The 56,609-nt window shown below is 65.9% G+C and carries 53 protein-coding genes (2 of these 53 running past the window's edge); 23 read left to right on the forward strand and 30 right to left on the reverse strand.

Going from position 1 to position 56,609, the window contains the following annotated elements:
- On the reverse strand, window positions 1–1,114 hold the 5' portion of the coding sequence (locus tag OPU70_RS11865; protein ID WP_475123312.1) for an amino acid permease. 398 nt of this gene lie to the left of the window's left edge; 1,114 of the gene's 1,512 nt are visible here — the first part of the coding sequence; its start codon is at window positions 1,112–1,114; its stop codon lies beyond the left edge, outside the window.
- Window positions 1,115–1,334: 220 nt separating this feature from the next.
- Here OPU70_RS11865 and OPU70_RS11870 point away from each other — a divergent pair, with 220 nt between their 5' ends.
- The 4 genes from OPU70_RS11870 to OPU70_RS11885 are packed head-to-tail and all read left to right on the forward strand — an operon-like array spanning window position 1,335 to window position 5,642.
- Window positions 1,335–2,807: an amino acid permease gene (locus OPU70_RS11870; protein ID WP_475123313.1), complete on the forward strand. Its 1,473-nt coding sequence runs from the start codon at window positions 1,335–1,337 to the stop codon at window positions 2,805–2,807.
- A gap of 59 nt (window positions 2,808–2,866) precedes the next feature.
- Entirely contained in the window at window positions 2,867–4,006 is a 1,140-nt protein-coding gene (locus OPU70_RS11875) for an ornithine cyclodeaminase family protein (RefSeq protein WP_498557857.1), read from the forward strand.
- Complete coding sequence (gene solA, locus OPU70_RS11880) at window positions 4,003–5,214, forward strand: N-methyl-L-tryptophan oxidase (protein ID WP_498557858.1); 1,212 nt, start codon at window positions 4,003–4,005, stop codon at window positions 5,212–5,214. The genes OPU70_RS11875 and solA overlap by 4 nt, the downstream gene beginning before the upstream one ends.
- A gap of 32 nt (window positions 5,215–5,246) precedes the next feature.
- Complete coding sequence (locus tag OPU70_RS11885) at window positions 5,247–5,642, forward strand: Rid family hydrolase (RefSeq protein ID WP_498557859.1); 396 nt, start codon at window positions 5,247–5,249, stop codon at window positions 5,640–5,642.
- Between the two features lie 51 nt (window positions 5,643–5,693).
- Here OPU70_RS11885 and OPU70_RS11890 read toward each other — a convergent pair whose 3' ends face one another.
- Window positions 5,694–6,644 carry a helix-turn-helix transcriptional regulator gene (locus OPU70_RS11890; RefSeq protein ID WP_498557860.1) on the reverse strand — a complete coding sequence of 317 codons (951 nt, stop codon included), beginning with the start codon at window positions 6,642–6,644 and terminating at the stop codon, window positions 5,694–5,696.
- 100 nt (window positions 6,645–6,744) lie between these two features.
- On the opposite strand from OPU70_RS11890, the gene OPU70_RS11895 reads away from it, so the two are divergent.
- Window positions 6,745–7,206: a VOC family protein gene (locus OPU70_RS11895; RefSeq protein ID WP_498557861.1), complete on the forward strand. Its 462-nt coding sequence runs from the start codon at window positions 6,745–6,747 to the stop codon at window positions 7,204–7,206.
- 177 nt (window positions 7,207–7,383) lie between these two features.
- Here OPU70_RS11895 and OPU70_RS11900 read toward each other — a convergent pair whose 3' ends face one another.
- A complete protein-coding gene (locus OPU70_RS11900; protein WP_498557862.1) occupies window positions 7,384–8,862 on the reverse strand; it encodes a serine/threonine-protein kinase in 1,479 nt (492 codons plus the stop codon).
- A gap of 227 nt (window positions 8,863–9,089) precedes the next feature.
- On the opposite strand from OPU70_RS11900, the gene OPU70_RS11905 reads away from it, so the two are divergent.
- The 4 genes from OPU70_RS11905 (at window position 9,090) to OPU70_RS11920 (ending at window position 12,687) form a co-directional block, all read left to right on the forward strand.
- Complete coding sequence (locus OPU70_RS11905; RefSeq protein WP_042540651.1) at window positions 9,090–9,317, forward strand: DUF2188 domain-containing protein; 228 nt, start codon at window positions 9,090–9,092, stop codon at window positions 9,315–9,317.
- 35 nt (window positions 9,318–9,352) lie between these two features.
- Window positions 9,353–10,093 carry a 3-keto-5-aminohexanoate cleavage protein gene (locus tag OPU70_RS11910; RefSeq protein ID WP_498557863.1) on the forward strand — a complete coding sequence of 247 codons (741 nt, stop codon included), beginning with the start codon at window positions 9,353–9,355 and terminating at the stop codon, window positions 10,091–10,093.
- Between the two features lie 198 nt (window positions 10,094–10,291).
- Window positions 10,292–11,476, forward strand: coding sequence for a MalY/PatB family protein (locus tag OPU70_RS11915; RefSeq protein ID WP_498557864.1), 1,185 nt, complete (start codon window positions 10,292–10,294; stop codon window positions 11,474–11,476).
- Window positions 11,477–11,571: 95 nt separating this feature from the next.
- A complete protein-coding gene (locus OPU70_RS11920) occupies window positions 11,572–12,687 on the forward strand; it encodes a GntR family transcriptional regulator (protein WP_079111988.1) in 1,116 nt (371 codons plus the stop codon).
- 215 nt (window positions 12,688–12,902) lie between these two features.
- On the opposite strand, the gene OPU70_RS11925 is transcribed toward OPU70_RS11920, so the two are convergent.
- The 7 genes from OPU70_RS11925 to OPU70_RS11955 all read right to left on the reverse strand — a co-directional run bounded on the left by OPU70_RS11925 (window position 12,903) and on the right by OPU70_RS11955 (window position 20,893).
- The gene (locus OPU70_RS11925) at window positions 12,903–14,087 is read right to left on the reverse strand and encodes a glycoside hydrolase family 76 protein (protein ID WP_498557865.1); all 1,185 of its coding nucleotides are present in this window, start codon (window positions 14,085–14,087) and stop codon (window positions 12,903–12,905) included.
- Window positions 14,088–14,159: 72 nt separating this feature from the next.
- Complete coding sequence (locus OPU70_RS11930; RefSeq protein WP_498557866.1) at window positions 14,160–15,410, reverse strand: ABC transporter substrate-binding protein; 1,251 nt, start codon at window positions 15,408–15,410, stop codon at window positions 14,160–14,162.
- Window positions 15,411–15,469: 59 nt separating this feature from the next.
- Window positions 15,470–16,426, reverse strand: coding sequence for a carbohydrate ABC transporter permease (locus OPU70_RS11935; RefSeq protein ID WP_079111991.1), 957 nt, complete (start codon window positions 16,424–16,426; stop codon window positions 15,470–15,472).
- Window positions 16,426–17,388 (reverse strand): carbohydrate ABC transporter permease, encoded by a 963-nt coding sequence (locus OPU70_RS11940; RefSeq protein WP_498557867.1) that lies wholly within the window; start codon window positions 17,386–17,388, stop codon window positions 16,426–16,428. Before OPU70_RS11940 ends, OPU70_RS11935 begins: the two co-directional genes overlap by 1 nt.
- Window positions 17,385–18,725: a glycoside hydrolase family 125 protein gene (locus tag OPU70_RS11945; protein ID WP_498557868.1), complete on the reverse strand. Its 1,341-nt coding sequence runs from the start codon at window positions 18,723–18,725 to the stop codon at window positions 17,385–17,387. The genes OPU70_RS11940 and OPU70_RS11945 overlap by 4 nt, the downstream gene beginning before the upstream one ends.
- Before the next feature lie 399 nt (window positions 18,726–19,124).
- Window positions 19,125–19,442 (reverse strand): GIY-YIG nuclease family protein, encoded by a 318-nt coding sequence (locus tag OPU70_RS11950; RefSeq protein WP_311877601.1) that lies wholly within the window; start codon window positions 19,440–19,442, stop codon window positions 19,125–19,127.
- A gap of 281 nt (window positions 19,443–19,723) precedes the next feature.
- Window positions 19,724–20,893: a MalY/PatB family protein gene (locus tag OPU70_RS11955; RefSeq protein ID WP_498557869.1), complete on the reverse strand. Its 1,170-nt coding sequence runs from the start codon at window positions 20,891–20,893 to the stop codon at window positions 19,724–19,726.
- 412 nt (window positions 20,894–21,305) lie between these two features.
- On the opposite strand from OPU70_RS11955, the gene gnd reads away from it, so the two are divergent.
- From gnd to OPU70_RS11975, 4 genes are all read left to right on the forward strand, one after another.
- Window positions 21,306–22,367 (forward strand): phosphogluconate dehydrogenase (NAD(+)-dependent, decarboxylating), encoded by a 1,062-nt coding sequence (gene gnd, locus OPU70_RS11960; RefSeq protein ID WP_475123326.1) that lies wholly within the window; start codon window positions 21,306–21,308, stop codon window positions 22,365–22,367.
- A gap of 180 nt (window positions 22,368–22,547) precedes the next feature.
- Window positions 22,548–23,024, forward strand: coding sequence for a GNAT family N-acetyltransferase (locus tag OPU70_RS11965; protein WP_498557870.1), 477 nt, complete (start codon window positions 22,548–22,550; stop codon window positions 23,022–23,024).
- Between the two features lie 30 nt (window positions 23,025–23,054).
- On the forward strand, window positions 23,055–23,219 hold the full coding sequence (locus tag OPU70_RS11970) for a hypothetical protein (protein WP_498557871.1): 165 nt from the start codon (window positions 23,055–23,057) through the stop codon (window positions 23,217–23,219).
- A 2-nt stretch (window positions 23,220–23,221) separates the two neighbouring features.
- The gene (locus OPU70_RS11975; RefSeq protein ID WP_309692905.1) at window positions 23,222–23,728 is read left to right on the forward strand and encodes a GNAT family N-acetyltransferase; all 507 of its coding nucleotides are present in this window, start codon (window positions 23,222–23,224) and stop codon (window positions 23,726–23,728) included.
- Window positions 23,729–23,753: 25 nt separating this feature from the next.
- Here OPU70_RS11975 and OPU70_RS11980 read toward each other — a convergent pair whose 3' ends face one another.
- Window positions 23,754–24,722 carry a G5 domain-containing protein gene (locus OPU70_RS11980; protein WP_498557872.1) on the reverse strand — a complete coding sequence of 323 codons (969 nt, stop codon included), beginning with the start codon at window positions 24,720–24,722 and terminating at the stop codon, window positions 23,754–23,756.
- Between the two features lie 349 nt (window positions 24,723–25,071).
- Window positions 25,072–25,458: a VOC family protein gene (locus OPU70_RS11985; RefSeq protein ID WP_498557873.1), complete on the reverse strand. Its 387-nt coding sequence runs from the start codon at window positions 25,456–25,458 to the stop codon at window positions 25,072–25,074.
- Between the two features lie 85 nt (window positions 25,459–25,543).
- On the opposite strand from OPU70_RS11985, the gene OPU70_RS11990 reads away from it, so the two are divergent.
- From OPU70_RS11990 to OPU70_RS12005, 4 genes are all read left to right on the forward strand, one after another.
- Window positions 25,544–25,864 (forward strand): hypothetical protein, encoded by a 321-nt coding sequence (locus tag OPU70_RS11990; protein ID WP_475433354.1) that lies wholly within the window; start codon window positions 25,544–25,546, stop codon window positions 25,862–25,864.
- A 143-nt stretch (window positions 25,865–26,007) separates the two neighbouring features.
- The gene (locus OPU70_RS11995) at window positions 26,008–26,574 is read left to right on the forward strand and encodes a dihydrofolate reductase family protein (RefSeq protein ID WP_498557874.1); all 567 of its coding nucleotides are present in this window, start codon (window positions 26,008–26,010) and stop codon (window positions 26,572–26,574) included.
- 225 nt (window positions 26,575–26,799) lie between these two features.
- Window positions 26,800–27,036, forward strand: a complete 237-nt coding sequence (locus OPU70_RS12000; protein WP_498557875.1) for a hypothetical protein — start codon at window positions 26,800–26,802, stop codon at window positions 27,034–27,036.
- A 117-nt stretch (window positions 27,037–27,153) separates the two neighbouring features.
- Entirely contained in the window at window positions 27,154–27,723 is a 570-nt protein-coding gene (locus OPU70_RS12005) for a TetR/AcrR family transcriptional regulator (protein ID WP_498557876.1), read from the forward strand.
- Between the two features lie 48 nt (window positions 27,724–27,771).
- On the opposite strand, the gene OPU70_RS12010 is transcribed toward OPU70_RS12005, so the two are convergent.
- The 4 genes from OPU70_RS12010 to OPU70_RS12025 form a co-directional block, all read right to left on the reverse strand.
- Window positions 27,772–28,008: a hypothetical protein gene (locus tag OPU70_RS12010; protein ID WP_498557877.1), complete on the reverse strand. Its 237-nt coding sequence runs from the start codon at window positions 28,006–28,008 to the stop codon at window positions 27,772–27,774.
- A 255-nt stretch (window positions 28,009–28,263) separates the two neighbouring features.
- Window positions 28,264–28,644, reverse strand: coding sequence for a hypothetical protein (locus OPU70_RS12015; RefSeq protein ID WP_498557878.1), 381 nt, complete (start codon window positions 28,642–28,644; stop codon window positions 28,264–28,266).
- Window positions 28,645–28,744: 100 nt separating this feature from the next.
- A complete protein-coding gene (locus OPU70_RS12020) occupies window positions 28,745–29,302 on the reverse strand; it encodes a hypothetical protein (protein WP_498557879.1) in 558 nt (185 codons plus the stop codon).
- Window positions 29,303–29,505: 203 nt separating this feature from the next.
- A complete protein-coding gene (locus OPU70_RS12025) occupies window positions 29,506–30,507 on the reverse strand; it encodes an SDR family NAD(P)-dependent oxidoreductase (protein WP_498557880.1) in 1,002 nt (333 codons plus the stop codon).
- Between the two features lie 329 nt (window positions 30,508–30,836).
- On the opposite strand from OPU70_RS12025, the gene OPU70_RS12030 reads away from it, so the two are divergent.
- Entirely contained in the window at window positions 30,837–31,376 is a 540-nt protein-coding gene (locus OPU70_RS12030; RefSeq protein WP_498557881.1) for an HNH endonuclease, read from the forward strand.
- 145 nt (window positions 31,377–31,521) lie between these two features.
- Here OPU70_RS12030 and OPU70_RS12035 read toward each other — a convergent pair whose 3' ends face one another.
- A complete protein-coding gene (locus OPU70_RS12035; RefSeq protein ID WP_498557882.1) occupies window positions 31,522–33,219 on the reverse strand; it encodes a DUF262 domain-containing protein in 1,698 nt (565 codons plus the stop codon).
- 182 nt (window positions 33,220–33,401) lie between these two features.
- Window positions 33,402–34,973 (reverse strand): hypothetical protein, encoded by a 1,572-nt coding sequence (locus OPU70_RS12040; protein WP_498557883.1) that lies wholly within the window; start codon window positions 34,971–34,973, stop codon window positions 33,402–33,404.
- Window positions 34,974–35,192: 219 nt separating this feature from the next.
- Here OPU70_RS12040 and OPU70_RS12045 point away from each other — a divergent pair, with 219 nt between their 5' ends.
- Window positions 35,193–36,362 carry a DNA cytosine methyltransferase gene (locus tag OPU70_RS12045; RefSeq protein WP_498557884.1) on the forward strand — a complete coding sequence of 390 codons (1,170 nt, stop codon included), beginning with the start codon at window positions 35,193–35,195 and terminating at the stop codon, window positions 36,360–36,362.
- A gap of 36 nt (window positions 36,363–36,398) precedes the next feature.
- Here OPU70_RS12045 and OPU70_RS12050 read toward each other — a convergent pair whose 3' ends face one another.
- On the reverse strand, window positions 36,399–36,902 hold the full coding sequence (locus OPU70_RS12050) for a MarR family winged helix-turn-helix transcriptional regulator (RefSeq protein ID WP_498557885.1): 504 nt from the start codon (window positions 36,900–36,902) through the stop codon (window positions 36,399–36,401).
- 90 nt (window positions 36,903–36,992) lie between these two features.
- On the opposite strand from OPU70_RS12050, the gene OPU70_RS12055 reads away from it, so the two are divergent.
- Complete coding sequence (locus tag OPU70_RS12055; RefSeq protein WP_498557886.1) at window positions 36,993–37,922, forward strand: NADP-dependent oxidoreductase; 930 nt, start codon at window positions 36,993–36,995, stop codon at window positions 37,920–37,922.
- An 87-nt stretch (window positions 37,923–38,009) separates the two neighbouring features.
- Here OPU70_RS12055 and OPU70_RS12060 read toward each other — a convergent pair whose 3' ends face one another.
- The 3 genes from OPU70_RS12060 to OPU70_RS12070 form a co-directional block, all read right to left on the reverse strand.
- Entirely contained in the window at window positions 38,010–38,636 is a 627-nt protein-coding gene (locus OPU70_RS12060) for an HNH endonuclease (protein WP_498557887.1), read from the reverse strand.
- Window positions 38,633–39,928, reverse strand: a complete 1,296-nt coding sequence (locus OPU70_RS12065) for a hypothetical protein (RefSeq protein ID WP_498557888.1) — start codon at window positions 39,926–39,928, stop codon at window positions 38,633–38,635. The genes OPU70_RS12060 and OPU70_RS12065 overlap by 4 nt, the downstream gene beginning before the upstream one ends.
- A gap of 401 nt (window positions 39,929–40,329) precedes the next feature.
- On the reverse strand, window positions 40,330–41,163 hold the full coding sequence (locus OPU70_RS12070; protein WP_498557889.1) for a hypothetical protein: 834 nt from the start codon (window positions 41,161–41,163) through the stop codon (window positions 40,330–40,332).
- Between the two features lie 76 nt (window positions 41,164–41,239).
- Between OPU70_RS12070 and OPU70_RS12075 the strand changes: the two genes are divergently transcribed.
- Entirely contained in the window at window positions 41,240–44,026 is a 2,787-nt protein-coding gene (locus OPU70_RS12075; RefSeq protein ID WP_498557890.1) for an NACHT domain-containing protein, read from the forward strand.
- A 481-nt stretch (window positions 44,027–44,507) separates the two neighbouring features.
- On the opposite strand, the gene OPU70_RS12080 is transcribed toward OPU70_RS12075, so the two are convergent.
- The 7 genes from OPU70_RS12080 to OPU70_RS12110 all read right to left on the reverse strand — a co-directional run bounded on the left by OPU70_RS12080 (window position 44,508) and on the right by OPU70_RS12110 (window position 53,752).
- Window positions 44,508–45,392, reverse strand: a complete 885-nt coding sequence (locus tag OPU70_RS12080; protein ID WP_498557891.1) for a metallophosphoesterase — start codon at window positions 45,390–45,392, stop codon at window positions 44,508–44,510.
- Window positions 45,393–45,432: 40 nt separating this feature from the next.
- On the reverse strand, window positions 45,433–46,458 hold the full coding sequence (locus OPU70_RS12085; RefSeq protein ID WP_498557892.1) for a LacI family DNA-binding transcriptional regulator: 1,026 nt from the start codon (window positions 46,456–46,458) through the stop codon (window positions 45,433–45,435).
- On the reverse strand, window positions 46,455–48,167 hold the full coding sequence (locus OPU70_RS12090) for an ABC transporter permease (protein WP_498557912.1): 1,713 nt from the start codon (window positions 48,165–48,167) through the stop codon (window positions 46,455–46,457). The genes OPU70_RS12085 and OPU70_RS12090 overlap by 4 nt, the downstream gene beginning before the upstream one ends.
- A gap of 172 nt (window positions 48,168–48,339) precedes the next feature.
- Window positions 48,340–49,356 carry an ABC transporter ATP-binding protein gene (locus OPU70_RS12095; RefSeq protein WP_498557893.1) on the reverse strand — a complete coding sequence of 339 codons (1,017 nt, stop codon included), beginning with the start codon at window positions 49,354–49,356 and terminating at the stop codon, window positions 48,340–48,342.
- Window positions 49,357–49,397: 41 nt separating this feature from the next.
- Window positions 49,398–50,471 carry an extracellular solute-binding protein gene (locus OPU70_RS12100; protein ID WP_079112018.1) on the reverse strand — a complete coding sequence of 358 codons (1,074 nt, stop codon included), beginning with the start codon at window positions 50,469–50,471 and terminating at the stop codon, window positions 49,398–49,400.
- A gap of 542 nt (window positions 50,472–51,013) precedes the next feature.
- Window positions 51,014–52,720 carry a dipeptide ABC transporter ATP-binding protein gene (locus tag OPU70_RS12105; protein ID WP_079112019.1) on the reverse strand — a complete coding sequence of 569 codons (1,707 nt, stop codon included), beginning with the start codon at window positions 52,718–52,720 and terminating at the stop codon, window positions 51,014–51,016.
- A 123-nt stretch (window positions 52,721–52,843) separates the two neighbouring features.
- Window positions 52,844–53,752 (reverse strand): LysR family transcriptional regulator, encoded by a 909-nt coding sequence (locus tag OPU70_RS12110; RefSeq protein WP_498557894.1) that lies wholly within the window; start codon window positions 53,750–53,752, stop codon window positions 52,844–52,846.
- Between the two features lie 133 nt (window positions 53,753–53,885).
- Here OPU70_RS12110 and OPU70_RS12115 point away from each other — a divergent pair, with 133 nt between their 5' ends.
- A complete protein-coding gene (locus OPU70_RS12115) occupies window positions 53,886–55,199 on the forward strand; it encodes a glucarate dehydratase family protein (RefSeq protein WP_498557895.1) in 1,314 nt (437 codons plus the stop codon).
- Window positions 55,196–56,203, forward strand: a complete 1,008-nt coding sequence (locus tag OPU70_RS12120; RefSeq protein ID WP_475123352.1) for an NAD(P)-dependent oxidoreductase — start codon at window positions 55,196–55,198, stop codon at window positions 56,201–56,203. Before OPU70_RS12115 ends, OPU70_RS12120 begins: the two co-directional genes overlap by 4 nt.
- A gap of 59 nt (window positions 56,204–56,262) precedes the next feature.
- Here OPU70_RS12120 and OPU70_RS12125 read toward each other — a convergent pair whose 3' ends face one another.
- Window positions 56,263–56,609: the final stretch of a sulfite exporter TauE/SafE family protein gene (locus tag OPU70_RS12125; protein ID WP_079112021.1), read on the reverse strand. It continues 379 nt past the right edge of the window; only the last 347 of its 726 coding nucleotides appear in the window; its start codon lies off the right edge, out of view; it ends in the stop codon at window positions 56,263–56,265.

Here is a 56,609-nt window from a genome sequence, read left to right on the forward strand (position 1 = left end):
CGGCCGCGACGATCACGATCGGTGCGATGACGATCGGCGGGACCGCGACGACGACCGCGCCGATCGGAGTGCGGTGGCGTCCGTGCGTGCGGCCGAGCCGGGCAGGGAGCACGCCGTCGCGCGCGAGCGCGAACACGATACGGGTGAGGGCGGTCGTCGAGGCGATCGCGCAGGCCAGACCCGAGGTGGCGATGCCGACGTCCGCCACGGCGGCCCATGCGGAGAGGCCGAATCGCGACGCGAGATCGTCGAGGAGCGCGACCGATGCCGTCCCCCCGATCGCGGCGGCTCCTGCGATCTGCGTGTAGGCGGCGATGAGGTAGAACACTCCGGCGACGCCGACGCTCCACACGATGGCGCGCGGGATGTTCTTCAGTGGCGAGCGGGATTCGACGCCGAGCGTCGCGGAGCTCTCGAACCCCACGAAGGCGGTGATCGCGAGAACGGCACCGCCGGCGACGCCGGCGATCGAGATGCCGTCTGCCGAGAAGATCGCCGCGGGCTGGAGCGGTCCGATGTGCACGAGGAGCACGATCATCAGCAACAGGATCAGCGCGACGGAGATGAGCTCCACGACGAGCGCGACCCGGGAGGAGAGGCGGATGCCGCGAACGAGAACGATCGCGAGCACCGCTGCTTCGACGACGAGGGCGCCCAGGGCGATCGGCATCGCGTCGAGCTGAGGCCACAGTCGGGTCACGAGCATGGTCGCATAATGCGCGCCGCCCAGAAGAGCGAAGATCGAGATGAAGGCGTACCCGACGAGGATCGCTGCACCGGTCGCGAGTCCTCCCGCCGCGCCGAGTCCGCGCGCCGCGTAGGTGTACAGCGAGCCGCTGGCGGCGAACCGACGAGTGAACTGGTTGATCGTCCGAGCGACCAGGAACGTGATGATCATGGCGAGGGCCATCACGAGGACGGTGGCACCGCCAGCCAGGTCCGCCACCAGCAGCACCGCCATCGCCGAGGCGGCCGCCGGGGCGACGGCCGCGACCGATTGCGCGAGGACGTCGGCGAAACCCACGGTGTGTCTGTCCAGCCCGTGCAACGGCGAGCGGGCGGCGAACGAGCGCACGGTCTGCGGGCGCTCGATCGCCTCTTCCAGTGCAGACATGGGGCCTCCGCCTGTCTCGTGATGGCAGGAGGCTACGAGCGGGCTGTTGCCGGAGCGCGTCCGTGGTGTTTCACGCAGATGTCACCCGAATGAGACGGCCGGAGCTCCGGCGTCCCGTTCGCGGCGACCGCAGACGTCACTCCGGCGAGACGGGCGGGAAATCCCGCCGCGGCAGGGTGGGGGAACCGCTCCACTCCGCTTCTCTCCGAAGGGTTTGCACATGGTCCAGATTCAGCCCAGCGCCACCGAGACCTCCCCGAAAAAGGTCTTGTCGGGATCGCTCGGTGCGACGGCGATCGTCTTCATGGTCGTCGCCGCCGCCTCGCCCCTGACTGTCATCGGCGGGTCGGCCCCGCTCGGCATCCTGCTCGGCAACGGGTCGGGGTTCCCGGCGCTGTATGCGATCAGCGCCGTCGTCCTCGTGCTCTTCGCCGTCGGCGTCTCCGCGATGGCCAAGCACGTCCCCAACCCCGGGGCGTTCTTCACCTACGTCGGATACGGCCTCGGACGCTCGACCGGTCTCGCGTCCGCCTGGATCGCGATGCTCACGTATACGACGATCCAGGTGTCCGTGTACGGGTACATGGGCTACGTGCTGAGCTTCACTTTCGAGGGGTTCGGCATCACGCTCCCGTGGTGGCTGTACTCGATCGCCGTCGTCGCGCTCGTCGGGTTCCTCGGCTACCGCCACATCGATCTGTCCAGCAAGGTGCTGGGCGTCCTGCTCTGCGCCGAGGTCGGAATCGTCCTCCTTCTCGTCGCGGCGGTCGTGATCTCCGGCGGCCCCGAAGGGCTGAGCCTCGCACCGTTCGAGCCGAAGAACGTCGCGAGCGGTTCCCCCGGTGTCGGCCTCATGATGGCGATCGCCGCCTTCATCGGGTTCGAGGCGACCGCCGTCTTCCGCAGCGAGGCGCGCGATCCCGACCGCACGATCCCCCGCGCCACGTATATGGCCGTGATCGGCGTCGGTGTGTTCTACACCCTCGCCTCATGGGGCCTCGTCATGGCGTGGGGGCCGTCGAACATCCTGGAGGAGGCAGCGGCCGACCCGGGAACGCTCATCCTCCGCACGATGTCGGCGTACCTCGGCGCCACCGGCGAGATCATCACGAACATCCTCCTCATCACCGCGATGTTCGCCTGCGTGCTGTCGTTCCACAACGTCGTCGCCCGCTACCAGTACTCCATGGCAGGCGCCGGCGTGCTGCCCGACCGGGTGGGCGCCGTGCACCCGCGGCACATGTCTCCGCACGTGTCCTCGCTCGTGCAGAGCATCACCGCGATCGTCCTCGTCGCGCTGTTCGCCGTTCTGCAGCTCGACCCGGTGCTGCAGGTGTTCACCTGGTTCGCCGGGGTCGCGACCGTGGCGATCGCCCTCCTGATGGCGGTCACCTCGATCGCGGTCATCGTCTACTTCGCGAGGACACGCAAGGACCGGAGGATCTGGAACACCGTGATCGCCCCCGTGCTCGGTTTCATCGGCCTGGTGCTCTCCGTGGTCATGATCGTCGTCTACTTCCCGATCATGGTCGGCGATGCGGATGCCACAGGAGCGCCCGTGTTCGGCGCGGTCAGCTGGAGTCTGCTCGGGCTGGTGATCGTCTTCCCCCTCATCGGGTACGCCCAGGCCGCGTGGATCAGAGCCCGCAGGCCCGCGGCATACGCCAAGCTCACCGACGCCATCGCCGGCTGAGGCGCACCATGAACGCGACCGACACACTCTCCCCCACCCCCTCGACGAGAAGGACCGTCATGCCCCTGCCCCACGTGGATTTCCTCTACCTCTCCGAAGCCGACATGATCGCGGCCGGAGTGACCGATATGCACCAGTGCGTCGACACCATGGAGGAGATGTTCGCGCTGTTCGCCGCCGGCGACTACCGCATGACCGGTGAGAGCAACGATTCGCACGGCGCGATGATGACGTTCCCCGAGACGTCGCCGTTCCCGAACATGCCGGTGCCCACTGAGGACCGACGGTTCATGGCGATGCCGGCGTACCTCGGCGGAGACTTCCAGACGACCGGCGTCAAGTGGTACGGATCCAACATCGCCAACCGCGAGAAGGGTCTGCCGCGGTCGATCCTCATGTTCACGCTCAACGACACCGACACCGGGGCGCCACTCGCGTTCATGTCGGCGAACCTGCTGTCGGCATACCGGACCGGTGCCGTGCCGGGGGTCGGTGCGCGGCACTTCGCCCGCAAGGACTCGCGCGTCGCGGGGATCGCCGGGCCCGGCGTCATGGCACGCACGGTGCTCCTGGCCTTCATGGATGCGTGCCCGCTGATCGACACGCTGAAGATCAAGGGGCGAGGGGCGGAGAGTCTCGAGCGCTTCCAGGAGTGGGTGCGCGAGGAGTTCCCCACGATCACCACGATCGAGGTCGTCGACTCGATCGAGGACGTCGTCCGGGGCAGCGACCTGGTGAGCTTCTGCACCACGGGCACCGGTGCGGGTGGCTCGGAGAACTACCCCACGATCCAGCGGGAGTGGATCACGCCCGGGGCGTTCTTCGCGATGCCGTCCCTGTGCAATACCGATGACTCGCTGCTGGACAGCGACATCACGAAGGTCGTCGATGCGTACGGGTTGTACGAGACCTGGTACGAGGAGTTCCCGAAGCCGTCGTTCGAGTACATTCCGATGGTCGGGCAGAAGTGGATGGATCTCGTGAAGGCCGGGGAGCTCTCCCGTGACGAGCTCGTCGACATCGGCGATGTCGTCTCCGGAAAGCGGCCCGGTCGGCAGAGCGACGACGAGATCGTCATCATGTCGGTCGGCGGGATGCCGGTGGAGGACGTCGCGTGGGGGACGAAGGTGTACCGCAACGCCCTGGAGCGCGGCATCGGCCAGAAGCTGAACCTGTGGACCGAGCCGGCTCTCGCATGAGTGCGGCAGAGGTCATCCGGACCGTCGACGTCGCGGTGGTGGGTGCAGGCTCCATGGGATCGATGGCGCTGTGGCACCTCGCAAAATCGACGGGGATGTCCGTGCTGGGCATCGAGCAGTACGGACCGGCGCACGGCCACGCAGCGTTCGCCGGTGAGTCGCGTCTGTTCCGCGCGGCCAACAAGGAGGGGGCGCTCTACACGGCCGCTGCTCTCGAGGCCAGGGCGCTGTGGACCGAGCTGGAGCGTGAGACCGGCCGCCAGCTGCTGCTGAAGACCGGCGTCCTCGCGATCGCGCCGGAGGGACATCCATTCCTCGAGTCCACGCGGCGTTCGATCGTGGAGGGCGATCTGCCGCACCGGTTCCTCGATGCCGCGGAGCTCCGCCGGGAGTATCCGCAGTTCGCCGTCGAGGACGGCGACATCGGGATCATGGACGTGCTCGGCGGCGGGTTGCGCTCGGAGCTGGCGGTGGCGACCGCGCAGCGGGCCGCGATCAGGCGCGGGGCGGAGATCCTGTACAACACCCCTGTGCTCGGCATCGATGAGGGCGAGAGCGGTGTCGCGATCTCGACATCCGAGGGGATCGTCCACGCGCAGAAGGTGATCGTGACGACCGGTGCGTGGACGACGAGGATCGTGCCGGAGCTGCGCGATCTGGTGAGCGCGATCGCCATCCCGCTCACGTGGTTCATGCCGGAGGACATCAGCCAGTTCACCCCTGATCGCTTCCCCTGCTGGATGCGGGACCTGGACGGCGACCATGCCTTCGGCGTCCCCTCACTCGACGGCTACTCGGTCAAGATCGCACCCACGACACGCATCGACACGATCGAGGACCCCGACACGGATCCCCGCGAACTGTCGCGTGCGGAACTGCGGAGCTGCGCGGCGATCGCCACCCGGATGTTCCCCGGCATCCTGCCCGAGGTGGTCCGGTCGTCCATCCACCCGGAGTCCACGACGGCCGATCATGTCCCGATCCTCGACATCTCCGAGTCGGGGCGGATCGTCATCGGAGCCGGGTTCTCCGGCAACGGCTTCAAGTTCTCGCCCGCCTACGGGCGGGTGTTGGCGCAACTCGCCGAGAGCGGGTCGAGTGCGCTCCAGCACCCCCTGTTCACGCTCGGTCACCACCGTCGCCGCGCTCAGGCGCGCGCCGACGATCTTGTCCTCGCAGACGACTATCCGGTCCTCCAGGGCCACTGACACGAAAGACGGAACCGTTGATAATCACCAGTGTGAAAAGCGGAAGCAAGTTCGAGACCCTCGCGAGCTACTCGCGGGCCGTCGCGATCGGCGACTGGATCTTCATCTCGAACACCGCCGGCATCGATTACGAGACGAGGACCCTGCCGGAGACGGCGGCAGAGCAGCTGCGCCTCGCGATCGCCACCGTCGCACGGGCGCTCGCCGCGGTGGAGTCATCGCTGTCGGATGTCGTCCGGATCCAGGTCTTCGTTCCCGATGCGTCCGATCAGGACGAGACGATCGAGGTGCTCGGCGAGGTGTTCCGCGGCATCGACCCGGCGCTCACCATGACGCGCAGCCCGCTCGCGGGCGAGTACAAGGCCGAGATCGAGGTGACGGCGCACCGCGGAGCGGGGGAGGCGCGGCGAACGCAGATCGATCTGTGAGCACTCGGCGACTCGGAGTGCGGGGTCTCGGATGCGGTCAGGGGTGACCGGTCAGCGGGCCTCGCCCGCGTCGGACAGGCGTCGCGAGAGCGCGGTCGCGGCATCGCGCAGCTCGGACGGGCCCTCGATGCGGAACGGGGCATCCAGGGACGCGAGGAAGGCGAGCACTCCGTTCCACGACCAGGAGCCGACGGCGACACGGCAGCGCGCATCGTCGATCGGGACGGCTGTGCCGTCGACGCCCAGCCATCGAGCGACCTCGCGGGCGGGCAGGTCGACCTCGACCCGCCCGACATGCGGCCACTCATCGCGCCCGGTCGACCCCTTCGCGCGAGCCGCGAGGTAGGTCTGCGCGTCGGCGGCGGGAACTTCGCGCGGCGTGAAGGCGGGGCCGGTCGGGATGCGCGGGGTCATCCGATCGAGTCGGAACGTGCGCCAGTCGTCGGCTTCGAGATCCCACGCGAGGAGGTACCAGCGCCCTTCGCGGGCGACGACGGCGTGCGGTTCGGTGCGCCGGGCCGGGCGGTCGTGGTCGCCGTAGTCGAAGCGCAGCACGTGCCGGTCTCGCACTGCGGCGCTGACGGCCTCGAGCACCGCCGGATCCACCCGGGTCTCGTTCTCGACGCCGGTGAAGCGGATGCCGTCGACCCGATGTCGCAGGCGCGACGGCATCACCTGCCGCACGGTGGCCAGCGCGCGAGCGGCGCCCTCGTCGATGTCGATCCCCGTGGCCGAGACGCTCTGCAGCGCGACCGCGATGGCGACGGCCTGCTCGTCGTCGAAGAGAAGAGGAGGAAGCTCGGAGCCGGCGGCCAACCGGTATCCGCCGTCAGGACCCTTGATCGCGCTGATCCGATAGCCCAGTTCGCGCAGGCGGTCGACGTCTCGGCGCACCGTGCGCGGTGTGACGTCGAGGCGGTCGGCGAGCACCTGCCCCGGCCAGTCGCGCTGCGTCTGCAGCAGCGAGAGCAGGGCGAGCATGCGTGAGGAGCTGCCGGTCATGGCATCCATTCTGCGTCAGGTAGAGGACCGAAACTGTCCTCTTCTGCTGTGAGTGTTGGTCTCGACGGCGAATCCGCCGCACGACGATCGAGGAGACATCATGAGCATCGCAAACACCACCCACCTGAACTTCCGCGGCACCGCTCGCCAGGCGCTCGAGTTCTACGGAGCTGTCTTCGGCGGCGAGGTGACACTCGCCACCTACGGCGACTTCGGGATGCCTGCGGGCGTGCCCGGCGCCGACAAGATCGTGTTCGGGCAGGTCGAGAACGCCGACGGCTTCCGGTTGATGGCATACGACATCCCGGGTGCGGATGACTCTGACGCGACCGCAGGCACGACCTCGCGGGAGAACGGGATGACGATCACCGACCGCTCCTTCTTCCAGTCGCTGCGCGCCGACTCGCTCGACGAGCTCACCGGATACTCGGACGCTCTCGCAGACGGCGCCTCGATCGTCGAGCCGCTCGCCGCGTCGGCGTGGTCACCCGGGTTCGGGATGCTCACCGACCGCTTCGGCGTGACCTGGGTGCTCGACGTGCGGGCCGCCTACGCGGGCTGACGCACAGCGAGACTGTCGCGCCGTCGCGGCCGGGCGGCCGGGCGACGGCGGTCGAGTTCTTGGGTTGGCACCTGCTGTCGGTGTTCGGAGTGGATGCCGACGGGAGGTGTCAACCGAGACGCGGAACCCACCCCGCCGCCAGCACGAACCTGCCGAGCGCGAGGGGTTTCGCCAGTGCTACTTGTCCTTCTCCTTCGGCGTCTTGCCGTTGGACTGGCCCTTGTCCGAGTTCCCCGAGTTCCCGGAGTTCCCCGGGTTGCCCTTGTCGGCCTTGTCTTCTTTGTTGCCGTTGCCCTGATTGCCCGAGTCGGTGACGACCTCGACCGGTGCGGCGGGGGCCTCTTCGGTCACGGTTTCTGCGGGCGTGGTCTCCGCAGGCGTCACGGCGGTGCGAGCCGCCACAGCCGACGCGAGTCGGCCGAGATCGGGGCTCGGCGCGGTGAAGGCCGCGAGACCCACGACGAGTGCGCCCGTCGCGACGAGTCCCGCTGCGCCGACGAGCATTCGTCGGCGGGGGTGGGGACGCGTGCGCACTCGCGTCGGCGGGAGTGACGACGCATCGAGCACCGCCGTCGCGCCGGTGGTGCCGGCGATCTGCGTCGTCCGGGTTGTCGGGCTGGCAGCGGCCTCCGGCGCCGCCGGCGGTGCCACGCTGCCGTCCGGCTGACCGACGACAGCCTCACTCGGCGGAGTCCCGCCGCGAGCTGAATCCGCACCGGCATCCTCCACCGGCGCCGTGCTCCCCACAGGATCGGCTCCGGCCGACGCGACGATGGCTGCCGCCGCCGCGGCGACTGCGGAACCGTTGGCGTCAGACGCGTAGCCCCTCAGCAGACCTCGCGCTGCACGAGCGACCTCGACCGCGGTCGGTCGCTCTTCGGGCTCGAGCCGCGTCATGCGGGTCAGCAGATCGCGCCACTCCTGGGGAACCGTCTCGGAGATCCTCGGCGGTTGCGCGAGGCGGGCGATCGCCGCCGCGCGTCCGGAGCCGAGCGCGGCGTACCCGGTCTCCCCCGAGAGGGCTTCGAGCACGACCAGGCCCAGCGCGAAGATGTCGACCGGAGTGCCGGGGGCGGCGTCGCGCAGCTGCTCCGGAGCCATATAGGTGAGTGTGCCGAGCACGATCCCCGGCGTCGTGAGCCGAGTGTCCTCGATCGACGTGGCGATGCCGAAGTCGGCGAGCTTCGCGGCGAGGGGCCGGCCCGACCGACCCCGTGCCAGCAGCACGTTCGACGGCTTGACGTCACGGTGCACGATCCCCGCCGCGTGCACCGCGGCCAGTCCCTCGGCGAGGTCGCGAGTGATGCGCGCGACGTCTCGGGGTGGCAGCGGGCCTTCGGCCATGCGCGCGGCGAGGGTCGGTCCGTCGACGAACTCCATGACGAGGTATTGGGGCCGCCCGGGGACGAGCTGCGCGTCGTACAGCGTCACGAGAGAGGGGTGGCTCAGCGACGCGAGAAGCGCCTTCTCGGTGTGCGCCCGCTCGATCGATGCGACCGGGCCCTCGCCGTGGATCATCTTGATCGCGACGATGCGTCCGAGGTGCGTGTCTTCAGCGCGATAGACGGTCGCCATGCCGCCCTGCCCGACGCGGTCGTGCAGCACGTACCGTCCGTCGAGGAGTGCAGCCGTGGGCGAGACCACTTCCAACGTCATCACTTGCTCCCTGCTGATGCATCCGGGTCATGCATCCGACAAACATAAACCGCACGAGCCGAGCTCGTCACAGGGCTTGACGTCGCGACTAATTGGTGAATGGTCCGCTCTTTCGACCCTCATCGCGACGCTCATGGCTCGTCTGACGACGCGGCGGCACACTGTCAAGGGGCTCACCCGGTGTCAGGCCCGTCACGTAGAAAGGAGGCAGATCGAAAGGACGTGGCATGGCCGCAGGCGACATCGAGACCTTCCAGCGTGACGGGATCTGGTTCAACCGCATCGAGGGCGAATCCCGCACCCTGGGTTCCAGCTTCGGGACCCAAGACGAAGCCGTCCGGGCCGGTCGCGGAGCAGCGGCGGCGCGTCAGGTGCAGCACACCGTGCGCACCGACGAGGGACCATCCGACACCGGAAATCTGTATGACTGGCATCCGCGCGACCTCATGAACTGATGGGCGGCGATTCGTTGGACCGATCAGACCGACGGATGCTGTTGCAGGCCTGCATCAACGGCACCCGTTCGGCAACAGAGCATCCGGCACTGAGCGCCGACGCTGCCCTCTCCGCAGCTGATGCGGTGCGGGCCGTGGCCGCGGGAGCGACCGAGATCCATGTGCACCCGAAGGATGCTGCGGGGCGCGACAGCCTGGTTGCCGCTGACGTCGGGCGGTGGCTGCGGGCCTTGAGGGCCGCGTGCCCCGAGGTGCCGATCGGTGTGACGACCGGAGCGTGGATCGCGCCCGATGTCGAGCGGCGGCTGGCCGCGATCTCGGAGTGGACGGACCTCCCCGACTTTGCATCCGTCAACTGGCACGAGGCCGGCGCTGACGACGTGGCCGAGCTGCTGCTCAGCCGAGGAGTCGGAGTCGAAGCAGGCATCTGGGACGCGACGGGGCTCGAGGCCTGGACTCAGTCGCCTGTCCGCAGCCGGTGCACACGCGTGCTCATCGAACTGCCCGACGAGGCCGTCGAGGTCGTTCGTCGCCACGCGGAGGGGCTGATCGCGCACGTCCGGCTCGACGAGCCGAACATCCCGATCCTGCTGCATGGGGAACTGCGATCGGCGTGGCCCGCGTTCACGCTCGCCGTCGAGCTCGAACTCGATTCGCGCATCGGACTCGAAGACACGCTCTCCCTCCCCGACGGGCGAACCGCTCCCGACAACGCGACGCTGGTGCGCACGGCGAGCGGGATCGCCTTCGCCGGCCGACGCGACGCGGCATCCTGACCGTCACTCACCGAAACGAGAATCGCACGACGACAGGACCTTCCTTAGTGTGGAAGCTCACGCTGTGAAGGAGTACTCGTGTCTGAGATCACGACCACCGACCGCGCCGGTCGACCGACGACGAGTGCCCGCGTGAGCACCCGTCGTGCCGGTGGCGCTACTCGATGTCGGTTCGCGGGCTGCTGAGAGCCGCTCGCCATGACCGATCACCGCGCGCGCACCGACCCGCATCCGTTCGACTCCCGCACGAGGTTCGACCTCGATCGACCTGAGAGCCGCAAATGGAGTCTGCACCCTGGACGCATCGGCGCGTGGGTCGCCGAGATGGACTTCGGTGTCGCGCCCGTGATCGCCGATGCCATGCACCGAGCGATCGACGAGGAGAACCTCGGATACCTGTCGCCCCCGCTGGCCGCCCGGCTCGGTGAGGCGACCGCCGAGTGGATGCAGCGGGAGTACGACTGGGCGATCGATTCGGAGCGCGTGCATCCGGTGTCCGACGTGATGGCCGCGCTGCGCGTCGCGGTGGAGGAGTACGCACCCGCGGGATCTCCGGTCATCGTGCCCACTCCCGCATATATGCCGTTCCTGACATATCTGCCCGCGATCGGGCATCCGGTGATCGAGATCCCCGGTGTCGAGGTCGACGGACGCTGGCATCACGACCTGCAGCGCATCGATCAGGCGTTCGCCGCCGGTGCCCGCACGCTCGTGCTCTGCAACCCGCACAACCCGACCGGAACCGTCGTCGGGAGAGCCGAGCTCGAGGCGCTCGCCGAGATCGTGGAGCGCCACGGCGGTCGGGTGTTCGCGGATGAGATCCACGCGCCGCTGCGCTTCGACGGCCGACCGTTCATCCCCTATGCATCGGTGTCTGAGGCCACGGCCGCGCACACCGTCACCGGCACGAGCGCGTCGAAGGCATGGAACATCCCCGGGCTCAAGACCGCTCAGCTGATCACGTCCAATGACGCCGACCAGGAGCTCTACCGCCGGTTCGGGTTCTCGGTGCAGCACGGAGCCGCGACGCTCGGCGTGGTCGCGTCGACCGCGGCGTATCGCGAGGGCAAGTCGTGGCTCGACGGAGTGCTCGCGTATCTGTCCGAGTCGAGACACCTTCTGGGGTCGCTCGTCGCCGAACATCTTCCCGGCGCGATCTATCGCGAACCGGACGCGACCTACATCGGCTGGATCGACACGAGCGCGCTGGGCATCGAGGGCGCGCCGGCCGCCTTCTTCCGCGACCACGCGGGAGTCGTGCTGACCGAGGGGGCGCTGCTCGGACGCGGGTACGAGGACTTCGTACGCGTCGTGTTCGCGACTCCCCGGCCGATCCTCCGCGAGGCGTTCGCGGCGATGGGGGATGCCGTTCTCGCGCGGTGAATCGTTCCCGTGACGGCGCGGTGGCGTACGGCGCGACATCCGTTCACGAAGCCTGTAGATTAAATATAACTATTGGCTGAAACGATCGGACAGACGTGCTCTACAAGCAGGTGTACGAAGCGTTGCGCGAGTCGATCTTGCGGGGCGAGTACGCGGTCGGCGACCGGATGCCGTCCGAGGCGGAGCTGTCGAGCCGGTTCGATGTCAGCCCCATCACGATCAAACGGGCGCTCGATCTCTTGCGCACCGACGGTCTGATCATGCGCCGCCCGCGAATCGGCACGGTGGTCACCAGCCTCACGCCCACGGCGCCGCAGGCTCCCGCCCGTGCGCAGAACGACGCCGACCGCAGCCCCTCTCTGATCGGGTGCGTGATCACCAGCTTCGACGACAGCTTCGGCAACAAGGTGATCGAGGGCATCCTCGCGGCGACCGGCGCCGACACCCATGTCGTCTTCAAACGATCCGGAGGCGACCTCGCCGACGAGGACGCCTGCATCCGCGCCCTGGTCGGCGCCGGTGTCGAGGGCCTGATCCTGCTTCCGAGCTCGTCGGAGTACATCCCGCCCGCCGCCCTCGAACTGGTCGCCAAGAAGTTCCCCGTCGTGATCCTCGACCGCCTCTTCGACGGGATCCCGGTCTCGGCCGTCTGCTCCGACAACCTCGCGGGTGGGCGCGCTGCGACCGAGCACCTGCTCGACCTCGGGCACAAGACCATCGGATTCGTGAGCTCGACCAGCCACGTCTCATCGAGCGACGATCGGCGCAACGGGTACATCCACGCTCACGCCTCCAACCATCTGCCCCTCGAGAACAGCGCCGAGCTGCGCACGATCGGCTCGACCGTGCCCGGCAGCGCCGACACCATCGAGCAGGACATCGCCCGGTTGGTCGCGTTCATCGAAGAGCATCCCGACATCACCGGCTACGTCGCGGCCGAGTACAACATCGCGCTGATGCTGCGCGAGGCATGCCACAGACTCGGGCTCGAGGTTCCGGCGGACATCTCGATCGTCTGCTTCGACCACCCGGATGCCACGTTCGACACACGGCTGTTCCGCTACACCCACATCCGCCAGCAACAGCGCACTCTCGGCGAGAAGGCTGTCGAGTCGGTGAGGCGCCAGATCAGCGCACCGAGCGAGATCGAGAAGGTCGTGCTGCCCACCGAGCTCATCCTCGGCTCGTCGTCGGCCGCTCCGCGCGGCTGACTCGTCGCGTCTGACCGGCTGCGCGTTCACAATTCAGCACGGATCTCGGATTCGCGGCTCGAAACCGTCGTAGAGGCGCTGATCCCGGCCGATCATGCTGAATACGAGACCGCTGCCCCACCCCCGCAGGCCGAGATCCGGTCGGACGCGGAGACCCGCCGAACGCAGCGATCCGCCCGCAGGCCGAAGCCCACGGGCGGATCATGGAGCCGGTCTCAGCGTGCTACGCGCGCCGCACCCACCTGAGCCGCACGCAACGGAGCCGCACCCGCCGGAGCCTCAGCTCCCGCTGCACCGACCGCAGCACCGACACCACCGCCGACAACACCGCCGAGCTCTCGAGCCTCGAGTCGTGCCCGCTGCTCGACGGCGAAGATCGCGCTGACCATGGTCGAGTAGGGGATCCACTCGACCGGCGGCTGCGACCAGTCATTGCCCGGGCGCAGGTGCCCGTCGACCAGGCCGTTCTGCCACAGCGCATCGGTGCCGGCTCGCACGAAGCCATCGAGCTCGACCCGCTCCGAGGCGAAGGAGTCCGACTCGGTCAGAACCGCCAGCAGCTCACCGAGGTAGCGATAGTAGACGCCCTTGAAGAGGCCTTCGTCGCCGCCGTCTCCCTCGTCCGGGAAGACCGTCCCGTCGCTCAGCTCGCGCACCGCGGTGATCGCCGTCTGCACGGCCCGCTGCAAGAAGACGTCGTCGCCCGTGGCGCGGAACAGCTCGACCGCGGCGCCGACGTAGAGCCCCTGGTTGTACGTGAAGCGCCACTGGGTGTCGACGGTGCCGTCACCGGTGCGGTTGATGCCGTCTTCGACGAAGCTGTCGTCGCCGACCAGGTTCGCGGTCAGCCAGTCGAAGGCCCGCCGCGCATACGACAGATAGTCGCGCGACGTGTCGAGGCGACTCAACCGCACCCCGAGGATCACGAGCGGCCCGTTCGCCGGAGTGTTCTTGTAGGCGAGCTGCTGCTTGCGCCAGGCGAGGCTCCACCCGAGAGTCTCGTTCCAGCCCTCGGCGATGACGTGATCCCAGATCGCGATCGCCTCGTCGAGGTACTGCTGCTCGCCGGTGGCCCGGTGCACGCGCTCGAGCGCGAGAGCGAACCACAGCATGTCGTCGAAGTAGTCGTTGAAGAGCTGCCCGCCGTTGCGCTCGACGATGTTGTCGCGTGCGGTGATCGCCTGCGCGATCCAGGCGTCGTCGTCGGTGCGTACCCAGGCATCCACCCGGGCGTCGATCACGTGGGCGAGCCACCAGTAGTTGAAGACCTCGGTGTTGCCGCGGTCATGCGGGTGGCTGTTCGCGAGGAACTGGATGCCGGGAACACCGAAGAAGTGGTCGAGGCTCTGCTGCGCGGTGTCGGCACGGGCCGACCAGGTCTGCGCGGAAGTGCTGGTCATGTGTCCTTTTCCTGAGGGTGGATGGCGGCGGATCGCGCGGCCGCCTGAGACGGCTGCGCGATCCGACGGGGGTCAGCGGTTCTGTTCGAGAAGCTGGTCGCCCTGCTCCTGGGCATCCTTCAGCGCCTGCTCGGCCGAGATCTCGCCAGACAGGAACCGCTCGAGCGCGGGCACGAGCGCCTTGCCCTCGACGTCCGAGAATCCCTGCACGTTGGGGCGGGTCTGCGCGTAGTTCATCGTCTCGATGAAGGCGGCGTAGTGCTCGTCCTCGGTGAAGAACGGGTCGTTCGCGGCCTCGATGTTGGCCGGGATCCAGCCCGAGATCTCACCGAACGCGACGCCGTTCTCGGCCTCGGTCGTCCACCACTTCATGAACTCCCACGCGCCTTCGGCGTTCTTCGCGCCCTCGGGGATGACGAGTCCGAAGCCGCCCATGTAGGCGCCCTGGTCGCCGTTCGGTCCGGCGGGCGGCTGCACGACGCCGTATTCGAGGCCGTCGACCTTGTCGAGGGTCGAGAGCGCCCAGGGCCCGTCGAGCTTCATGGCCGTGCGGCTCTCGGCGAACGAGTGTCCCGTGTCGCCGAAGCCCTGCTCGTAGACGCCCGCATCGAGCAGGCTCTGCCAGAAGTTCAGCACCTCGAGGCTCTCAGGGCTGTTGAACGCGGTCTTCGTCTGGTCGTCGTTGAGCAGCTGACCGCCCGCCTGCGCGAGGTACATGTTGAACAGGCCGGGGTCGCTGAGGTCGAGGCCGGCCTGCGTCAGCTTGCCGCCGTCCTTCACGGTGAGCGCCTCGGCGGCGGTCTTCAGCTCGTCCCAGTCGGTGGGTGCGGTGACTCCGGCATCCGTCAGCAGCGTCTGGTTGAAGAGCAGCGACCGGTTGTCGACGAGCAGCGGCAGGCCGTAGAGCTCGCCATCGACCTCCATCTCGCCGAGCGCCGGCTCGTAGAAGATGCTCGTGTCGACGGCATCCTCTTCCATGAACCCGTCGATCGGGGCGAGTGCCCCCTTGGGCGCGTAGAGCGAGGTCTGATAGCGGTCCCAGAGCACGACGTCAGGAACCTGACCGCCGGCGAGCGAGGTGAGGAGCTTCTCCTCGACGAGCTCCTGCGGCACGTACGAGACCTCGTAGTCGTCCTGCGACTCGTTGAACCGCTCGGCCTGGGCTTCGAGCTGGTCGACCTGGTCGCCGGACCACGAGCCCCACATGACGACGGGCTCGGGGCCGTCGCCGCCGCCGGCGTCGCTGCCGGATGCACAGCCGGCGACGGTCACGACGAGGGATGCCGTGGCGAACACGGTCAGGACTCTCAGGTGCTTCTTCATCGAAATCTCCTTGGTGTGATGCGTGTGGTGGGTGTGGTGGGAAAGGGAAAGCCGGTGGATCACTTCGACCCGACGTGGGCGACGCCCTCGATGATGTAGCGCTGCGCGAAGAGGAACACGAGCAGCACCGGGAGGCTGGCGATCACGGTGCCGGCCATGAGGGGACCGAAAGCGGTCTCGTAGTTGTTGACGAACGACGCGAGGCCGACCTGGACGGTCATCATGTCCTGGCTGTTGAGCACGATCAGCGGCCAGAGGAAGTTGTTCCATCCGGCCTGGAAGCTGATGATGCCCAGCACCGCGAGCCCGGCCTTGGCGAGGGGGAAGTAGATGATCGCGAAGATGCGGAACTCGCTCGCGCCGTCGATGCGGGCCGCTTCGCCCAGCTCGTCGGGAAGCGTCTCGAAGAACTGCTTCATGAAGAACACGGCGAAGGCTCCGGCGGCACCGGGGATGATCACAGCCCAGTAGGTGTTGATCAGGCCGAGACCGCCCTGTCCGAAGACGTCATTGCCGCCGGCGAACGGGATCGAGCGCAGGATCAGGAACGACGGGATCATCGTGATGATGCCGGGGATCATGAGCGACGAGAGGAACACTGCGAAGACCGCCGCGCGGCCCTTGAACTGCAGCTTGGCCAGGGCATAGCCGCCGAGGGCGCCGAAGAAGATGTTCGTCACGGCCCCGCCGATGCCGAGCACGAGCGAGTTCACGAAGTAGCGGCCGAACGGCACCTCCTCGAACACCTGCAGGTAGTTCTCGAGTGTGGCGTTCGCGGGGATCAGGTTGAGCGCGCCCGAGAGGATCTCGGTGGCGGGCTTCAACGAGGTCGAGATCGTCCAGACGAGCGGGGCGACGGTGACGACGCTGATCAGGATGACGCCGATGTACCAGCCGACCGTCGCGATGCGCTTGCGGGTCGTCGGCTTGCGGCGCGAATGCAGGGGTGGGGCCACCGGGGTGCCGGCGGCCAGCGCGGTCTCGATGGCGCGGCCACCGCTGAGCGTGTTCGTCATCAGACGCCCTTCCGGTTGTTGAGCTTCGCGTTCAGAAGCGAGAACACGAGGATGATCAGGAAGAGCACGAACGACAGGGCCGACGCGTAGCCCATCTCGAGCGCGCCGAAGCCCTTGTTGTAGATGTAATAGACCATCGTGACGGTCGAGTTGCCCGGTCCGCCCTTCGTCAGCACATAGGCCTGGTCGAAGACCTGGAACGCGCCGATGATGAGCAGCGTCGACACGAGGAACGTCGTGCGCGTGAGCGACGGGAGCGTCACGTAGCGGAACTGCTGCCAGGCGTTCGCCCCGTCGAGGCGGGCCGCTTCGTAGAGCTCCCCGGGCACTCCCTGCAGGCCCCCGAGGAAGATGATCATGTTGGCGCCGAACCCGGCCCAGACGCTCATCATGACGATCGCGATCATCGCCCACTGCGACTCGTACAGCCACGCGGGCCCGTCGATGCCGAACCAGCTGAGCGCCACGTTCAGCAGACCGTTCTGCGGGTTCAGCATCCAGAACCAGATCGTCGCGGTCGCCACTGTCGAGGCGACGACGGGGATGTAGAAGAGGGTGCGGAACAGGCGCACCGCACGGTGGCGGCGATTGAGAAGCAGGGCGGTGCCGAGGGCGACGACGAGACCCGCCGGCACGTACAGCACCGTGTAGTACGCGGTGTTGCGCAGGGCGATCCAGAAGAACGGGTCGACCGCGATGTCGAGGTAGTTCTGGATGCCCAGCCACTCGAAGTCGCCGACGATCGCGTAGTCGGTGAGGCTCAGCACGAGTGCGATGACGATCGGCAGCGCCATGAAGACGACGAACAGCACGCCGGGCACGAGCAGGAACAGCCAGGCGTTCCAGGCCATCTGCCTCGCGCTGGGGTTGCGGGACTTCCGCGGCTTGCCGGGTGTGGGCCCCGTGTTGGTCGGGCGGGACTCGTCGACGGATGCCGGAGCGTCCGTGGTCGTGGCGCTCATGCCGATCGCGCTTCGGTGAGGGGCTCACGGCGGACGGGCTCTCGACGGGGAGTGGCGAGTCCGGTCATGTCGAGCACGAGTTCGCAGAACATCGCGTTCGCCCACGAGAACCACTCCCGGGTGAAGACAGATGGATCGGTGACGAGGAACGATTCGTGCATGAGGCCGGTTCCGGCATCCGTCTCGAGCAGCAGCCGCAGGATGCGCTCCTTCTCGGCCCGATCGTCAGTCGTGAGCGCTTCGATGCAGAGCCCGATCGGCCAGACGTGGTCGACCGGGGTGTGCGGGCTGCCGAGGCCGCTCGAGTCGGTTCCCGAGGCGAGGGTGCCCGTGAAGAAGACCGGATTCGCGGTGCTCAGAATGAAGCGGCGGGTTGCGAGGTAGAGCGGATCGTCCGTTCCGCACCAGCCGATCAGCGGCAGGGACAGCAGGCTCGGCACATTCGCGTCGTCGAGAAGCAGGATGCCGCCGCGACCGTCGACCTCGTAGGCATAGATGTCGTCGCCCGAAGGGCTCGTGACGACCGTGTGCTCGGCGATGCCGCGCTCGATGTCGGCGCGCAGGTCGCGAGCGCTCGCCGCGAGGTCTTCGTCGTGCAGCACCTCGATCGCGATGGTCTCGATGTGCTGCAGCTCGACTGCGGCGAACATGTTCCCCGGCACGTTGTAGCCGTACTCGCAGGCGTCGTCGCTCGGGCGGAACGCCGACCAGGTGAGGCCCGTCGGCGCCGTCTCGCTGCCGCGCCCCTCGCGCACGAGTGTGTCGCTGGGCGGGCAGTCGAAGCGCTCGAACCGGTACGTCGAGTGGGCCTCGTGGTCCTGCTCGGTGCGCCAGAGCTCGATGATCACACGCGCGGCGCGGGCGAAGGAATCGCCGAGATGATCGGTGCGGCCCGTCGTCGCCCACAGGTCGTGTGCGAGCTGCACGGGGTAGCAGAGGGAGTCGACCTCGTACTTGCGCTCCCAGATCCAGGGCGACTGCTCGGTGCGGTCGCTCTGGTGTCCGCTGCCATCGGGTGCGGCGTTGAAGGCGTTGGCATAGGGGTCGAGCAGCACGTACTCGATCTGCCGGCGCGACACCGCGGCGATCATGTCGCTGATGGTCTGGTCCTCGGCAGCGAAGTGCAGGTACGGGCCGAGCTGGGCGGTCGAGTCGCGCAGCCACATCGCGGGGATGTCGCCCGTCAGCATGAACAGGGTGCCGTCGGGCATCTCGCGCAGGGTGGTGCCGAGGGTGTTCTCGAAGCAGCGCTCGAACATGGCCGCTGTCGCCTCGTCTGTCCGCGATCGCACGCGCTCTGCGACGGAGTGGATGAAGTCCGAATGGGTCTGAGCCACGATGCTCCTCGGTGAACCTGAGGTCGCCCCGCTCTGGGCGACATCGCCGAGTGTAGCCCGGAATGCAGATTAAAGCTATTTATATGTTTAGTTATGTACGAGACGGCCGGGATCGCGCGATTCTGGGCGCTGCTGCCTGGGAATAAGTATACCTATTCGTCTGGTTCTGGCCTGGGGTCTGAATCGCGCATGGTCACCGGCGCGATGATGCTCGGCGTCACGGGAGCCCAGCGTCGCCTGGCGCAGCTGCGCCCCTGGGATCGGCGATGGTCTGGCGGATGCGGATGCGGATGCGGCGGCGATGTTCCGGATCCCGCCGGAGCCTTCGTCCCTGTTCGTTGAGCGCCTTCGACCCTGTTCGTTGAGCGAGGCCGGCGGAGCCGCCCGAGACGAAACGCGCTACCTCACCGCGGGACGCTTCCCCCGAGCCGCCCGCTCGCGCCGCTCCCGCACGCTCCACCCACGCACCGCATCCAGCCCGCCGTCGATGAACGCCAGTCGCTTTGCGTGGCTCCACCCCTGCAGGCGCTTCTCCCACGCGAAGGCGTCATCGATGCGGGCGTGCTCGCTGCTCCAGATGAGTTCGACCGGGAGCCGCCGTTTCGTGTACTCGCTGCCCATCCCCTCCTGGTGCTGGACGATCCGCTTGGTGAGATCGCGGGTGCTGCCGACGTAGAGCGTGCCGTCGGAGCAGCGAAGAATGTAGACGTATCCCATGCAGGCGGAGCGTACGCGCGGATGCCGACACTCGCCGCCGTCCGCAGTGTGGGTGCGTTTCGTCTCGGGCGGCTTCGCCGTCCTCGCTCAACGACCGGGAGGAGGGGGTGTGGGTGCGTTTCGTCTCGGTCGGCTTCGCCGTCCTCGCTCAACGACCGGGGGGAGGAGGGGCGCCGTCCTCGCTCAACGACCGGGGTGGGGAGTGGCGCCGTCCTCGGCCAGCGACCGAAAGCGGAAGAGGAGCACCGGTCGTTGAGCGAGCGGAGCGAGACGAAACGCGCTCAGACGGCCCGGTCGCGCAGTGCGGCGGCGATCCGGTCGACCGCCTCGACCATGACCGGTCGGGGGAGCGCGAAGACGAAGCGCGTGTATCCGATCGCTGCCTCACCACAGGCGGCACCGTCCGTCATCGCGACCCCGGCGTGCTCACGGAACCACTCGCCGAGATCTCCGGTCACCTCGGTCTCGCGGAAGTCGAGAAGCGCGATGTAGCTGCCCTCGGGCACGATCATCCGCACGCCGGGCAGCTTCTCGTCGACGAGCTGCGCCAGCATCCGCCGGTTGCCGTCGAGGTAGTCGACCACCTCATCGAGCCACTCGCGGCCGCCCGTGTAGGCGGCGATGTTCGCGACGACGCCGAGCGTCGAAGTGCCGTGCCCTGCCCAGAATCCGAGGCTCTCCCAGAGCGCGGCGTCTGCATCGTTCGAGAGGATGACCTGCGCGCACTTGAGGCCTGCGAGGTTCCACGCCTTCGACGCCGACGTCGCGGTCAGCGTGTGCGATGCCGCCGCCTCCGACACCGAGGCGTAGGGAATGTGCTGAGCCGGCGCGTAGACGATGGGCGCGTGGATCTCGTCGGAGAACACCCGGCCACCGGCATCCGTCACGACCGAAGCGATCGCGAGCAGCTCATCACGGGTCGCCACGGTGCCGAGGGGGTTGTGCGGGTTGCAGAGCACCAGCATCTCACCGCCGTCACGGAACGCCTGGGCGACGGCATCCAGGTCCATGACCCAGCGTCCGTCGACCTCGATGCTCGGCACCTCGAACACTCGACGGTCATGCATCGGCGGCACCAGGAGGAACGGCATGTATGCGGGCGTCGGCACGATGATCGCCGAGCCGGGAGTCGTGAAGTGCTCGATCGCCAGCTCGAACGCGGCGATCACATCGGGCACATGGTGCACCCGCTCGGGCGAGATCTCCCACCCATACGAATCCGAGTACCAGCGGGCCGTGGCCTGCGAGAGGTCTTTGGCGAGCTTCTCGGGCAGGTAGCCGGTGACGCCCAGATCCAACGCATCCTTCACCGCGCTGTTGATCGCGGGGGCGAGTCCGAAGTCCATCTCGGCGACGAACGCGCCGATCATGTCAGGGAAGTTCGTCCATTTCAGGCTGCCTGCCGCTCGCAGGTCGTCTTGCGTGATCTGGTCGAACGTTCCGGTGGTCATTCTTCAATCCTTCCATCCACCGGGAGCCCTCGGCCCGGATGCGGAAGGTCTGGGCTGTTCACACGTCGACACCTGCACGTCCGGATCACAGATGCATGCCGAGAACGACGGGCTCGGCCTGCATCCGTGATCTGAGCGTGCGTCTGTGAGGGCTGCCCGGACGCGGCCCTCACCGAGGGCGGGCCGCGTGCGGGGTCACTTTCGCATCGGAAGACGGCCTTTCGGATGCGTTTTCGACCCCGCACCGAGTGCCCGATGCGTGCGAGGTCACTTCTGCACCGCAAACCGAGGCCAGCGGTGCATCATCGACCCCGTATCGAGCGCCCACCGCGCCACGGCATTGAGCCACCCCTGAACCCGTGCCAGGATTGCCCCGACTCGGCCCATCGGGGGCGGGGACGAAGGGATTCTCATGCAGCTGGCGATGATCGGACTCGGTCGGATGGGTGCCAACATCGTGCGCCGCCTCATGCGGGCGGGGCACGAGTGCGTGGTCTATGACGTGAATGCCGATGCGGTGCAGGCGCTGGTCGCCGAGGGAGCCGTGGGTGCAGACAGCATGGCAGACCTGGCGTCGAAGCTCGAAGCGCCGCGGGCTGTATGGATGATGGTGCCCGCCTCGCTCACGGGAGCGGTGGCCGACCAGGTCGCGGAGGTGCTCGACGAGGGCGACATCCTGATCGACGGCGGCAACTCGAACTACCGCGACGACGTGCGGCGGGCGAAGGTCTTCCGCGAGCGCGGCATCCACTACGTCGATGTCGGCACGAGCGGTGGAGTGTTCGGGCTCGACCGCGGATACTGCCTGATGGTCGGCGGACCGGACGAGGCCGTGCAGCGCATCGAGCCGGTGCTGCGCACGATCGCTCCCGGGGTCGGCGAGATCGAGCGCACGCCCGGTCGCACGGGAGACCTCACCCCCGAGGAGCAGGGTTATCTGCACTGCGGGCCGTCGGGTGCGGGGCACTTCGTGAAGATGGTGCACAACGGCATCGAGTACGGCATCATGGCGTCGATCGCCGAGGGCCTCAACCTGCTGCACAACGCGGATGCCGGAGTGCGCGAGGCCGAGCACTCGGCGGAGATCGCCCCTCTCGAAGAGCCGGAGTTCTACCAGTTCCCGATCGACACGTCGAAGGTCGCAGAACTGTGGCGACGCGGATCCGTCATCTCGTCGTGGCTGCTCGACCTGACCGCCGCCGCGCTGGCAGAGAATCCGCAGCTCGACGGCCTCGCCGGTCGGGTCTCCGACTCGGGCGAAGGCCGCTGGACGGTCAAGGCCGCGGTCGACGTGGGCGTGCCCGTGCCGGTGCTCGCGGCGTCGCTGTTCGAACGTTTCGCCTCGCGCGACGAGGACAAGTTCGCGAACCAGGTGCTGTCGGCGATGCGCCTGCAGTTCGGCGGACACCAGGAGCTTCCGGCCGGCGACGTGCTCGAGGCCGGGTCGCGAAAGGCCGACTCGGACAGCGCCTGATCGCTGAGGGTGCCGCGGGCCTCGTTCGTCGAGCGAGGCCCGCGGAGCGGCCCGAGACGAAACGCCGTGTTCCTCGTTCGTTGAGCGGCCCGAGAAGAAACGCCCTCTCCCTCGTTCGTTGAGCGAGGCCCGCGGAGCGGCCCGAGACGAAACGCCCCACGACACAAGGACGGCACCCACATGAACCCGACTCCCGGCATCCGCAGGGCTGATCCCGCGGATGCCGCCCGCATCGCCGAGATGCTGCACGCGTTCAACACCGAGTTCGACACGGAGACTCCCGGCACCGAGGTTCTCGCCCAACGCCTGCAGGTGCTGCTCGCTGAACCGTCGACGTTCGCAGTGCTCGGAGGCGAACCCGCGGTCGGCGTCGCCCTCGTGACCCTGCGCCCGAACGTGTGGTCTGACGGGCCGGTCGCGCTGCTCGACGAGATGTACGTCGAGCCCGAGCAGCGGGGCACCGGAATCGGCAGCGCGATCCTGCAGCACATGGTCGAGATCTGCCGGGAGTTCGGCGTCGCGGCGATCGAGATCAACGTCGACGAGTCGGATGCCGGGGCGATGCGCTTCTACGAACGGCACGGGTTCAGTGGCGTCGACCCGGATTCCGGCGAGCGTGCGTTCTACTTCTACCGGTCGCTGGAGGCGGGGGACTAGCCCCGCACACGCGATCGCTATCCTGGCGCCATGGACCCTCTTCTCCTCTCGATCCTCATCCCCGTCGCCGGTTTCCTGATCGGACTGCTGATCCTCTGGCTCGTGATCTACACGGCTGTGCGATCGGCGCTCACGTCGCACCGTCAGGCGTTGGCAGAAGAGGCTCGACCGGCGCGGCCCTACGTCGGACGGTGAGCGTGCCCACGGTCGTCACGCTCTCGGGCGCGGAAGCGGCCGGGCTCGACCCTGAGATCCTTGAGGTCTGGGCTGCAGTCTTCGGTGAGGTCGCGGATGCCGACGAGTGGCGAGCATCCGTCTGGGACCGGCATCGATCGCGGGCGGGCTTCCGCCTCGTCACAGCGCGTGACGACGAGCGGATGCTCGGCTTCGCCTGGGGATACACCGGCGAGCGCGGGCAGTACTGGTCTGATTTCATCTCACGCGAGGTCGGCTCGAGCGTCGATGACTGGATCGGAGGTCACTTCGAATTCGTCGAGCTCGCGGTGATACCCGATGCGCGGGGCCGCGGAATCGGGCGTCGATTGCACGACGCGCTCGTCGCCGACCTGACGCATGAGCGAGCGCTGCTGTCGACGTCGGCCCGCTCGGATGATCCGGCCGTTCGTCTCTACTCGTCAAGCGGATGGGTCACCCTCGCGACGTATGGAGAGGACCGACAGGTCATGGGGCGGGTCCTCGCCTAGACCGGGCCCGCATCGACTCGCGCGACTAGTCGCAGGCGATCCCGTCACCGTCGCGGTCGAGGTCGTAGATGTCCGAGCCGACGACCTGCACCGGGCCCTGCACATATCCAGGTCCGTCTCCGCTGCCGCCTGCGCAGTCGACATCGCTGGAGATCGGCACGCACGCGCCGGTGTAGTTCGGGTCGCACCCGCCGCCGCCCTGCTGCACGAGCGGCACCGGTGCGGGCGCCGGCGCGGGCGCAGGAGCGGGCACGGCCACCGGTGCGGGAGCCTTGCTTCCGATCGCTGTCACCTCGCTGACCGGCTGCACCGAGACAGCCTCGCTGACGACCTCGCGAGACACCTCCACACCGTCGACCATGGTCACGCGGTATGTGATCACCTTCACACCGTTCACGCCGGCGGAGACGAGCGCTGTGGCGCCTTGATCGAGCTGAGGGTCGGCGACCGTGGCCGCCTCGAACGGCACGGGCACCTCTTCGGTCGCGGTCTCGAACGTGGTCGGCGTGGGGGTCGGGCTGGGCTTCGGAGTCGATGTCGCCACGGCCGCGAAGTTCTGAGGTTCGGATGCCGTCGGAGTGCCTCCCCCGTTCGCGCTGGCGATGCCACCACCCGTGACCAGAAGAGCGGCCATACCCAGCGCGACCACTCCCGACATCCGTGACCGCAGTCCCAGTGCCGGGAGAGGGCGAGCGGCCATCACATAGAGGGCGATGCCGACCATCGCCGTGGCCACCAGCAGGATCGCGATCGGCGACACACGGGCCAGTACCCCGCCGACCACGAGTGCGCCGAAGATGATGCCGGCGGTGCGCCACCCGCTGCGTCGCTTCGAGGCGACTGATGCTGCGGCCGGAGCGAGGTGCGACAGCTGCGATGTCACGGCAGCAGCCGGCGACGGCGATGTGGCATCCGTCCAGCGATGGCCGTCCCACCAGCGCAGCTGATGCGGATTCTGCGGATCTGGATGCCAGGAGGCAGGCGGCAGTGACATGAGAGTTCCCCTCGACAGTGAGGCGACGAATCGCCAGCGCCCCCAGAGCGCTTTGACCTGTATATCGGTTGCTGGACGCGTCGGACAAGTAACGATTCAGACCGGAATGCCACCTCGGCCGGCGAGAGCGTCAGCGCTGGAGCGGGACCGCGTCGCACTCCCCGGTCGGACGGCGATGCAAGATACTGCACTGTCCTCATATGTGTGCTTTGCTACGTCATGCGGTCGCGAAGACGGGCAAAGGCGCCGATTGACATCTCCCGACCGTTCGAGCGGACCTCGAGCGCTCGCACTCTCCCGGGGTCCGCTCGGCAACGTCTGGCGATCTGAGTGCCGACGAGGGGGTGCGTCACTCGGCCCGAGCCCGCTCCCACCCCGCCCAGTCCGGTCGGTCCACGACACAGAACCGGTTGCCCTCGGGGTCCTCCATGATCACGTAGTCGGCATCGTCGGGCAGGTTGTCCCAGTGAATTTCGCGGGCGCCGAGCTCGGCCAGGCGGCGCACTTCGGCATCCTGATCCTCGGCGTAGATGTCGAGGTGGATGCGGGGCGGCAGCACCCGCTCGGATTGGTGGGCGTCGAGCGCGATGCAGGGGGCGTCCGCGTCGCGCGGCTTCAGCACGACCCAGTCGTCGGATGCCTGGTCGCGCTCGACATAGTCGAGGGCTGCCTGCCAGAAGCGCGACTGCGCCGGGAGGTCGTTCACGCGGATCACGATCGACACGATCTTCAACATGGCCGTCACACTAGAGCGGCCGGCGCGTGCGGAACAGGGGGCTTGCTCCGGATCGCAGCGGCTGGTTGCCTAATAGGATCCGTCCATGAGACTTCTGGTGTGGACGACGATCATCGCGCTGGTCGTCGGTGCCGGTTTTGCAATCGACGGGTACCTCTCGTGGCCGAGCGGATCTTTGCTCGACATTGATTCGGAGCAGTTGCGCACCGCCGGCTTCAGCCTGTCTATTGGCTCGACGCTCATCGGTATCGGTGTCCTCGCGGGTCTGCTCGCTATGCACGCGCGTGCTGTGGGGCTCCAGACCCGCTCGGCCCTCGGGGCCCATGCCGATGCAGATGCAGCGCGCCATGCTGAAGAGGTTCGTGCCCAGCAGGCGCACGAGCTCCGAATGGGAAACCGGGCCTGAGTCGTCAGTAGTGGCTAGCTGGCGGCGGCCGCGTTTCGAGCGCGCCTCCGCAGTTGGATCGTGGGCTTCCAGCGGTCGACCCCCGAAAATAGTCTGAATCCCATCCCGCAAAACCACCGCCCGCATCGAAGGAGATCGGCGAGATGAGACCACTGCGCTACTCGATCAACGTCACGCTCGACGGCTGCGTCCATCACGAGGCGGGCGTCGCTCCTGATGAGGAGCTGATGGGCTTCTGGACGGCTGAGATGCAGCGGGCGGATGCCGTGCTCTATGGCCGAACGACCTACGAGATGATGGAGTCCGCGTGGCGTCGCCCGGCATCCGGAGTCTGGCCGGACTGGATGAGCGAGTGGGAGATCCCTTTCGCCGAGGCCATCGATCGCGTGCCGAAGCACGTCGTTTCGCGCACGCTGGATGCGGTCGACTGGAACGCCGAGCTCATCCGAGGCGACGTGGGTGAGGCCGTTCAGCAGCTCAAGCGGCAGCCGGGCCAGGGCCTGTCCGTCGGTGGGGTGACTCTCCCTCGCGCGCTCGCTGAGCTGGGGTTGATCGACGAGTACACGTTCGTCGTACATCCGATCATCGCGGGGCACGGGCCGCGATTGTTGGATGGGCTGAGTGAGCGGACGCGGCTGGAGTTGGTGGAACGAAGGGAGTTCGGGTCGGGGGCGGTCGCACACACCTGTCGGTCGGTGCGCTCGGCTTGATCGTGGAGATACCTGCCGGTTCCCCGACGCGTCACCAACATAGTGAAGCCTGCGAAGGCGCCGAAGATCGCCACGGATCCCAGCACGAGGATCCAGAGACCGGCGCCGTCCTGATAGACGACGCTCAGGTAGATCAGCAGGAGGAGGCTGCCCGCGGATCCGCCGATGCCTGCTCCGATGGCCATACCTCGGTCGGCCTTCGCTGCATCGAAATAGGTCGGCGCCGTGAACCTCTCGACGAACGCACCGAGCGCTGCGGTCAGGCCCGAGATGATGCCGGTCACGACCGTCGGGATCATCATGAGCCAGATGATCCATCCGATGCTGGCTTGCGAATCAGGCAGGTGGCTGACTACCGCAACCGCCTGCGTCGCCGCCATCACCGTGGTGAAGAGACCGAGGCCGAAGAGGGCGAGGGGGAGGGTCGGCACGCGCGTCTTGCTCCTTGATGCGACCGAGTGATCAGCGCGCGGTTCTTCAGAGACGTCCCCCATGCGGCGACTCTATCGCCGGGCGGTTCCTAGGCCCTGGAGTCTTGCGCGGGTCTGCGGCACCCGCCCACCTCAGTAACCTGTTCAGGTGCCCCGTCCCCGAAGTGAAGCAGCGCGCCAGTCTGTGCTCGAGGCGATGCGCGCTGCCGTGGTGGCCGGCACCTACGAAGCCGTGACGATCGAGGGGCTTGCCGAGACCGCCGGAGTCGCCAAGCAGACGATCTACCGCTGGTGGCCGTCGAAGGCGGCGATCCTCGGTGAGGCGCTGCTCGAAGGAGACCTTCCAGGAGCCGACCCCGCCGTCGCGATGAGCGATGACATCCGGGCCGACCTGCATGCCTGGTTCTCCGCGATGTCCGCCGGGCTCGCGAGGCCCGAAGGTGTCGCACTCGCCCGGGCGCTGATCGCGGTGACCGCCACCGACCACGAACTCGGCCTGGCGCTCAACGAGCGTCTCGCGGCTCCGATCCGCTCGTGGGTCGCCGAACGGATCGCGCGTGGACAGGTCGACGGGCAGGTGCGGGCAGACGTGGATGCCGACGCGATCGCCGACCAGCTCATCGCCATGGCGTCGTACGCGGCGTTGATCGGTCAGCCGTTGAGCGCAGAGCGGGTCGAGGAGACGGTGACGCGGCTGCTGCGAGGCATTGCGCGATAGGTCACGCCCGTGGGTTGCACCGTCGCCGAGCTGGTGTCAGCGCCCAGGTCAGCGCGCGGGTTGTCCCTCCGGTGTGCGCCGCGACCGTCGTCGCGTCCGGATGATGCCCACCTGCCAGGCGAGCGCGCACAGCGCCCAGACGACGCATGCGATTCCCCCTGCGGCCGCAGCAGCAGGCAGTAGGTCGAGACCGCCGGCAGTTCCCTCGAGGTCAGCCCGCACACCGGAGGCGAACAGCGTGGTGGCGCCCCACCAGGTCAATGCAGCGCCGATCACGGCCGCCACGGAAATCAGAAACAGTCGAAGTCGCATCACGGGTCTCGGTTCGTCAGCGTGGCTTGAACGGTACTACAGAGCTGTCTGAACTAGAAGCAGTCGCTGCCCCGGAATCCGGGTGAACGTCTCGTCCGAGCGGATGCAGGGGAGGTCCGCGGTGATGGCCTCGTGCCTTCGAGGGCGGGCGTGCGATCGGCGAGAGCGTCGAGATCGCGATGAGGGTTCCGCCGAACGAGCGGCTGAAGTGCCCGCGGGCGGTGCCGACTACGGAGTGCAGTACGCGAGCATCGCGTCGGTCGCCGCACGCATCTCTGTCGTCGCCGCGTCCAGGCCTGTGATGTCACCCGCGATGGCCTTCTCGCCCTCGGCAGCGAATGCGTCGATGCTCGTCGTCCACGAGTCGCGGAGCGTGACGAACTCCTCGGGTCCGTCGACACCGCGGATGTTCTCGGCGACCGTCTGGACTTCATCGAGAGCCGCCTGCGCGGCCTCGGGAGTCGGCGAGCTGACGCTGCCGATCACACCCGTCACCTGCGCGGCCTGAGCGGCGACCTGGCCGCACGCAGCGATGGTCGACGCCTGCGAACATCCGGAGAGCAGGAGGATGCCGACGGCCAGCGACGCGAGCGTGGGGAGCTTCTTCATAAGGCCAGGGTAGGCGGGGCAGATATGAACCTCGCGTGGTTTCACTCCTGGGTGTGCTGCAATTCCTTGGCATTCAACCGAGTGAGCCAAGCGTCGGCATTCAGCGCATGACCTCGGAGTGATGAGCCGATCCATCCCAGCGCGCCTGGAACTCTCCACCGAGCAGTCTGTTCCAGCGAGCTCGCTCATCCGGTTTTTGCAGGTACAAGATCACGCCGCGAAGTCGCCACGTTACATGCATGAGGTCGATGCAGTGCTGGATTAGGTCTTCAACACTGAGAATCTCCGGATCGCGGTCGAAGCTGTAGTCATGGTCGCGTTCGAACCGGAAGCGCTCGATGGACGCGTCGGTGTACGCGCTCATCAGGTGGTGCACGTTACTGTTTCGCTTCTCGTAGGCTTCCAGTGCTTCTCCCGCCATCGACTGGCATGCAACGCGACCCTCGTACGAGAATGCAGGATTCTGTGAGATCTCCCGACGAAACGTTCGTACCAGATCGGAGAATCGCAGCCGAGTGGACGGGTCGAATGCAGTGTCAAGAGTCATCAAGACTGACCGCAGTGCCCCTTCCATCTCGACGGCATGTCGAACGGACACGCCCACAAGCATGGTGACCTGGTCCTCCAGCGGTAGATTGCGCAGCTGCTCAAGGTCCATGCCGTCAGACTAGGGCCTCGAATCGCCTGTACGTATTGGGGTGCAGCTAGGATCCGGATCCTCGAGCGACAGGAGCTGCCGATTCCACGCTTTCAGATGCGGTATCGGTGGGAATCTATCTTCGTCAAGGGAGCGCAAGAGGAGGTCCTTGGAAGAGAACGCCTCTGCCGTTCGGGTCGGCAGGGGCGGGTCATCGGGGGTGCTTACTGCACCGACCATCCCCCATCGGATGCCAGCACGGCACCGTTGATGTTCACGGCGTCGTCCGACAGCAGGAACGTGATCGACGCGGCGAGGTGCTCGGCAGTCGCAACCGTCGGGATCGCCTGCTGGAACGGGGCCAGGCGTCCGGAGCCGTACTCCGACATGTTCGGGGGCATCGGGATGCCGGTGGCGACACCTCCCGGTGCGACGGAGTTCACGCGGATGCCCTTCGGCCCATACATGAACGCCGCGGACTTCGTGACGCCGACGATGCCGTGCTTGCTGGCCGTGTAGGCGTTGCCCGATGCGTTGCCGCGCAGTCCCGCTTCGCTCGAGACGTTGAGGATCGAGCCGCGGCCGGCCTTCTCCATGATCGGCAGCACCGCGCGCATGAGCTTGAACGGAGCGGTGAGGTTGATGGCGATGACGCGGTCCCAGACGGCATCCGTCGTCTCGCCCGTGGGGGAGAAGTCGTCGTTGATGCCGGCGACGTTCGCGAGGGCGTCGATGCGGTCGCCCGCAGCGGCGATGACGGCGTCGATCGCGTCCTGCTTCGTGAGGTCACCGGCGACGGTGGTGATGTCGGCGTCCGGCAGCTCGGCCTTCAGCGCGTCGAGCTTGTCGGCGGCGATGTCGGAGGCGATGACGCGTCCGCCTTCGCGGGCGATGCGGGATGCGGTGGCCTTGCCGATTCCGGATGCTGCGCCCGTGACGATCACGGTCTTGCCGGCGAAGCGGCCGGTGGTGGGCTTCTCGGTCCATCCCTCGGACTCGTCGGCCTCGGGGATCTCGCCGCCGTTGGCTGCGCGCACGAGGTCGTCGACGACCGACTGGGGGAGCTGGCCCTGGCTCATCGCGACAAGCTGCTGCAGCGGGAGTCCGAGCACGGGGGTGAGGAGCTCGGGGTCGGCGCCCGTCTGCTCGAAGAGTGCGCGGATGAGTGGCCCGCCGGTCGGGTCGTTCATCCAGTCGCCGATGGTGGAGTGTGCGGTGAGGGCCATGGTCGAGCTCCTTGAGGGTGAGGTTTCGCAACGGTGCGTCTACTTATCAAGAAGTGTACGCCTGCCGCTGTCGAGACGCGGCGCGACGAACTCAAGTCCACGCTGGCGTGCATATCGGTATTCCGCTAGCGTCGGCTCATGTGCCGCCAAACCCATCTTGGACCTATGAGGAACTAGTTCTTGCAGTCGATTTGATCGATCGCCGCAAGTGGGTTGGGGGTGGCTCTCGCACTCCTGAAATCGTCGAGCTGTCCGAACTGCTGCGCGCAATCAACTTCCCGAGGTTCGAGAGTTTAAACTCGAGTTTTCGCTCTCCAAACTCGGTTTCGATGAAGCTTGGAAACCTCAAAGGAGCCAACCAGGGCGTCGATGGCGGACTTCGATCAACCGGCCGCGAGAGGGAAGTGGTTGCGCAGTTTCTGTCCGACCGGCCCATCATGCGAGCGCTGGCGAATTCGCTACGGCAAAGTGCGCGTTCGACGATGGGATCTGAGGCGCCGGGCAACGTGACTCTCGATGGGGAGGAGACTCTGGCAGCTGTCGAAGGCGGCCCTCGGTACGTGAAGGCGATACGTCGGGAGAGAAGCGCTTCCTTGCGAAAGGCGAAGCTCGCCGAGGTCACGGAGTCCGGACGGCGGATCGCGTGCGAAGTCTGCCACTTTGATTTTGCCCGCTCCTACGGGGAAATCGGCGTCTCTTACATCGAAGTGCACCATCGAACCCCTCTGCACGTTTCTGACGAGGTAGAGAGCTCTCTGGCCGACCTTGCGTTGCTGTGCAGCAACTGTCATCGGATGATTCACCGTCACGGCTGGTTCACCGTCGACCAGCTCGTCGTGCTCTGGAAGTCGGCGCAGCAACTCACCTAGGCGGATTCGGTGCCGCCAAGGACGCTCGAGACGCTCCGAAGACCTGAGTGCACGCACGGATCTCTCGGCTACTGCCCCGGATCAGTCCATTCTGCGGCGAGAACTTACGCCGCACGCCTGCCGATCACTCGCGTTGCGCCGTACGTCAGATCCGCCAGATCTTTTCGTGAGCGGTCTTAGCCATGAGAGCCGTGTGACGTCGAACGCTCCTCGGAGTCCACTCCTTGATCGAGGCAAGGTGCGCCGGAATGCTGTAACCGTCAGCCTTGAGCACTCGAATCTTCTCGACAGGGTCCAAGTTTCCGATCTCCCCATTCTTCTTCGCGTCGAGGAGGAAGAGGTTTCCAAGCATTCCGATATCGTGATCGTCCCACGACCCCCCGCTTGATGACTGCGGTTGCAGGTGTTCGATAGTCAGCTCGTCCCAGTCGACGGCGAATTTGAACTCCTCATGCTCGGCGAACTTACGAAGTATGTATCGAACCAGGCCCTTCTGCTTGGTGAATTTGTCCGTGTACACGATCTCGTCGAAGCTCAGCTTGAATTCAGGAAGGCTGGGGGCGCGTTCGCGCAGTTTTTTGGTTAGCGTCTGGATCTCGGCCGTTGATTGAGTGGCATCAGAGCTCTCGTGAAGCCGTCGGGCGAATGCCGCGTACATTGCAGAGGTTCCACCAGATGATCGGGATGAAGTCACAGCGGTGTAGGTGAAATGGAACTTTTCGATGGCTTCGACGGCTTCGACGAGCCGGGCATACTTGAGCTTCTTATCTCTGTACGCGCGGACAAGAGAGAGCAGGGCGGGCGTGGGTTGAGCTACTCGAAACAGTTGGATCGCTGCGAGGGACTGAGCAACGCGTCGCTCATTCTTCTCCCACATGAATGTTGGCTCGTGGATGGAACGGTATAGGGCGGCGTCGGATACGAGGGCGTCGAGGTAAGTCATTGCGTTCTTCGCAGAGATCTTCTTCTTCATGCCTGCGTATAGCTTCTTGACAGGGATCGCTTCATGCCTCGAGGCCCAGAAATGATAGAAGAAGGCATCGGTTTCGATATCGGCGGCTGAGTCATGGATCTGCTCCAGAATGGATGTCCATTTGATCTTTACTGCATCAACCGACCCCTTCGCCTTTAGCAGTTTTGTCAAGAGATTCTTGGCTAGGTCTGTCACCGAGAGATCTTTGCCTCGAGTATTGAGCGTCTCGAAGATCAAATATGCGTCGTCCTCGTTCTCCAGCTTGACGAGGATTAGCTTGAGATTCAGTGCCGAGTCTCTCACCTTCATTAGCTTGGCGATCTTTGCGCTAAGTTTCTGGTCTGCTGGGATGCTCTCATCCAGATCAACAACATTCAAAAGACTTTGAACCTTCGACGTGAGAAGTTCGTCTGCTCGCCTGAGCGTCTTCTCTTCGATCTGTTCGGGAATGTTCGCTAAGTCGGCCTCCCCGTACTTCAAGATCTTCTCCTGAAGGTATGGGAAGGAGGTCTCGGTGCGGAGAACGTACTCGTTCTTATTCGAGCGGTTTTTTCGCTCGATGAGCTGGTGCAGCCCCTCGGCGAGATCGGTGTCTTCAAGCGCCGCGAAGGCGTCTCGCAGGGCGCAGAGAAGTAGAGTGATGGTTGTGAGGCGTTGCTGTCCGTCAACCACACTGAGCTCTTGCTTGCTTTCGCGATACACGACCATCGAACCGATGAAGTAATCTTCCCCCTCCGTAGACATGACGTCGTCCCAGAGGTCCGAGATATTCTCGTCATCCCACGAGTAAGGTCGCTGAAATCTGGGGATATTGAAGAACTTCCCTTCCAGCAAGCTTTCGACATCAATGTCTTCGGATTCGATCTTCAAAGCAACCTCCGGCTCAAAAACTGAACATTAGTTCTACGGCGCCAGAATAGTGGGGTTCCGCGGCCCGCCGCTAGCCTCTTGGTCGATGTTGCTGGGTCGATGGATCGCGACGACCTTGGGTCTGATCGCCCGCGCCTAGTGAGATGGCGCGCTTACCACGACGACGAGGTGAGAATCGTGGCTTAGTCACGCGGGGTGCTTGTGACAGCAATCTCTTGGAACCGTAGGCGGGTGCTTTCGCGAACGTTACGCCGGTTGAGGGCATCCACGACATAAATCTGAAACGCATCGCGCTGGTCGAGCTCGGATGTGTCTTTGTGCGCGAGCGCCACTAGCTCCGGGTATTGGAGGTACTGGTACGCAACCGGTACTCCATGCATAGTCTCGTGAAGCGGGAGGTCTGCGTCGCGGCTATGCGACACAAAGACGACTTTGATTGACCACTTGCTTGGATCATCGAGGTTGGCCCAGGACTCATCGAGTCGCTGCTTAACAATTCGGGCGAGGGAACGGCGGTGGTCCCGAACGTAAGTCCGTGACAGATGTCCGCCGTGAGCCTCGACTGCAACCGCCGAGCGATCGTCAACTTTCGCGAACTCGACGTCTCCGAGCTTGTGCCGACTGAAGTTTGAGGCGTTTACGCCGTCGCCGAGGCCCCGCGGTCGCCAGTCAGGCAGTGCATAGGCGAGATAGCTTAGGTAGTCGACAACTCGCTGTTCGATGACACCTCGGGTCGAGGTCTCGGTGGCCGAGACGGAGTTGACGACGGTCTCGATTAGCTCGCGCGTGGGGTCGACGTCCAAGCTGCTGGGTTCGGTTGTCCGCAAGTCGACGATTCTCCATAGCCAAGCTCGGAGCACGCTTGCGGCTTCCCGGCGAGAGACGGCGGGTAATGCCTCGAGGGCCTGGACCAGAGTCACGAGAGCGTGTGCATCCTCTCCGCCTCGGTTCCGAGACCAGGTCCGATTTAGGGTTTCAATCGCTTTGGCGTTGTTTAGGACCGGATTTCCAGTCACCGCGGGATAGTTCGCAAAAAGGGTGTCGCCCGATTTGCCGCGCGGCCGGAACTCGTATAGGTAACTAGCGGGATGATCGAAGTACTCGAGCGGAGTGAGGCACCAGTGCAGTATCTGTAGATACGGCCATACTGGATCTACTGTGCTGGCTTCTGAGCGGCAGAGTGACTTCAGGAGGTCAGCTACCGGGTGTTCCCGGATCCACGGCTGAAGAACTTCGGCCGCGATCTCGATTGTCTCCTCGGCAGTTGAATCGGGGAACAGGTCTGACGACAGGTTTCGGTCGCGCTGCCATAGTGCTGCGTATTCGGGTCCGCTGGGAAGCGTCGGCAATAGTTTGAGAGCTCGGGCGATGACAGCAATTGATCCGTGCGAGACATCTAGAGCGGCGTCAGTCGAAGCGAGGAGCCGCGCCACCTGCGTACACGAGAAGCGTTCTTCCTTGAGCAGGTGACCAATTAGGCCTGCGCGAGACAGAAGGTCCCGTGCGACAGCATGTGTCAGGCCTGCGACATCGTTCGAGCGAGCGCGGAGCTTCGTATACATCCCCAGGTACGAGCGTGCGTTGACGGCGCGAAGGACGTCGGGGGTAAATTTGAGCGCAACATCGATGACGCTCCGGAGTGTCGAACTGACTTCGCCCTGCTGGGCCCATGCATCGAGGTCTTCCCGCAAAACAATCGCGAGGTCATCGGACGTGAAGCCCTGCGTGTCGGCGTAGCTCTCGAGTGCCTGCATGACTGAGTCGTGCGCGGTTCGCTCGATCGGGAGCAATAACGCGCGCACCTCCTGCGAGAGTGGCGTGCCCATGACCTCGTATCTCCGTTCGACAGCGGCTTGCTGCCATACTGGCATGAGTTGCGGCGATTTCGCCCGCATCGCGCGGAGAGCTCGTTGTTATGTTCGACACGCCGAGACGGCCGCCACCACCTGAGCTCGGTCGGTTATCCTAATCTGATGACCCCTCAGGACCTTGACTCGCGCCGCTCCACCCGCGGGCCGAGCGACTACAGCGATGTGGATGTTGTGGAGCGTCCGATCGGAACCTTCATTTCCCTCTATGCCGGAGCTGGAGGGCTTGACATCGGGTTCGCGCTGGCGGGATTCGCTCCCGTTTGGGTTAGTGAACTCGACGCGGACGCGCTGCGCACGCATGATGGGATCTTCGATCAACTGAAGACGGAACGACCGCATTTGTCCGGGGTGGACTACGAAGCGAAGGTTGGCGATATCCTCGCCCTTGACGAGGATGAGCTCCCACGGCGCGGCGACGCTGATCTTGTTATTGGCGGTCCGCCCTGTCAGGGATTCAGTGTCGCAGGCAAGATGGATCCGCACGATGAGCGATCGAAGCATGTATTCCATTTCATGGACGTGGTCGATCGGGTTCAGCCGAAGGCGTTCGTGCTCGAGAACGTGAAGGCTCTGTACCAGAATCGTCGCTGGGCGGGGATACGCGACGGACTGCGAGCGCGAGCCGATGAACTCGGGTACGACACCGTTCTCACGCTCGCCAACGCATCGCATTTCGGAGTCCCGCAGGCTCGCGAGCGGATGTTCCTAATCGGAATTAGACGAGGGTTTGGTCTGCCAGGCATGCCGATACCCACAACAGCGGATGATCCGCCGACTGTTCGACAGGCGTTGAGGCAGCTTCCGCCTTACGGCCAGACCGGAAACGACTCTCGCTGTACGGCGAAGATCACGCTCGCGAAAGCGCCGGTGCTCAGGAGATCGCCTTACGCTGGAATGTTGTTCAACGGCGCTGGGCGCCCGCTAAATCTCGATGCCCCATCGATGACGCTCGCGGCTTCTATGGGAGGAAACAAGACTCCGATCGTCGATCAGACTGACCTCGATGGCGAATCCGTGCGGTCATGGGTCGTCGACCACCACGCGAGCCTATGGGCTGCCGATGGGATGCACGCCACGGAGAACGTTCCTGCGCATCTACGTCGACTGACCGTCGAGGAGGCGGCTGCGATTCAGAGCTTCCCACTCGGTATGAAGTGGGAAGGTCCCCAGTCGGCGAAGTTCCGGCAGATCGGAAATGCCGTGCCTCCGCGCCTGGCGTTGGCAGTCGCAGAAGCCGTTAAGGTGTCGCTGGGTTTAACGAACGCAGGTTGAAGGTCGCGGCCGATATCGCTTTGAGGCCAGAGGCTACTAAGGGCCAATGGCCCGCTTCCGCGGCGCAGCACTCCGTGGCGGCTCCGCCCGCAAACGCCCGCTGACCTGACGCATCACTCGAGCGAGCATCTCCACATCGTCTGCATCGAGCGACTCGAATAGATGCGTCTTCACCGCTTCGATGTGCCCCGGGAGCACCTTCGCCAACACATCCCGGCCTTCGTCCGTGATCGCGACGATCGTGCTGCGCTCGTCCTCCGGTGACGGCCCGCGCGTGACGAGCCCGCGCTCCTCCAAAGACTGCGCCTGATACGTCAGCCCACTCCGGCTGTAGACGACGCCATCCGCAAGATCAGTCATTCGCTGCGCCCCATCCGGAGCGTCGCCGAGCCGCGCGAGCAGCTGGAACTGCACGTAGCTGAGCTTGCCGACGTCGCGCAGCTGCTTCTCTACCGCATGCCGCAGCAGGCTGCTCACCTCGGTGAAGGCGAAGTAGGCCGCGAGCTCCGTCGAGGAGAGCTGAGGGGGTCGTGTGCTCATGGATCCAGTATACGTGTTGCTTCGAATTCGAAGCAGTGCTAACATCAATCTATTGCTTCGAATTCGAAGTACCTGACGAGAGGAAAGATCATGAAGGCAGTACGGTTCCACGAAGTGGGCGGCCCCGAGGTTCTGCAGTACGAGGAGATCGACCAGCCCATCCCGGGCGCCGGCCAGGTGCGGCTGCGCATCGCAGCATCCGCGTTCAGCGCCGCCGACAACGGCATGCGAGCGGGATTCCTGCCGATTCCGGTGGTGCTGCCGCACGTCCCCGGATACGACGTCTCCGGAACGATTGACGCCCTGGGCGACGGAGTCGACGGGTTCGCTGTGGGTGACGCGGTGATCGCCTTCCTGCCGATGGCGACCGACGGCGGAGCTGCGGAGTACGTCATCGCCCCGGCGGATGCGCTCGTCGCGGCGCCGACCAGCGTGCCGCTCGCGGATGCCGCAGCACTCCCGTCGGTCGCGCTGACCGCGCGTCAGGCGCTCTTCGACGAGGGTGGTCTCGAGGCAGGGCAACGAGTGCTCATCGTCGGCGCCGGCGGAGTCGTCGGCAAGTGCGCGATCGCCCTGGCGAAGCGTGCGGGCGCGTACGTCATCGCGACGGCCAGCCCGCGGAGTGTGGGTGCTGTGCGTGCGGCGGGTGCCGACGAGATCATCGACCACACCGAGACCGACGTCCTGGATGCCGTCACCGAGCATGTTGACCTCCTGCTCAACCTGGCTCCCATCGAGCCGGAGGAGTTCACCGCCCTGGTGCGACTCGTGCGAGATGGGGGAGTCGTGGTGAGTACCACCGCGTGGATGGCAGCGCCGGATGACGCCGACCGTGGTGTGAATTCTGTAGTGGTATTCGTTCGGAGCGATGCGGAGAAGCTCGCCGAGCTTGTCTCGCTGGTCGACAGTGGTGTGCTCACTTTGGAGGTCACGCGGCGGATCCAGTTGACCGAGCTTCCGGCGCTGCACGCGGAGGCGGCCGAGGGGCCGATCTCGGGCAAGGTCATCGTCATCCCGTAACGATCGGCACTCCGATCGCCGCATTGGCCCCGGGCGCGCCTTGTTCGCGCATCCGGGACCAAGCCGCGAATGATCGGGGTGGCTGGTTCAGTCGAGCGCAGCGCGCTGCTCGGTATATGCCGCTCGGACCCGCACTCGGATCTCTTGCGCTTCCTCGTCGGCGACGCGCATGAGTTCCAGGAGCTTTCTGTGGTGAGCCCAGTGCTTCTCCCACAGCTCCGTCCCTACGGCTGCTTCGAACTCGATTCTTGTAGGAACGCCGCGGTCCTCGTACTCCTGCAGCCGCGCGATCCGCTCCTCGATGTCAGGGATGCCCCGAGCCGCAGGAGATAGTCGAGCGGTGCTGCGCATCCAGGTGAGCCAATGCTTGTTGCCCTTGCTCTGGTTGCACTTGCCGCACGCCGGTACGAGATTGTGGATCTCCGAGATATACCCTGTGGGCCGCTGGTGCTGGACGAGAGGGCGGAGGTGATCCCACTCCGTGCTTGTGTCGCCGCAATACGAGCAGGTGACGCGTTCGAGCATTCCGAGGACTTCGAGAGCCTCGCGTACCTCAGCTTCTGACGGCACGATGACGGGGATCAGGCCGTTGACGAACGAGTTCGTGATGCTTGAACTGCGTCCGGTAATGCGCACGGGCTTCGGCATCGCGAACTGCCCGATGTAGGTCACGGTGTTTGCGTCGCCTTCGGCGGCTGCAGGGGTGTCGCTCACTCCTGGGGCTCGTCTTTCGAACCGCGACGCCTGAACGTGCGGCCGGCGAGACCCGCGAAGGATCCTGCGATCTCCTTCGCCTTGTCGACGCCCTCGGTACCGGCGCGAGCGGCGACACCGACACCGTCGGCGCCGATCCGGCGGGCTACACCCACTCCATCGCCGCCTGCTTTGAGTAGACCGTCGCGGGTGTCAGCAACCGCCGACGCCCAGCGCCGCGACTCCAGCGATTCTGCGACGGCTTCGATGCCGAGGCGCGCGTGGAAATTTCCGACCGCACCAGCGACCTTGTTCCGCGATCGCACGATTGTCGGCGACTCGATCGGGTTGAGGAGAACCTTCGAGTTCGCGATCGACGCCGCCCCATCCATTCGGTCGAGGAGCTGTCGAGTGGTACGCGCGATCAGGTCTGCGCGGTTCGTTCGAGCCGTCCGCAATGCGACTCGATGCTGATCGAGTTCTTCCGGCGACGATCTGAAAACCCGGTCGAGTTCGATCACTCCCATCGCCTCCTGCAGATAGAAGCAGTGCGCGAGCACGGCCAGCCAATCCTGCACTTGGCGGTCGGTCTTCTTCGACGCGTCGGCGAGGTCGCTCACCGACTTGCTCTGGAGCTTGTCGGCGAGCGCGTCGATCTGACGCAGTGCATACGCCTGAGTGCGGGCGATCGTCATCGCACTCCCCTGCACCTTGGACCAGGTCACTTCAGAGACGCCTCCGACTTCCTTGCGGATCGTCATCGCCTCTTCGAGCATCATGTCGACGCCGATCATGTCGGCGAGGACGGCGTCTTTCTGTGCTCGTAGAACGTCGTCTACTTTCTCGTCGATGATGGCGAGGTAGTCCGTGATCTCGTCCATGGTCTGCTGCATCGCAACTTGCGCCATGATCCCTGCAACCCCGGCAAGCATCGCCGGGTTCGTGAGCATTGCCCCTGGCGTCTTGAGGAACTGGAGGTTCTTCGCAAACTGTCCGGTGGGCGCTCGGAGCGTGGCGTGGAGATGGCCGCTCGATGAGTTGGTCACTTGGGCCGTCTTGGGCAGCTTCTGCACGGCCGCCCATGACTCTTCCGTGAGCTTCATCCAGCGGCCCGAGTTGGCGGCGACCTCGGAGCCGGCCTTGGTGACCGCAGCGCCGCCGCCGAATATGGTGCTCAGCCTTGGCAGGTCCAATTCGCGCGACTCGAGTCGATTCGACGCCAGGAATATCTCGATCGAGGATGATGACCCGATCAGGGCGATTCCGTCTCCGTCGCTGACGATCTCGATCTCGCTCAGGTCTGCGTCACCCATGGATCTTGCCCTCCCGTCGCGGCCCACCGGTGGGCACACCTTTGATCATGGCGCACTCGCGGTAGATCTAGGCTGAATCAGTTGTGTCAAACGCGATCGTGACAGACCGATAACTCCTGTGTTGTGGCTACTCCGAGGAGGGCCGGCGTCGCGAATCGCCGAGGCGCTAGAGAGCATGACAGGGGACAAGCGGGAAGAACCTCAGATCGGTGCGTGTGCTCGCGGCACCGTTCACCCAGTCAGGAAGGCGGGACAGCTCTTGACCGAGTAGTAACGGGGCGACGCCAACGAGACCGACCGTAGGGTGTGACGCTGGGTGCCTCGAATCCTGGCGGAAGCGACGATGCTCACTGCTCAGATCGACGGGCGTTACCCCTCAGAAGCATCCGGTTCGCGAGGGATCAGCTTTCTTCCGGAACTGAAGTGTGGTCGACAGCTCTGAGTTCGATCTTTCCAGCCTCGATCTCCGCATCGGAGAGCTCCAGATCGCAGAAAGGGCAATTGAGGTCAATTTCATAAGAGATGTCGTACGTGTACGAGCCGCTGATCCAAACAGTTTCGACGTCGATGATTCTGGCCGACAACTCGGCGGCGCGGTTGCACGCGGGGCATTCGACCTTCTCGATCCGATCGATTCCTGGATCATCAATATCGTTGGTTGAGCGCCTAGCTTCCGCTCGCACTCGACGAGCTGCTTCACCAATCTTGTGACTCACTCGCTCCCGCAGAGCGTGGACTCCGGAGGCTAGTTCTTCGACCAGCTCCGCCGAAATTCCGGGACCCGATGCGGCAAGTTGACTTAGCCAAGTGATGAGACGATCTCTCAGCGTCTCGCAGTCCACAGGCGCGATGCCGAGGTGGACTGCCGCATTGCGTTCCTGGAGTATTTTCTGCGCCAACTCCGGTGATTCGATCGCACGAAGGGAGCACGCTGCCCCTAAAGCCATGCTCGCCGACAACGATGTTCGCGCCCGGTGGTTCGATGCCTCCTCATGATGCATCGAACCGCGGAGAAGACCGGTCAGGGCATTGTTCTTGCTGAGGTCGAATGCGAGGGCTGGATGTTCGAGCGCGAGAACCCCCTTACTGATTATCTCAATGGTCGCACCGGCGCGGTAGGCGAAGTCGATCTGATCGAACTTCGAGCTGCCCTCCGGCTCGAACATCAGCGCTCTGATCGCGTGCTCTTTGCCTATCTCGAGCAGGTGTCGGGCGAGAGTCTGTTGAGCATCCACGGACTGATCATCGCAGTACTGGCGGCTTCTTTCGTGAATGAGGCCATCGAGGCGTTGCGTAGACAATGATGAAGTTGTGGACTACGACTTCAATCGGCTCGGCCCGCTCGAGTTCGAACACATGATTCAGGATCTCGCGATTGCCGAGTTGGGGATTACTGTCACGACATTCGGGGCTGGCCGCGATGGCGGCCGTGAGGCTACGTTCAAGGGTCGTGTGGTCAACCCGAGAGACGCCTCCCTCGTCAACTGGGACGGCTACGGAATCGTCCAGGCGAAAACGATCCGGTTTCAAAGCGATGAGTCATCGGATTCGAAGTCGATTGCCGGAGTGGTGAAGACAGAGCTGGATCTCTTCGTCGGCAAGAACGGCGAACCCGCCGCCAGAAAGAATCCGCCGCGGTACTACATACTGGCAACCAACGTGCGGCTATCGCCGGCGGAGGGGAACGGCGGGATCGACACTGTCGCGAAGGCCCTCACTGAACATCCCGTGAACTTGGCTGACTTCGCCATCTGGCACTACGAACACCTTTGCCGTCTCTTGGATAAGCACGACGGGATTCGACGAAAGTTCGCGGGGTTCGTCACGCCGGGCGACGTGCTTTCCCTCCTCATGGACGTGTTGGGCGGATCTACCAAGTCGCTTGGGCCGATCTTGCGGTTGAACGCGGCACGGCAGATCGCCGCGAAGGAGTCGCTCAAGCTCGAGACTGGCGAGATCACTGAGACGACCAAGGTGCACCTGAGCGATATAGCGATCGACCTACCCTCGGAGGATTCGCGGGGGCATGCGGTGATGACGGTGAAACGCATTCTAGAGCGGGGAGACCATTCCCTCAGAAATAGTCACGGGCTCGACGAGCCCTACGCGTTCGTCGTCGTCGGTGGTCCAGGACAGGGAAAGAGCACGATCGGCCAAATCGTGGCTCAGGCCTACCGCGTCGCGCTCTTGCAGGACGCGACCATGTCCATTACTCCTGCCATCGACCGTGCTCTGACCGAGACTCGACGCCGGTTTGAGGAGATGGGTCTCGCTCTTCCGAACAACAAGCGATGGCCGATCGTCGTGGACGTCGCGGCCTTCGCCGACGCTCTTGCTCAGACACCGACGTTGACGGTAGTTGAGTATGCCGCACGCCAGTTGCGTGTACAGAGCTCCGACGTCTCCACTACTCAACTCGCGTCATGGCTTGCAATCTGGCCCTGGGTGCTTGTGTTGGACGGTCTGGACGAAGTCCCGGCCCGCTCGAGCCGTGAAGCGGTAGTCAACGCCACCAACGACCTCGTGACCGAATCGCGGCTGAACGACTGGGATCTCATGATCATCGGCACGACACGCCCGCAAGGATACGAGAACGAGTTCGACGAACTTCGGCCGGACCAGCTTCGACTAAAGACCTTGACCCCCGCCGAGGGGCTTGCGTACGGCAAGACGATCGTTGAGACGAAGCTAGCGGACAACCCTGAAGCCATCGCCGCCGTCGTCGCGCATCTGGAAGAGGCCAGCGTTCAGGCGCACTCCTCGCGCCTAATGACGACTCCGCTACAGGTCTCCATCATGGAGTTCCTTCTCGAGGAACTCGCCGAAGTGCCAACGACACGTCACGAACTCTTTGACGGCTATTATCGGGCGATATTTGCTCGCGAAAGCAAGAAAGCTGGATACCTCGGCACTCTTCTCAAACGACATCGAGAGCAGATCGAATGGGTGCACGAGCGAGTCGCGGCAGGGCTGCAGATGCAGTCCGAGCACACTGGAGAAGCGTACTCGTCACTCCCGGATGCTGAGATCACTACGCTGTTTCGCGAGAAGCTGACCGAAAATGGTTTCCTCGATGCCGAAGTCGAGAAGCTGTCTTCCGACTTGGATAAGGCAACAAAGCAGCGTCTGGTATTGCTGATCCCTCGGGTTCACGATCAGATCTCTTTTGAGGTGCGGAGCTTGCAGGAGTACATGGCGGCTCGGTGGATCGCTTCTGGCGACCTCGAAACGGTCCTTGGGCGGCTGCGGGCGCTAGCCCCATCGGCATACTGGCGCAACACCTGGCTTCTTGCAGCTGGACGCTTGTACTCATTGAGGCCGCAAGACCGAGACACTTTTCTGGAACGCCTACGCCAGTGGGACAACGAGTCGGTCGAGGCTGCGTTTATCGGTCGTGGATCACGTATGGCGCTGGAACTCCTGCGTGACGACTTCGCATCATCGATCCCGCTGCACTACAGGTCACTTCTGGAACTGGCGATGACAAGCCTCTCCCGGTGGCTCGGGCCGGACTGGAAGAGGCTGTCGATGATCGCACGTGAGGCCGTCAACGGAAATGACCACATGGCGCGGCAGATTGTCTTGAGTCGGCTTGAGGAGGGCGTCTCGTCAGGGTCACGGGCCCATCTCGGGGCGATCGCGATTCTGCGGGACTGGAAGGGCGACAGCGGTCGGAGCGGAGCGTTCGCTCGGAAGCAACTGCAGTTGGTTCACTGGCGGCCTGAGACTGAGGATGAGCGTCTTCTATCACGACCTACGTCACCGGTCGGAGAGGCGTTGGAGGAACATCTCGATCTAGCAGAGCTCACGGACGCTGAGCGGACGCTCTGGTTGGACGCCGCGAATGAGATGAGTTCGATTCACGTCAAACGGGATGTGACGCCGGCCGAGACCATCGCAATCACTCAAAGATCACTTCCATCGCGGGTGCTGTCTGCTTCCGCCTTCGAGAACCCGACAGTTCAGCGACTGATGATCAAAGCCGCCAATCAGGTTCCGATCAGCGGAGCCCCTGCGGCGATCGTTGCGCGAAGACTAATCTGTGCCGCGGACGAGAGCGCGCCTCGCGGTGTGGAGGCCGATCTTCTGAGCCATTGAGGGACGCTGATTCTCATCTGTCGAGCAGTCCCTCCGGCGAGCGGCCACCATACGGCGGCCGTGGCCCATCCAGCACCCAATAAGTCTGAGAACACCTGGGGTGGGCATCTAAGCGACGAACTCAATAGAGCCGTCACACGCACAGAATCGAGTCTCATCCCGTACTCTTTAGACGTTCTGACAAGCTTCGAACTGTCAGGGCCGTACCCGCACCGCGCGGGCACGTGCTTGACGCGATGCAGCTCGCACCCACGAGTGTTCGTCACCGATGACTTGGACGGCAAGCCCGTCGGGGCGCAAGCGCTCGGGATACCGACGCATCACTTCACGGGAGTTGTTGGCCTTCGCGAGGCTCTGCGCGCGGCGGGCGTCATCGACTAACTGCGGACGTTTCGTCTCGCTCCGCTCGCTCGCCGAACGGGGAGGGTGGGGCGTTTTGTCTCGATCGGCATCGCCGTGCTCGCTCAACGAACGGGCGGAACTAAACCCGCTCCCGCCAAGAGATCCCCCGCCCAGCGATCCGCCGCCCGGCCTCGTCCGCCGCGACCGGCTCCCCAACATCGGCACCGACTTCAAGCCCCACAACCGAGTGCACGATGGTCCCCTCATACACGTGCACGAGGTTGTACCCCTGCGCCGCATCCTGCCCCCGTGTAGCTCCGACCGGCTGGGCCAGATCCTGCCCGTATGCGCTCGACGACGCGGCCGCGACCGGAATCCCCGCGAACGTCCCGAACGACGGGTGGTGCACGTGCCCCGACAGGATCCCGCGCACATCCGATCCGGCCAGCACCTCAGCCAGCGCCGCCTGCTCCCGCAGCTCGACCGTCACCGCGAGGTCGAGCACCGTCGGCAGCGGCGGGTGATGAATCAGCAGCAGCGAACCCTCGGGCGCAGGCGTCGACAGCTCGGCCGCCAACCACTCCAACTGCTCCTCGTCGACGCGCCCCCAGTGTTGCCCGGGAACCGTCGAGTCCAGCACGATCACCCGCATCCCGCCGAACCAGCGCACCTCGACCACAGCATCCGATGCACCGCCAGCAAGCCCCAACTCCGCCCGCATCGCCCCACGCTCGTCGTGGTTGCCCATGGCCCAGACGACCTCGCACCCCAGCGCCTCAACAGCCGGCGCCACCAACTCCCGCAACCGCCGATACGACGATGCGTCCCCCCGATCCGCGAGATCCCCCGTGAACAGCAGAGCGTCAGGGCGAAGCCCCGAAGACACCAACCGGTCCAGCGCAGAAGCGAGGTTCGCATCGGCATCCGCTCCGCTGCCATACAGTGGCGCGCGTTCACCGGGAAGGTGCGTATCGGAGATGTGCACGAAGGTGTGCGATGGGCGAGAGTGTTCGGTGAGGATCATTTCTCTTCCAGTGAGACGACGAACAAGTACAGGACAGAAGTCAGACGGCCGCGGCGGTCGACCCGGGCACGAGGGTTCCGACGAACGGCTGCCGAACGGTCGGCGCAGAGTCGGCGTCAGAACTCAGAAGAAGCTGCATCGTCTCCACAGCCGCCGCAGCGACAGCCTCGACCGGAATCCGCAGCGTCGTCAGCCCCAGCAGGTCGGCACCGGGCAGGATGCCGTCGCACCCCGTCACGCTCACGTCGCCGGGCACCGACAGCCCCGCAGAGCGCAAAGCGCGCATGACCGCCAACTGCCGATAGTCCGACGCGGACATCACGGCCGTGGCTCCGTCGCGCACGGCATCCAGCGCCTCATCCACTCCATCGGTCGGTGCCGCCCCCGCAGACACCAGAGTCACCGACGCCCCGCCGGCGACCAGCGTCGATTCCATGGCCGACGCCCGCAGATGCTCAGCAAACGAGACATCCTCCGCGCCGGAGAGCACGACCACTCGCCGATGCCCCAACGACAACACATGTGAAGCCAGCATCCGCCCGTGCTCCGGATCGTCATAGTGCGCGGTATGAATCCGCTCCGCCGTCTCGACCCGCCCGGCGCGCACGATCGGCACCTGGTCGGCGAACGGCTCGAGCTGCGAGGCCGTGATGCCACCGGTCGCGACGATCAGTCCGGCCACCCGCATGCCGAGCAGCCGGTGCAGCGCGTTGACCTGCTCGGCGCCCTGCACGTCGGCGCCGATCGTCACGGTCACGAGGTCGAGGCCACGCCTGTGCGCCTCATCCTGCAGCCGCGAGAACAGCAGGCCGTATGCCGGGTTGCTCGCGTCGCGCAGCATCAGCCCGACCGTGCCGGTGCGACCGGCGGCGAGCTCGGCGGCCATCGTGTTGCGCACGTATCCGAGGCGCTCGGCCTCGGCGAGGATGCGCTCCTGGGTCTCGGGAGCGAATCGCCCCTCGCCCTTCAGCGCCCGGGTCGCGGTGGCCCGGGAGACCCCGGCGGCCGCCGCCACATCGCTGACCGTGACGCGCAGCCCCGGAGCACCGGCATCCGCACCACTCACGCGCGCGCCTTCTTGGCCTTGCGGGGCGCTCCGGCGCGCGAACCTCGTCCATACACGAGATACATGGTGACACCCATGATGATCATGAGCAGCACTGTATAGACGAAGGTGATCGGCATCGCGTCGAGATTGTTCTCGCCGCGCGTGCTCTCTTGGATCGCGACACCGAGCGGCTTGAACAACGGGTGGTAGAGGAAGATCGCCGCGTCATAGTCGTCGAGCAGGCTGTTGAAGTTCAGCGCCGTGATCGCCGCAGCGGTCGGCAGCACGAGCGGAACCAGCACCTTGCGGAACGTAGTCAGCGACTTCGCCCCGAGGATGCGCGAGGCGTCTTCGAGCGAGTCGGGCACCGACGCGAACCCGGCCTTGAGCAGGCGCAGGGTGAACGGGATCTTCACGCAGATGTACGCGATGAGCAGCAGGATCGGCGTGCCCGTGAGCACGAGTCCGCCGACGATCGCCCGCGGCTCGTCGAATGCGGTCACGAGGGCGAGGGCGATCAACACGATGGGCAGGATCCACGGGATGTGCAGCACGTACTCGATCGCGGTGGTCAGCAGGTTGCGGTGCTTCTGCAGCATCCGCGCCACGAACAGCAGACCGCCGACCACGACGATCGAGGCCACGGCGCTGTAGACGACGCTGACGATGAACGGGCGGATCGCCTCGGCGCTCGAAAACACGGTGATGTAGTTGTCGAGCGTGAAGCTGTCGAGCGTGATGGACCCGGCGAGGATGCTGCGCGCATCGACGAACGAGAAGATCACGATCAGCACGACCGGGATCAGGTAGATCACCCACAGCAGGTAGGCGATGACGTGCACGACGACGTTCGCGAACGGGTTGCGGATCTTCTGCTTCTGAATCGGCGTCGCCACCTTCGCGACCGAGAAGTACACGCCCGATTTCTCGAAGCGGTTCATGATCGCGAGCAGGATGATCGTCGCGATGCCGAGCACGATCGCCAGCAGCGCCGCGATGTCACGCGTGATGGGACTGCGCGAGAGATCGATGATCAGCGGTGCGACGGTCTGGAAGTCGGGACCGCCGAGCACGAGCGGAGCGGTCAGCGCCCCGAGCCCGATCAGGAACGTGAGCACCGTGACCGCGAAGAGCATCGGTTTCATCACCGGCAGCACGATGCGGCGCAGGATCGTCCACGTCGACGCGCCCATCAGCTTCGCCGCCTCGATCGACGCGTAGTCGACCTTGCCGAGCGACGAGGAGAGGAACAGCATGTGGTTGGTCGTGGTCGCGAAGGTCATCACGAAGACGACGGCGAAGTAGCCCGAGAACCAGTCGCGGTCCATGTCGGGCCACACGTTGACCATCATGTTCGTGAAGAACCCGAACCGGCCGTAGATGAAGTTGTATCCCGCGGCCAGCACGATGCCGCCGTAGATCAGGGTCGTGGCATAGCCGAGCCAGAGGATCCTCGCGCCTCGCACCTGGAAGTACTTCGTCACCAGCACGATGAACACGCCGACCACGTTGACGGTGATCGACAGGGTGACGGCGAGCAGGAAGCTGTTGCCGAGCGTCTTCAGCGCGCGCTCGCTGCCGAACAGCTTCTCGACGGCGCGGATGCTGAACTGCCCGTCGGGGAAGAAGGTGACGCCGAGCAGGGCGGCGTTCGGCAGCACGAGGAAGGCGGCGGCGAACCAGATCACGATGATGCCCGTGATCCAGGCGAGCGGCGAGCGCAGCATCGCCTTCACGCTGCCGGGCTTTCCTCTCTTACGGGGCCGCGGTCCCGGCGTCTGACCCTCGACGACCGCATGGGTGGTCAAGGAGCCGGCTTCTCCGGTCACGGCCGCTGACGGCGGGACCGCGGGGTCTGTGGGGTTCTGGGAGTTCTGCGAGTTCTGGGGAGTCGACATGTCACGCCGCCGGGTACTGCAGGATCCAGCGGGGGTCGACGTCGACGCGCACCGCGTCGCCCGGGTTCCACTGGCGGGCGCTCGCCGCGGCGGGAACGCTGACGCGCAGCGCGGCATCCTCTGCCGTCACCGTGTAGACGCTGTGGCTGCCGTGGTACGTGCGGTCGACGATGGTGCCATCGAGCGAAGCGGATGCCGCAGAGACCTCATGCGCCTCGGCGAGGTGCAGCTTCTCGGGCCGTACGTAGCTCTCTGCCGTGGCATCCAGTCCGCCGCCGAGGCTCGTGATCTGCGCCGGGCTGAGACGGTTGTTCTCGCCGATGAATCGGCAGACGAACGGCGTCGCGCTGCGGTCGTAGATCTCCTCAGGAGTGCCGACCTGCTGCAGCGTGCCGGCGTCGAGCACGGCGATGCGGTCGCTGAGGGTGAGCGCCTCTTCTTGATCGTGGGTGACGTAGACCGTGGTCACGCCGACCTCGCGCTGCAGCTCTTTCAGCTGCTCACGCAGCTGCACACGTAGCTTCGCGTCGAGGTTCGACAGCGGCTCGTCGAGCAGCAGGATGCTGGGGGTCAGCGCGAGCGCGCGGGCGATCGCCACGCGCTGCTGCTGCCCACCCGAGAGCTCCGACACGTTCTTGTCGAGCTGCGACTGCGCGAGGCCGGTGCGGTCGGCGATCTCGTCGACGCGGCGACGCTGGTCGGCCTTCGACGTCTTCTGGACAGAGAGGCCGAACGCGATGTTCTCGCGCACGTTCATGCTCGGGAACAGCGCGTAGTTCTGGAACACCATGCCCACGCCGCGCTTCTCGCTCGGCACGCGCGTGACATCGCGCCCGCCGATCAGGATGCGCCCGCCGGTCGGCTCGACGAACCCGGCGAGTGTGCGGAGGGCCGTGGTCTTGCCGCATCCGGACGGACCCAGGAGGGTGAAGAACTCACCCTCCCGGATCTCCAGATCGAGGTGCGAGACCGCATGGTGATCGCCGAACGCGACCTCGACATCTTCGAAACGGATCATGCTGTCTTTCCGGCTAGGTGGTGAAGAGGGGTTCGGTTCGATCAGCCGATGTACTCGAGCGTGACCTTCTCGACCCACGCTCCGAGGTTCTCGCTCACGAAGCCGAAGTCGATGTCCTGACGGTCGAGGGTGCCCATGAGCTCGACGACCTCGGGGTTGGCCTGCTCGACCGCGCCCTCGTTGACGGGCATCGAGTTGAACTCGGCGGCGAACTCGCCCTGCACCTCGGCACTGCCGAACCAGTCGATGAACTCCTGCGCCTTGGCCTCGTTGCCGGTGCCGTTGATCTGCGCGATCTGCTCGGTGACATACGGCACGCCGTAGTCGGGAACGATCATGCCGGTCTTGGTGCCGTACTCCTCGTCACGGGCGGCGATGCCGCTCGAGGGAAGCACGCCGTAGTCGATCTCGTCACGCGTGATGCGGGCGTAGAGGTCGGTGCCCTCGACCGCGGGCGAGCCGTTGGCGTAGTACGCCTCGACGAGCTCCCAGCCCTCGTCGCTGACGCCCAGGTCGCCGTCCTCATCGAGGTGACGCGACAGGATGCTGGCGAGCACGAGCTGCGGGGTGGCCTGGCCCAGTGCCGGGTTGACCTCGTAGCGGCCGGCGTACTCCTCGGTCCAGAGGTCCTCCTCGTCGGAGGGGGCATCGGTGGTCGTGTTCTCGTCGTAGACGGTGACGATGGCCTGCTCGACGAGCGGCCAGAAGGCGCCGTCGGCTGGGTCGCCCGCGTCGGCGGGAACCTCTCCGCTCCACTCGGGCTCGTAGGCGGTGATCGCCTCTTCGGCCTTGAGCTGCTCGAAGAACATGTTGTTCAGACCGAACACGACATCGCCGACCGGGTTGTTCTTCTCGGCGATGATGCGGTTGGTGAGGTCGGCGCCGCCGAGGCCCACGATCTCGATGTCGATGCCGGCATCCGCTGCCTTCTCGGTGATCCACTCACCACGGCCGTCGCTGTTCGAGTTGGTGTAGACGATGAGGGTCGCATCCGACCCGCCGTCGCTCGAGCCGCCGTCGGTCTCGGTGCTGCCGCCTGCGCAGCCGGTCAGGGTCACGGCCGCCACCGCAGCGATTCCCAGGAGAGACCAGCGCTTCTTTCGGATGTCGACCATGGTCGCCTTTCTCGTCATCGAGGTATGTCTGATCCGACTTTACCCCGGAGTTGTGGTTTATGTACAACGATCTGTCTGATTCTTAGCCGCGTTCGCGCGACCGCACTCAAGATAGGCGGCGGAAGTGAACGCACGGGGAGTGCGAAGTGAACGTTGCGCGGTTCGATGGGCGCGTGTCGTCTCGCTCGGCTTCGCCGTGCTCGCTCAACGACCGGGGCGTATGCCGTTCGATGGGCGCGTTTCGTCTCGCTCGGCTTCGCCGTGCTCGCTCAACGACCGGGGGGATGCCGTTCGTTGAGCGAAGACGACGAAGTCGCCTGAGACGAAACGTGGTGGGCCGATAGGGGAGCGTTTCGTCTCGCTCGGCTTCGCCGTGCTCGCTCAACGACCGGGGGGCGACGACGGTTCGCTCAACGACCGGGGGGTATGCCGTTCGTTGAGCGAAGACGACGAAGTCGACTGAGACGAAACGTGGTGGGCCGGTGCGGGGGCGTTTCGTCTCGCTCGGCTTCGCCGTGCTCGCTCAACGACCGCGGCTGGCGTCAGGCGGAGAACGCGGGCACGGCCTCGATCAGCATCCGGGTGTACTCCTCCTGCGGAGCCGTGAAGATCTGTGTCGCGTCACCGCACTCGACGAGCTTTCCGTTCTTGAGAACGGCGACGCGGTCGGCCGTCTCGGCGACGACTCCGAGGTCGTGCGTGATGAAGAGGTAGGTCAGCTCGCGCTCGCGCTGCAGCTCGTCGAGCAGGGCGAGGATCTGCGCCTGCACCGACACGTCGAGCGCCGAGACCGCCTCGTCGAGCACGAGGAACTCGGGATCGAGCGCGAGGGCGCGGGCGATCGCCACGCGCTGTCGCTGGCCGCCGGAGAGCTCGTCGGGGAAGCGGCCGAGCATCCCGTCGGGGAGAGCGACCTGCTCCGACAGCTCGAGAGCGCGCTTCGACCGTGATTGTCGATCGCCCTCGCCGAACGACAGCAGCGGCTCGGTGATGAGCTGCTCGATCGTCATGCGCGGGTTCAGCGAGTCGAACGGGCTCTGGTAGACCATCTGGAACCGCCGCCGCAGCTGACGCAGCTTCTCGCCCTTGAGGTGCGTGATGTCCTCGCCGGCGAAGGAGATCGATCCCGACGTCGGCTCCTCGAGGCGCAGCACGAGTCGCGCGAGCGTGCTCTTGCCCGATCCGGATTCGCCCACGACGGCGAGCGTCTCACCGCGGCGCACCTCGAGCGAGACGGCGTCGACGGCCGTGAGCGTACGACGGTCGCCTGCGCCCTTGGGCAGCGGGAAGATCTTGGTCAGCTCGGTCACCCGCACGATCGGCTCGCCACCGAACTCGATGCGGGCCGTGGTCGATGCGGTCCGTCGCTCGTGCGCGCTCAACCGGGGCGCTGCAGCGATGAGCTTGCGCGTGTACTCGTGCGTCGGAGCATTCATCACCTGCTCTGCGGGCCCGGAATCGACGATCTCGCCCTGCTTCATGACGATGACCCGGTCGGCCCGTTCGGCCGCCATCCCCAGGTCGTGGGTGATGAGCAGGATCGCCGTTCCAAGTTCTCGGGTCAGGTTCGCGAGATGGTCGAGGATCTGCTTCTGCACCGTCACATCGAGAGCGCTCGTGGGCTCATCGGCGATGATCAGGCTCGGCTGCGCGGCCAGTGCCCCCGCGATCAGCGCGCGCTGCTTCATGCCACCCGAGAACTGATGCGGGTACTGCTTCGCCCGCTCGGCCGGATACGTCAGCCCTGCCATCTCGAGCAGTTCGACCGCGCGATCGTGGGCGTCATGCTTCGTCGCGAGTCCGTGCACGAGCAGCGGCTCCGCCACCTGCACGCCCACGCGCCGCACGGGATTGAGAGACAGTGCCGGATCCTGAGGCACCAGCCCGATGAGACGCCCGCGGATGCTGCGCCAGCGGCGCTCGCTCAGCGGGATGAGGTCTTCGCCCTCGAACTCGATGCGCCCGCTCACCACTTCGGCGTTGGGAGCGAGGAGATTCATGATCGACTGCGCGACGGTGCTCTTGCCCGAGCCCGACTCGCCCACGATCGCGACCACCTCGCCGCGACCCACGCTCAGGTCGACGCCCCGCACCGCATCGACCTCGCGGTCGCCGATCCGGTAGGCGACGCGCAGGTCTTCGACACGCAGGATGTCATCACGCGCGGCGGGTTGCCCGCTGGGCGTCGGGTTCACGGACTCGCCGAGTCGAGCGGACTCATCGGCGGTCGCGGCGACGTCGTTCGGCATGCGTCCTCCTCATCGAGCACGGGTCGTGCCATCAGCACTGATCATCTTCCGTTCACGCTAGGCGTGCGGATTCATCCCGATCAAGCCCTACATCGGCATTGGGCTATGCACCCGCTGCATCGATCACGCGGAGTCATCCACCTCGTCGACCAGGCTCAGCAGTCGTTCGACGAGCGGATTGTGAGACTCCGCGTTCCACGCGATGTCGAGTTCGACGCTGTTCACCCGCGACGACGGATCGGCGTCGCTGATCGGCAGCAGCGTCACCGAGTCGGGGGAGATCCGCTCGGCGGACTCGGGCACCAGCGTGAACCCGATGCCGGCGCTGACCATCGCGAGCAGCGCGGGCACCTGCCCGGCGTACTGCACGATGTGCGGATGCACCCCGCTCGCCACGAACATCGACAGCAGCAGGTCGTGGAAGTACCGTGCGCCGCTCGGCGAGTACATGAGCAGCGACTCGTCTTTGAGGTCGATGAGCTTCAGCGGCTCGCCACGCTGCGCGAGGGCCGAATCGCTCGGAAGAGCCACCGACAGGTGCTCGCGGTAGACCGCGCGACTGCTGATCTGCGGTCGGGCGAGCAGCGGCCGCATCAGGCCGATGTCGACCGTGCCCTTCTCGAGCTCCTCCACCTGGTCGAGGGAGACGAGCTCGCGCAACAGCAGCGTGACGCCGGGCAGTTCGGCTGACGCGCGGCGCAGCAGATCGGGCACGACCGCCTGGCCCGCCATCGCCGTGTACGCGATCGTGACGGTGCCGGCCGCGCCCTCGCCGACGGAGCGCACATCCGAGACGGCCTTCGCCGCGAGGTCGAGGAGGCGGCGCGCGTTGGGAAGCAGCGCGCGCCCGGCCTGGGTCAGCGCCACACGACGACTGGTGCGGTCGAACAGCCTGGTCGAGAGCTCGCGCTCGAGCTGCTGGATCTGACGACTGAGTGGCGGCTGGGTCATCTTCAGCCGTGTCGCCGCCGCCCCGAAGTGCAGTTCCTCGGCCACGGCGATGAAGCATTCGAGCTGTACCAGCGAGATCATCGATCCACTCCCGACATCAATCAGTGCGACTTTTGGTTTGTCTGCGCATCTGTCCCCACCATAGTGTCGGAGAAACTCGATGACGCGGAATCCGCTGATGCGGAGTCCCCGGAGTCTCACCAACGGAGGCGTGATGTCCGAAGAGCTCCTGCTGTCTGTCCCTGCTGCCACGCGGCTGGCCGAGAACGCGGTGCGGTCCGTCCGCATCACGCCCGTGGCCTTCCAGGACCCACCACTGCTCAACACCGTCGGCGTGCACGAGCCCCTGGCGCTGCGCGCCATCGTTCAGGTGACCACCGAGTCGGGGGTCGTCGGGCTCGGCGAGACCTATGGCGACAGTGCGCACCTGCAGCGGATGAAGGTCGCCGCCGACGCGGTGCTCGGATGCGACGTGTTCGCGACCAATGATCTGCGCGCGCGGGTCGAACGCAGTGTGGCCGGCGACGGCATCCGTGGTGGGCATGGCATGTCGGGCATGGTCACGGGCACCAGCACGGGCGACCGCGTGCTCTCGCCGTTCGATGTCGCCACCGTCGACATCCGCGGAAAGCTGCTCGGGGTGCCGGCGAGCGTGCTGCTGGGCGGGCGCGTGCGCGATGCCGTTCCGTTCAGCGGCTACCTCTTCTACAAGTGGGCGGGTCATCCGGGAGGGTCCGTCGACGAGTGGGGCGAAGCCCTCACGCCCGAGGGGATCGTCGCGCAGGCGCGGCGCATCGTCGACGCTTACGGCTTCACCGCGCTCAAGCTCAAGGCCGGGGTTTTCGCGCCCGACGACGAGATCGCGGCGATCCTAGCGCTGCGCGAGGAGTTTCCCGATCACCCGCTGCGCATCGATCCGAACGGCGCCTGGACCGTCGAGACCTCGCTGCGGGTCGCTGACGCGCTGAAAGACGTGCTCGAATACCTCGAAGACCCCACCCCGGGCCTTGCGGGCATGGCCGAGGTGCGCCGCCACACGGATCTGCCGCTCGCGACCAACATGTGCGTCGTGGCGTTCTCGCACATCCCCGAGGCGGTGCGCCTCGGCGCGATCGACATCGTGCTCTCCGACCACCACTTCTGGGGTGGCCTCGAGCGTTCGCGCCTGCTCGCCGGGTTCGCCGAGACTCTCGGGTGGGGGCTCTCGATGCACTCGAACTCGCACCTCGGCATCAGCCTCGCCGCGATGACCCACCTGGCCGCGGCCACTCCCGGCGTCGGATACGCATGCGACACGCACTGGCCCTGGAAGCGCGAGGACGAGGACGTCATCGCGCCGGGCGCACTGAGCTTCGTCGACGGGTCGCTGGCGGTGCCGACCGCACCGGGCCTCGGCGTCGACCTCGACCCCGAGGCGCTGGCGCGGCTGCATCGGCAGTACCTCGACGGCGGCATCCGCGAGCGCGACGACACCGGCTACATGCAGCGGGTCGACCCCGGATACGTGCTGGAAAGTCCCCGCTGGTGAGCGCGGCGAGCCGTCCGTTGCGCATCGCGGTCACCGACGCGATCATGTCGGCGTTCTCCGACGATCTGCGCCGCACCGAGCGGCCGCACGAGTGGGTGTTCGCCGATCCTGGCGTGCCCGGCTCCGCGCGCGCCGCGATCGACGGTGCCGACGTGGTGATCTGCTCGCGGCTCACGACCGACGACATGGCCGGCGCCGATCACGTGCGGCTCGTGCACGCGACGGGTGCCGGAGTCGACCGGATCGATGCCGAAGCCGTGCCCGATGGTGTGCCGCTGTGCAACACCGGTCATCATGGCCCCGCGATCGCCGAGCACGTGATCATGACGGCGCTCATGCTGCGCCGTCGAGCGCTCGAGGCCGACGCCGAGATGCGCCGGGGAGAGTGGCGCACGATCGCCACCGAGCCGGGTTCTCCTCCGGCGGGCGTGCCGTACCACCGATCGCTCGCCGGCAGCACCCTGGGGCTCATCGGCTATGGCGAGATCGGCCGCTCCGTCGCCCACCTCGCGAAGGCGTTCGGGATGCGCGTGGTCGCCCTGCGCCGGCATCCGGACGCGGGCGGACCCGGCACCGAGCTGCTCGACCGCGTGTACGGCGAAGAGCAGCTGCATCCGCTGCTGCGCGAGAGCGATGTGGTCGTCGTCACCGCACCCCTCACCGAGAGCACGCGCGGGATGATCGATGCCGACGCGCTCGCACAGCTGCACGCCGACGCGCTGATCGTCAACGTCGCCCGTGGCGCGCTCATCGACGAGGACGCCCTGTACGCAGCCCTCGCAGAGAAACGCATCGGAGGGGCGGCGATCGACGTGTGGTGGGATGCGCCGCAGGGCACCGAGGCACCTCCTGTCGTGCACAGGTTCGCCGCGCTCGACCGGGTGGTGCTGACCCCGCACCACTCGGGTCACGCCAGCGAGGTCTTCAGCGCGCGCGCCGCCGACATCGCACGCAACATCGACCTGCTCGACGCCGGTCTTCCCCTCGAGCGTCAGGTGCGCTGAGCACGAGGATCGAGCTCGCTGAGCAGGAGGACTGAGGCGCTGAGCGCCTCGGCATCCGGTCAGAACATCTCGACCAGGCGGGTGACGATCAGCGTCACGGCGCCGAGAGCGGACGCCCCGAGGGCGATCGCTCGCGTACGCCGCCGATTGAGGAACCTGTTCACGAACCGCGACAGCACCACGCCGCCCACGGCGAACGGCGCCATCCAGGCGGCGGTGGCGAGCGCATGCGCGGGGACCGCGCCCCACAGGAACAGGGCCACGAGCGACAGCGACGACCCGACGAGGAAGAACGCCGACATCGTGCCGCGCAACCGCGGCCCCTCTGACCCCTGCCAGATGATCGCCATCGGTGTGCCGCCCACAGACGTCGTCGTTCCCATGAGGCCCGACAGCGCCCCCGCCA

It is taken from the genome of Microbacterium sp. SWDP-B6, from assembly GCF_059803615.1.

What these genes read in the sequence shown, in the direction of transcription:
- OPU70_RS11965 (WP_498557870.1), top strand. Translation starts at nt 22,548, where the DNA reads ATGAACCCGACTCCCGGCATCCGCAGGGCTGATCCCGCGGATGCCGCC.
- gnd (WP_475123326.1), top strand. Translation starts at nt 21,306, where the DNA reads ATGCAGCTGGCGATGATCGGACTCGGTCGGATGGGTGCCAACATCGTG.
- OPU70_RS11910 (WP_498557863.1), top strand. Translation starts at nt 9,353, where the DNA reads ATGCTGTTGCAGGCCTGCATCAACGGCACCCGTTCGGCAACAGAGCAT.
- OPU70_RS11935 (WP_079111991.1), bottom strand. Translation starts at nt 16,426, where the DNA reads ATGACGAACACGCTCAGCGGTGGCCGCGCCATCGAGACCGCGCTGGCC.
- OPU70_RS12080 (WP_498557891.1), bottom strand. Translation starts at nt 45,392, where the DNA reads ATGATCCTCACCGAACACTCTCGCCCATCGCACACCTTCGTGCACATC.
- OPU70_RS12055 (WP_498557886.1), top strand. Translation starts at nt 36,993, where the DNA reads ATGAAGGCAGTACGGTTCCACGAAGTGGGCGGCCCCGAGGTTCTGCAG.
- OPU70_RS12090 (WP_498557912.1), bottom strand. Translation starts at nt 48,167, where the DNA reads ATGCTGCGCTCGCCGCTCGCCTGGATCACGGGCATCATCGTGATCTGG.
- OPU70_RS11990 (WP_475433354.1), top strand. Translation starts at nt 25,544, where the DNA reads ATGAGACTTCTGGTGTGGACGACGATCATCGCGCTGGTCGTCGGTGCC.
- OPU70_RS11900 (WP_498557862.1), bottom strand. Translation starts at nt 8,862, where the DNA reads ATGACGTTGGAAGTGGTCTCGCCCACGGCTGCACTCCTCGACGGACGG.
- OPU70_RS11895 (WP_498557861.1), top strand. Translation starts at nt 6,745, where the DNA reads ATGAGCATCGCAAACACCACCCACCTGAACTTCCGCGGCACCGCTCGC.
- OPU70_RS11875 (WP_498557857.1), top strand. Translation starts at nt 2,867, where the DNA reads ATGCCCCTGCCCCACGTGGATTTCCTCTACCTCTCCGAAGCCGACATG.
- OPU70_RS11955 (WP_498557869.1), bottom strand. Translation starts at nt 20,893, where the DNA reads ATGACCACCGGAACGTTCGACCAGATCACGCAAGACGACCTGCGAGCG.
- OPU70_RS11950 (WP_311877601.1), bottom strand. Translation starts at nt 19,442, where the DNA reads ATGGGATACGTCTACATTCTTCGCTGCTCCGACGGCACGCTCTACGTC.
- OPU70_RS12020 (WP_498557879.1), bottom strand. Translation starts at nt 29,302, where the DNA reads ATGGACCTTGAGCAGCTGCGCAATCTACCGCTGGAGGACCAGGTCACC.
- OPU70_RS12030 (WP_498557881.1), top strand. Translation starts at nt 30,837, where the DNA reads ATGAAGCTTGGAAACCTCAAAGGAGCCAACCAGGGCGTCGATGGCGGA.
- OPU70_RS11890 (WP_498557860.1), bottom strand. Translation starts at nt 6,644, where the DNA reads ATGACCGGCAGCTCCTCACGCATGCTCGCCCTGCTCTCGCTGCTGCAG.
- OPU70_RS11980 (WP_498557872.1), bottom strand. Translation starts at nt 24,722, where the DNA reads ATGTCACTGCCGCCTGCCTCCTGGCATCCAGATCCGCAGAATCCGCAT.
- solA (WP_498557858.1), top strand. Translation starts at nt 4,003, where the DNA reads ATGAGTGCGGCAGAGGTCATCCGGACCGTCGACGTCGCGGTGGTGGGT.
- OPU70_RS12050 (WP_498557885.1), bottom strand. Translation starts at nt 36,902, where the DNA reads ATGAGCACACGACCCCCTCAGCTCTCCTCGACGGAGCTCGCGGCCTAC.
- OPU70_RS12040 (WP_498557883.1), bottom strand. Translation starts at nt 34,973, where the DNA reads ATGCAGGCACTCGAGAGCTACGCCGACACGCAGGGCTTCACGTCCGAT.
- OPU70_RS11905 (WP_042540651.1), top strand. Translation starts at nt 9,090, where the DNA reads ATGGCCGCAGGCGACATCGAGACCTTCCAGCGTGACGGGATCTGGTTC.
- OPU70_RS11915 (WP_498557864.1), top strand. Translation starts at nt 10,292, where the DNA reads ATGACCGATCACCGCGCGCGCACCGACCCGCATCCGTTCGACTCCCGC.
- OPU70_RS11985 (WP_498557873.1), bottom strand. Translation starts at nt 25,458, where the DNA reads ATGTTGAAGATCGTGTCGATCGTGATCCGCGTGAACGACCTCCCGGCG.
- OPU70_RS11870 (WP_475123313.1), top strand. Translation starts at nt 1,335, where the DNA reads ATGGTCCAGATTCAGCCCAGCGCCACCGAGACCTCCCCGAAAAAGGTC.
- OPU70_RS11940 (WP_498557867.1), bottom strand. Translation starts at nt 17,388, where the DNA reads ATGAGCGCCACGACCACGGACGCTCCGGCATCCGTCGACGAGTCCCGC.
- OPU70_RS11930 (WP_498557866.1), bottom strand. Translation starts at nt 15,410, where the DNA reads ATGAAGAAGCACCTGAGAGTCCTGACCGTGTTCGCCACGGCATCCCTC.
- OPU70_RS12065 (WP_498557888.1), bottom strand. Translation starts at nt 39,928, where the DNA reads ATGGGTGACGCAGACCTGAGCGAGATCGAGATCGTCAGCGACGGAGAC.
- OPU70_RS11970 (WP_498557871.1), top strand. Translation starts at nt 23,055, where the DNA reads ATGGACCCTCTTCTCCTCTCGATCCTCATCCCCGTCGCCGGTTTCCTG.
- OPU70_RS12100 (WP_079112018.1), bottom strand. Translation starts at nt 50,471, where the DNA reads ATGGTCGACATCCGAAAGAAGCGCTGGTCTCTCCTGGGAATCGCTGCG.
- OPU70_RS12015 (WP_498557878.1), bottom strand. Translation starts at nt 28,644, where the DNA reads ATGAAGAAGCTCCCCACGCTCGCGTCGCTGGCCGTCGGCATCCTCCTG.
- OPU70_RS11995 (WP_498557874.1), top strand. Translation starts at nt 26,008, where the DNA reads ATGAGACCACTGCGCTACTCGATCAACGTCACGCTCGACGGCTGCGTC.
- OPU70_RS12110 (WP_498557894.1), bottom strand. Translation starts at nt 53,752, where the DNA reads ATGATCTCGCTGGTACAGCTCGAATGCTTCATCGCCGTGGCCGAGGAA.
- OPU70_RS12115 (WP_498557895.1), top strand. Translation starts at nt 53,886, where the DNA reads ATGTCCGAAGAGCTCCTGCTGTCTGTCCCTGCTGCCACGCGGCTGGCC.
- OPU70_RS12105 (WP_079112019.1), bottom strand. Translation starts at nt 52,720, where the DNA reads ATGCCGAACGACGTCGCCGCGACCGCCGATGAGTCCGCTCGACTCGGC.
- OPU70_RS11925 (WP_498557865.1), bottom strand. Translation starts at nt 14,087, where the DNA reads ATGACCAGCACTTCCGCGCAGACCTGGTCGGCCCGTGCCGACACCGCG.
- OPU70_RS12045 (WP_498557884.1), top strand. Translation starts at nt 35,193, where the DNA reads ATGACCCCTCAGGACCTTGACTCGCGCCGCTCCACCCGCGGGCCGAGC.
- OPU70_RS12095 (WP_498557893.1), bottom strand. Translation starts at nt 49,356, where the DNA reads ATGATCCGTTTCGAAGATGTCGAGGTCGCGTTCGGCGATCACCATGCG.
- OPU70_RS12025 (WP_498557880.1), bottom strand. Translation starts at nt 30,507, where the DNA reads ATGGCCCTCACCGCACACTCCACCATCGGCGACTGGATGAACGACCCG.